Below are 57,671 nucleotides of genomic sequence, written 5' to 3'. Positions count from 1 at the left end.
CTGGAATTGGATTTGGTCACTATGGTGACCAGTATGTAAGAATTGCTTTGATTGAAAATGAAAAAAGAATTAGACAAGCTGCAAAAAATATAAAAAGATATTTAAAAACATTAGAGTAAAAAATTATTAGAATATTAGGTTCCTTTAAAATAGGAACTAGTCAAAAGGATAGGTAAATGCTTAAAGTTGGAATTATTGGTGTTGGAACAGTTGGAACAAGTGTTGCAAATATTTTAATAGATAATAAAAATATTATAACAGCACGAGCTGGAGTTGAGATTGTTCCACACATTGGAGTAGTTTCAAATTTAGATAAAAAAAGAGATGTTAGTATTAAATTAACTACAGATATAAATGAAGTTTTAGAAGATGATAGCATTGATATTGTAGTTGAGCTTATGGGTGGAATTGAAAAACCTTATGAGATTGTAAAAAGAGCTTTAGAAAATGGTAAAGCGGTAGTTACAGCAAATAAAGCACTTCTTGCTTATCATAGATATGAGTTACAAGAGCTTGCAAGTGATACGCCATTTGAGTTTGAAGCAGCTGTTGCTGGTGGAATTCCAATAATAAATGCTTTAAGAGATGGTTTAAGTGCAAATAATATCAAATCTATTCAAGGGATTATGAATGGAACTTGTAACTTTATGCTTACAAAAATGATAAACGAGGGTGCTAGTTATGACCAAATTTTAAAAGAGGCTCAAGAGCTAGGTTATGCAGAAGCAGATCCTACTTTTGATGTAGGTGGATTTGATACAGCTCATAAACTTTTAATTTTGGGTTCAATTGCTTATGGAATTGATGTAAAACCTGAGGAGATTTTAATTGAAGGTATTCAAAATATCTCTAAAATTGATATAGAGTTTGCAAAAGAGTTTGAATACAATATAAAACTGCTTGGAATTGCAAAAAAAGTAGGAAATGAAATAGAGTTAAGAGTTCATCCTGTTTTAGTTCCTCTTGATAAGATGATTGCAAAAGTTGATGGTGTTATGAATGGTGTTTCTGTTGTTGGAGATAAAGTAGGGGAGACTATGTATTATGGAGCAGGAGCTGGTGGTGATGCAACTGCTAGTGCTGTTATTGCAAATATAATTGATATTGCTAGACGAGGGAAAGGCTCTCCTATGCTTGGTTTTGAAAAACAAGTAGGAACTCAACCAACTTTAATGGCAAAAGATGATATTAAAACAAAATATTACTTAAGACTTGAAGTAGCTGATAAAAGTGGAACTTTGGCAAAAGTTGCAAAAATATTTGGTGATAATGATATATCTATAGAGAATATGATGCAAAAATCTCTTAAGCGTGAAAAAGCGAATCTACTTCTAACAACTCACACTTGTGTAGAAAAAGATATTAAAAAAGCTATTGATGAACTTGAACACTCAAAAGTGGTTTTAACAAAACCAGCTATGATAAGAATAGAGGATTAATTACATAAAAAAGAGTTAAGATTAAAAATCTTAACTCTTACAAAAGCTACTTTCTTTGAGCCTCTACATCAACTTTAATTTTTACCTCTTCAGCAACTGCAACACCACCAAGTTCAATAGCCTTGTTCCATTTTAGACCAAAATCAGTTCTATTTATTTTTCCTTCCATAGAAAAACCAATTTTATCTCCTAAAATAGCTATATCTTCAACCTCTAAAGTTACTTTCTTTGTAACTCCTCTAATAGTTAGATTTCCAGTCATTTTTCCATCATCACCATCTGCTTTATATGATGTCATCTCAAATGTCATTTTAGGAAATTTATCACTAGCAAAGAAATCATCACTTCTTAAATGATCATCTCTTTTTTCAATCCCAGTATAAATTGATGTTGTATCAATAGTAGCTTTCAAATTTTTAAAAGTTCTATTTTTCTCATCAAAATCCATTATTGCATCATAAGTTTTGAAATTACCATGAACATTTGTAATCATCATATGTTTTACTGTAAATCCTACATTTGAGTGTGCATTATCTACTTTATACTCTGCAGCTCCCAATAAAGCAGTTGCTAATACTAAACTACCTGTTATTTTTGTTAATAAATTCATTTTTGCTCCTTATATTTAAATAAATTAAATCTTATATATTTATAGTTAATATTAGATTAATCATATTATCTATTTCTCATTACAATATAAAAAATTGATGGAATAACAAAAAGTGTTAAAAAAGCTGAACTAATTATTCCACCAATCATAGGAGCTGCAACTCTTTGCATAACTTCACTTCCAATAGAGTTTATATACATAATAGGAATAAGTCCTCCAAGTATTGCAAAAAGTGTCATCAGCTTTGGTCGAAGTCTTAAAACAGCTCCATGATATATTGCATTTTTTAGTGCAATATCTGTTTTTTCTTTAATATTTTTATATGCTTCATCCAAATATAACATCATAACTATAGAAGTTTCAGCAGCAACTCCTAAAAGTGCCATAAATCCAACAATAACAGCAATAGAGATATTAAATCCTAAATATTCTATATAAAATACTCCACCACTTAAAGCAAAAGGAAGTGTACAAAATATTATCAATGTATATTTTAAATTCTTTAGTGCTAAATAAATCAAAATGAATATAAACATTAAAACTATTGGAATAATAAAACTTAATTTTGACATTGCTTGTTGTAAAAACTCACTTTGTCCTGACCACTCAAAATAGTAACCATCTGGAAGTTTTAAATCTTTTAAAAGTTTATTTGCATCATCTTTATATTGTTGTATAGAAAAATCACTTTTTGGGCTAATATAAACATAAGCAACTTTAAGTGCTTTTTCCGATTGAATTATTGAAGGACTCTCTTCATAAGACAAAGTGGCAAATGTTTTAAGTGGTTTAAATCCTAAATTAGTTTTTATTTGTAGATTTTCTAATGCTTTTATATCTTCTCTCTGATTTGATTCATACCTTAAGCTTATTGGATATCTCTCTAAATTATCTAAAAAGAGAGTTAATTGAACAGCTCCAACTCCTATACTTAAAGTTTCTAAAATAGTATTTTTGCTTATGTTATATCTACTTATTGCTTCATCATCTATTTTTATATTTAAATAATATCCTTGATTTATCTTATCTGCGCTAACACTCATAGAGCCTTCATATTTTTTTAATATGTTCTCTATTTTTGAGCTCTCTTCTTGTAAAATTTCTAAATCTTTACCATAAAGTTTTATTCCCAAAGGTGTTCGAATTCCTGTAAGTAACATATCAATTCTACCTTTAATTGGATATGTCCATGTATTTATAAGACCTGGAATTTGAAGTTTTTTATCCATCTCATCAATTAATTTTTTATAAGTCATTCCTTCTCTCCACTGTGATTGTGGTTTAAAAGTAATAATTGTTTCAATCATTGCAAGTGGTGCTGGATCAGTTGCTGTTGCTGCTCGTCCAGCTTTTGCAAAAGTATTTTGCACTTCTGGAAAAGATTTTATAACCATATTGGTTTTTTGTGCCAACTGCTTTGCTAAATCAGCTCCAATTCCATAAGGAGTTACAGGCATATACATAAATGTTGCTTCATTTAGTGTGGGCATAAATTCCCATTTTTGTTTTGAATATGTATATAAGGCAGAAATTATAATTATAAAAAATATAGTAACCACAAAGTATTTTAATTTTAAACTCAATCGTAATATTGGTGAATAAATTTTTATAAAAAAACTATTTAAGATATTTTTATCCTCTTGAATGATTTTACCTTTTATAAAATATATCATCAAAATAGGAACTAGGGTAATTGAAAGTATTGCTCCACAAAGCATTGCAAATGTTTTTGTAAATGCAAGTGGTGAAAATAGTTTTCCTTCTTGTCCACTTAGTGCAAATATAGGTAAAAATGATACTACAACCAAAAGTAGGGCAAAGAAAATAGGTCGTCCAACTTGTTTTGCAGAAGATAATATTATCTCTATCCTCTCCTCTTTTGTTATATTTTCTTTTCCTTGAAGATGTTTATGAGCATTTTCAACCATTACAATTGTTGCATCAACCATTGCTCCAATTGCAATTGCAATTCCACCTAAACTCATAATATTTGAGCCAATATTAAAGATCTTCATAAGTAAAAAACTAATCATCACAGTTAAAGGAAGGGTAATAATTATAATTAAAGCACTTCTAAAATGGAATAAAAATATTGCAACTATTAACATAACAATAATAGACTCCTCAATCAAAGTTCTTTTTAAAGTGTCAATTGCAGCATCAATTAAAGAGGTTCTATCATAAACCTCAACTATTTCAACATCATCAACATTAAGTGAATTTAATTTAGCTTTTACATTTTTAATTACACTATGAACATCAACACCATATCTAGTTACTACAATTCCTCCAACAACTTCACCTTCACCATTTAACTCAGCAATACCTCTTCTATCATTTGAAGTAAGATTAACTTCTGCTATATCTTTTATTTTCAAAGGGATATTATTTTGAGTCTTTATAGTTATATTTTCAATATCTTTTTTTGATTTTAAATATGCTCTTGCACTAATAATTTGTTCATAACCATTTTCAAGTATTACTCTTGCTCCACTATCATTGTTATTTTTAACAATTGCCTCTTTAATCTCTTCTATATCTAAATCATATTGAATTAATCTATCTTGATTTAGAGTAATTTCATAGTTTCGTACAAATCCACCAACTGATGCTACCTCACTAACTCCATCAACTCCTAAAAGTGCAAATTTATAAAAATAGTCTTGCAAAGTTCTAAGCTCATCAAGGCTTCTATTTTTTGATTTTAATGCATATTCATAAGCCCAACCAACACCTGAAGCATCAGGACCTAATTTTACTTTTGCTAAAGAGGGGAATGTTCCTTGCAAAGTTGATAGTTGTTCTAAAATTCTACTTCTAGCATCGTATAAATCAACTCCATCTTTAAAAATTACATATATCATAGAAGTTGAAAAACTGCTCATAGCTCTTATTGTCTCTATTTTAGGAAGACTCATAAGATTTGAAATTAGTGGATAAGAGATTTGCTCCTCAATAGTTTTTGCACTTTGATTGCTCCATTCAACTTCAATGATTACTTGATTTGCAGATAAATCAGGAATAGCGTCTAAACTTGTATTTTCTATAGCATATATTGAGCCAAAAGCTAATAGTAGAGTAATAAAAATTACAATAAAACGGTTTTTTACACTTAGGTCTATTATTCTTTCAACCATTTTTACCACTCCTCATCAGAAGTTTCATCATAAAGTCTATTTGTCATAGCATCAGCATCATATAAGAATAGGGCATTATTTATAACTTCCTCATCAAGAGTTAAACCACTTAAAATTTCATATTTATCACCACTTACTCTTTTTGCCTCTATTTTTTTAGGTGTAAATTCTCCATTTTCTTTTGGAATAAAAACATAATAAGAGTCTGATTTTTTTATAACTGCACTTTTTGGTAAAACTAAAATCTCTTTACTCTCTTTTTCTATTTTTACTTTCCCAAACATTGAAGGCAAAATCTTATTTTGTGAATTTTCTATAACAAATCTAATATCTACTGTTTTTTTCTCTTCATTAAAAACGGGATATATAAAATCAACTTTTGCTAAAATTGGATTCTCTACTCCATCAAGTTTAATTACAGAATTCATATTTGCTTTTATAAAACTCAAATCCTCTTGATATATAGAAGCTATAAACCAAATATCTTCAAGTGATGAAATTTGAAAAAGAGTTTTTCCTTTTTCTACATAAGATTTATTATTTACATTTTTTTGTGTGATTATTCCTGATATTGGTGAACTTACAACTACTTCATTATTTAAAAACTTAGCATTTTTTATATCAAAGTTTTCTAATTTACTATTTGCTTTATCATATAAATTTTTATTTAAATCTTTTGCTATTTCAATCTCAACTTTTATTGATGCAATATCGCTTGAATAAATTGTATATAAACTTTCACCTTTTTTAATATTCATATAATTTTTATTTGCACTTAAATGTGTAATATATCCATCAAATCTGCTTACAATATCTATCGTTTTACTCTCATTTAGTTTTGTAATTCCATAAAACTCTTTTGATTCTTTAAAATTCTCTTTTTTTACTTTAACTTTTTCAATATTAAATAGTTGTTTAGCATCTATTGGATTGGAATTAAGAGCTATAGCTATAAGTATTAGCGATAAGAATATTTTTTTCATTTTACACCTTTATTTGAGTAATATATAAGTTCACTGTAGTTTTCAAAATATTTTTCAAGTTGTTCACTTGCTTTCATTTCATAATCAATCAATTCATTTAAACTATTTAGATTCTCTTTTAAACTCTCTTTATCAAATCCTACAAACTCTTCTAAAACCTTTTGTATTTTTTGTTTTATAGGTACAATCTTTTCTTGAAGGATTTTATAATTTGTTTTATATTGCTCTAAATTATTTAGATATATTTTTGTTTGTAATCTTAAATTATGAATTTGACTATCTAGTTTATTATTAGTTTCATTTGTATTTAAATTTGCTTTTAATTTATTAATATTTTCTGTATTATAAATTGGTAGAGGCATAGACATTGTAATATTTGCATAATCTTGCTCTTTATTTTGCATATATTCTAAAGCTAAAGTTATACTTGAAAACTTTTTTGCGTCTTCAAGTTGTGCAGTATCTTTATACTTTTGGCTTGTTGTTCGAAGTGTTTGTATCTTTGGATGAAATATTAATTGTTCTTCAATTTGTTGTCTGTTTATATCTTTTAATACTAAGCTATCATCAATTTTATCAATCTTCTCATAACTTATTTGCTCTAAACTTAGATATAAATTATCTTTTGCTATTTGAAGTTCATTTATTTTCATTTGTAAATCATATTTTGAAATTTGTGTATTTAATATCTCATTTAAAGATACTTTATCATATGAATATAGTTTTGTATAAAGCTCTTCTAGGCGATTTAAATTTTTTTGATATTCATTTAGTAGTTTTAATCTATTTTCTAAAATTAAAATAGTGTATGAATATAGATAAATTTTTGATTCAAATTCTAGCTTTATATCCTGTAGCGTTTGTTCTTTTAATAATTTATCTTTTTTTGCAATACTCTCTTCCAGTTCAAGTTTTTTACCAATAGGTATGGCTTGAGATAACTCAATTCCATACTCTTTTTGCTTATTTAAATAGTTTTTATTCAGCATAATATCATTTACTTTAAAGCTTATCATTGGATTTTCCCAATTTTTAGCCTGTTTTATTTGAAAATTAGCAATTTCAATAGAGTTTTCAAGACTTTTTATATCAAAATTATTTTGTAAACTCTTTTGTACTATATCTTCAATCGAAGTTCCAAATGAATAAATTGCGAGAATTAGTGAAGTAAAAACTACTTTTTTCATTTTAGAAGCTCACGCTACTTTTTACAGAGTGAACTTTATCATCAGCTGTTTTAAATCTGATATTATATTGCCAAGTTCCATCCATACAGAAATTAATTATAAAACTATAAATGCCATTTTCAAATTTTCCTTCACCTTCATGCTCCATATATGGCATTCCTGGCATCTCTGGCATAAAAAACTTAGCTTTTATTTTTGCATCATTTACTTCTTTTCCATCTTTTGTAATTTTTACAAAAAACTCATTACTTCCGGCACTTAAATCTCTTTTGCTTGTAAGTTCAAGATTGTATCCATCAACATTTAAACTCTCTTTTAGTGAGTTTGCATTTAACACCGTAGCCATTAGAAACATAACTACAAAAGCTTTTAATACTTTTTTCATTTTCATTAATCCTTTATTTTGATTTATGAAAATTTACCAAAAGCTTTGTGTAGTTTGTGTGTAGATTTATATTTTTAGAGTTTTAAAGTAAAAGTTGAGCCTATATTTTCAGAAGATTGAACATCTATTTTGATATTGTAAGTTTTGCAAATCATATTTACAATATTAAGTCCTAAACCAAAGCCTCCACTTTGATTTGTTGCTCTATAATATCTGTTGAAAATATCTTTTATTTTATCTTTTGATATTCCAATACCACTATCTTTTATTATTAACTCGCTATTTTGCAGGATAATATCTATATTTCCATCAGTTTTATTATATTTTATAGCATTTGAGAATAGATTATTAAAAAGTCTTATAAAATCATCTTTATTTATCTCATAAAAGAACTCTTCTATATTAAGGTTGATTTTTAATCTTTTTCTAGCAATCATTGGCTCAAAATTTATAATCTCTTCTTTAATAACTTTTGATAAATCTATTTTATTTAAACTTTTTTTTTCAATATTTCCTAAAAATATATACGTCAAATCTTTATAAATCTCACTAACTCTTTTTGCACTAAATTTTATTCTATCTATTTGCTTTTTAGTCAAATTATCATCTTCACAAGACATAATTATTGCACTTATTGGAGTATTTAACTCATGAGTAGTATCTTTTATAAAGTTATTTAATCTTTCTCTCTCATTTTTTATTGGTTTTAGAAATAGTTTTGCTAAAGACCAGCTAACAATAGCAATTATTGTATAAAATATTAAAAAAATAAGAAAAATATTTAATTTTAAATTTGATATTTTCTCTTTTAAGCTATTGTCTTTTAAAGCTATATACCAAATTCCTAAATGTCCTACAGTTGAACTATCAACAATAATTAATTTCTCTTCATCATTATAAAAATTTTGTTCAAAATTTAACTTTTCGTTTAAATTTCCAAATAATAAATTTTTATCTTTATCATAAAAAGAGATTTTATAATCTTGATTATTCAAATATATATTTTTATCAAATTCAACATCCAACATATGTGACATTATTATTTTATTTGAAACTTTAGATACTATATTTTGCATATTTGATTTTACTAAATCCAAATAAAGTGTTTTCTCATTTTGATAATAGAAAAATAGAGCAATTAACATTAATATAAAAGAGGATCCTAAATAAAGAGCTAAAAAGCTAAAAAAACTTTTTTTTTCACTAGAAGTTAAATCTATATCCAACTCCTCTTATATTTAATATTTTATCTTCTCCCAATATTTTTCGCAGATTTTTTATATAAGTTCTAATTGTAGAGCTTTCTACACTATCTTCATATGACCAAATATTATTTATAATCTCTTCAATACTGATAGTTTTTTTTGGATTATTTAATAAATATGCAAGAATTTCAGACTCTTTTTTTGATATTACAAAACTTTTTTTATTTAAATTTATCTCCAAATTTTGTAAATCTAAATAACTATTTTCATCGATTTTTATAATTTTTATATCTATATTAAAAAGCCTTTTTATATTATTTATTCTAATATCAAGCTCTTTTAGCTCAAAAGGTTTTCTAATATAGTCATCACATCCACTATCAAACCCTTTTTGCATATCTTCGACCATATTTAAAGATGTTATAAATATTGTTGGAGTTAAAATATTATTATCTCTTAGCTCTTTTAATAGTTCAAAACCATTTAAATCTGGCACATTTACATCTAATAAAAGTAAATCAAAAGTTTGTGAATATAGCTCTTTTACAGCTTCATTTGAAGAAAAAGTTGTAGTGATTTGATGTTCTTGTTTTATTAAGTGTTCTTCAAGAATTTCATTTAAGATTAAATCATCTTCTAAAAGTAATATTTTCATATTTTTGTAAAGATGGGGCATAGCCCCATTAAAAAAGTAGGATTAGAAGCTTCTTCTTGGTCTACTATCTCTTGGCTTATCCTCTCTAGGTTTTGCCTCATTAACTCTTAGAGTTCTTCCTTCTGCTTCTTTACCATTTAATGCTTCAATAGCAGCATTACCAGCAGCAGAATCTTCCATTTCAACAAATGCAAAACCTTTCGATCTTCCTGTCTCTTTATCCATAATAATTTTTGCACTTTTAACTGCACCAAACTTAGCAAATGTTGCTTCTAAATCTTTATCGTTCATTCTGTACGATAAATTACCTACGTAAATGTTCATATTTTTAATCCTTTGAAAAAGTTAGTTATTATGCCTTAATATTTTTTCTAAATCAAGAGTTTTTAAAATTTTTTTCCAAAGCTTTTAAAATTCTTATTTTCACCTCTTCAAAGCCTAAAACAAAAATTATATCATATACAGAAGGTGCTTGTGTAGTACCTGTCAAAGCCAATCTTATTGGTTGAAAAATTTGTGGAAATTTAAGACTTTTTTCTTCTATAAAAGGTTTTGTAATTGCTTCTAATTTTTCAACACTATCAAAAGAGTTTAGATTTTTTTCTAAAAGTTCTAAATACTCTTTTAAAACTTCACTTGTATCATCTTTGATAAATTTTTTAACTCCAGCCTCTTCATATAAAGTAGGCTCATCTTTAATATCTAAAATTGATTTTTTTAGTTCCAATAGTGTGTTTGCTCTTTGTTTTGCAAGGTTTAAAATCTCATCTTTTTTAGAATAATTAGTTAAATCTAAATCAAAAAATTTCAACTCTTCAACTAATCTATCATTTGAAACAGTTTTTATATACTCACTATTTAACCATAAAAGTTTTTCAGCATTATATGCTGATGCTGATTTATTTATATTTTTTGGATCAAATAGTTCTAGCATCTCTTTCATGCTAAATATCTCTTGATCTTTATTTGACCAACCAAGTCTTACTAAGAAGTTTAATAAAGCTTCTGGTAAATATCCTAGTCTTTTATACTCCATAACATCCATAGCACCATCTCTTTTTGAGAGCTTTTTACCTTCTGGATTATTTATCATAGGTACATGATAAAAGTTTGGATGTTTTACACCTAAAGCATTATAAATAACAATCTGTTTTGGAGTATTTGATAGATGATCATCGCCTCTAATTACATCTGTCATCTCCATTAACATATCATCAATAGTTACAACAAAGTTATATGTAGGCATTCCATTTGATCTTGCAATTACAAAGTCATCAACAAACGAGGCATCAAACTTCATATCACCTTTTACACCATCAACAAATCTAATCTCTCCTGTTTTTGGAGCTTTGATTCTAATAACTGGCTCAATTCCCTCTGGAATTTGTGGTAAAACTTTTCCATCTTCAGGTCTCCATGTCTCATCATATCTTGGAGTTTGTTTTGCAGCTTCTTGTTTTGCTCTTAAGCTATCAAGTTCTTCTTTGCTCATATAACATTTATAAGCATTTCCATTTTCAAGTAGTCTGTTTATATACTCTTTATAAATCTCTGTTCTTTTTGATTGATACTCAACCTCTCCATCATAAGATAAACCAACCCAATTAAAAGCTTCTATAATAGCACCCAATGCCTCTTCACTATTTCTTGCTAAATCTGTATCTTCAATTCTAAGTCTAAAAGTTCCACCATTTTTTCTTGCCCATAAATAACTATATAAAGCTGTTCTTAATCCACCAATATGTAAATATCCTGTTGGACTTGGTGCAAATCTTGTAACTGTCATATTAATTCTCCTCATCTTTTTCATTTTTTTTATTATGTATATAAAATCCAATTCCACTTGAAACTACTACTACTATTATAAAAATTAATAAACCTATCTCAAGAATTGCCATTTTCATCCTTTTTAATATCTTTCTCTCTTAATTGTCCACAAGCTGCACTTATGTCTAAACCTTTTGACTCTCTAATTGTACAAATAACACCTTTGCTATTTAAAAAATCTTTAAATCTCATCATATCAGTTTCAAGAGGTCTTTGATATGAAGTTCCAGCATATGGATTAAAATATATTAGATTTACTTTTGCTTGAATTCCATCTAGTAGTTTTACAAGTTTTTTTGCAGCATCTAAACTATCATTTTTATCTTTTATAACCAAATATTCAAACATAACTTTTTTTCTTGTATCAACTGGAAACTCTTTTACAGCTTCAATAATAGATGCAATATTATAAGCTTTATTCATAGGAATAAGCTCACTTCTTAACTCATCATCAACAGCATGAAGTGAAATAGCAAGTTGTATTTGTAAATCTTTTTCACCTAATTTTTTAATCTTGCTTGCAATTCCTGAAGTTGAAACCGTTTGTCTTCTTCTACTTATTGCTAAACCATCAAGTTCTGAGAAAATCTCAACAGCTTTTACAAAGTTATCAAAATTATCAAGAGGTTCACCCATTCCCATATAAACAATATTTAAAGCCTTGTTTTCAGCTATTTCATTATCTCTTTTTATATGAACAATTTGAGCTATATACTCTCCAACTGTAAGATTTCGCACAAATCCACCACGTGCCGTTAAACAAAAACTACATCCAACTTTACATCCAACTTGACTAGAGATACAAACTGTATATTTTTCACTTCTTACAATTTGTCCATCTTCATCAATTTTTTTATCTTTCATCAAGAGTAAAACTGCTTCAATTGTATGATTATCTCTTAATTTAAAAAGATATTTTATGCTTCCATCACTACTTTGCTCTTTTTTTATAACTTTTAAAATATCAATTGGATAGTTTGTTTTTAAATCTTCAATCAACTCTTTAGGAAGATTTTTCATATCTTCATAAGAGTTTGCATATTTTTTATAAAGCCAATTATAAACCTGTTTTGCTCTAAATGATGGCTTTAATATCTCTTTTAATTCATCTAGTGTGTAGTCATATATTGATGACTCATCAAATTTTGCCACTATTTTGCCTCTTTTATTATATTTTTATCTTCTAAATATTTTACTAATCTGTTCATTGCTTCTTTATGATTTTTTATAAAATCACTATGTGCATTCTCATTTGTATAGTTTGTAACAACAAAAATACCAAAAGCTGGTATTTCAAACTCTTTTGCAACACTTAATACAGAAAAAAACTCCATATTTTCAAGTTCGACATTGTATTGTAAAAAATCTTTTGATAAAATTTGATTTGTACTTATATAGTTTGAACTATTTACAATAACTTCACTATTTGTCAAAGCTGTATCAATTCTAACTGCATTATCTATTGGTGTATATGCAAAATTTTGCAAAAAGCTTAACTCTATGTTTGAAGAGTTTTTTGACTCTACAATATCAAAAATATTGTGATTTCCATAACTTCCAGCACTTCCAATAAATAAAATAAACTCAGGTCTATTAAATAGACAAATTTTTGTTAAGTTCATTGCGCTTTCAACCAAACCAACTCCAATTGCTTTTGTAAAAGGAAAGCTCTCTTGTTTTCCTGCACTAACTATCATTTACAATCCAAAATATAATTTGTATTAATTTTAATATTTTGTTCACTTCTTATTGGTGAGATATCCATATTTTCACTATTTGTTGAAAATGCTACAGCTTTTACTCTAGAAAAATTATAATTACCATCTTCATTAATTATTACACTTTTTATTTCACATTTTTTTGAGCTCTTTTTAGATATCTCTTTTGCATAATCTTCAATCCAAAGTATAGATTCTAATCTTAAGTTATCAATAATTTTATTTTGTAATTTTTCACTAACATCCCAAGATAAATTAGATATATTTATTTTTATATCACTCTTTTTTTGACTATCTTTAAATGCCAATAAATCGGATAAAAAACTATTTATTATAGATGATTCTTTTGATTCTACTACAAAATTTATAGTTGCTATAAAACCTTTGAAATATGGCTTATTCTCTATGTACTCATATTTTGGTGTCAAATTATAATTTGTATTTTTTAATGTAATATTTTTTGTATTCTTTAAGAAATAATTAAATTTCTCTATCTCTTTATTTGCACTGTTCTCATTTTCTTTTGTAACACTTATATTTACTGTTGATGATAATATATCAGGCTTTAAACTCTTTGAAAAACTATTATTAAAGTTTAATTCATAAGAGAGAGCAAAAATAGGCAAAAGAAGTAGAAGCTTTGATACTCTTTTCATCTATAACCTAACATTTACATTATTCTCTTTTAGATATTTTTTTAACTCCATAATATCAACCTCTTTAAAGTGAAAAATTGAAGCAGCCAATGCAGCATCAGCACCAGCTTCAAAAGCATCTTTAAAATGTCTCATATTTCCAGCTCCACCACTTGCAATTACTGGAATATTTACAATTTTTGAAATCTCTTTTGTAATTTCTAAATCAAAACCACTCTTAACTCCATCTGTATCCATAGAAGTTAATAAAATCTCTCCAGCACCTCTACTTTCTACCTCTTTTGCCCAAGAAATTGCATCAAGTCCTGTATCTTCTCTTCCACCTTTTACAAAAACATGGTATGAACCATCTGATACTTTTTTAACATCAATTGCCACAACAATACATTGGCTTCCAAATCTTTTAGCTCCATCATCTATTAAGTTTGGAGTTTTAACAGCACTTGAATTTATAGAGATTTTGTCACAACCAACATTTAAAAGTGCATAAATATCATCTAAATTTCGTATTCCTCCACCAACAGTTAGTGGAATAAATACCTCACGTGCAACATTTTTAACAATATCTACAATAGTTCCTCTATTTTCAACACTTGCACTAATATCTAAAAATGTTAACTCATCAGCGCCTTCATCGTTGTATCTTTTTGCAATTTCAACAGGATCTCCTGCATCTTTTAATCCTACAAAGTTTACACCTTTAACTACTCTTCCATTATTTACATCCAAACATGGGATTATTCTTTTTGTTAGATTATTCAAGTAAAATTCCTTAAAAATTAGTAATAAATATTACCTAAATGTAAGTTAAAAAAAGATATACTCCCAACTTGATGGAAAAAGTAAAAGCAAAAAAAGAGTTTGGTCAAAACTTCTTAAAAGATAGTACCGTTTTAGATAAAATCATCCAATCGATGCCCCATAACAATAATCATATTGTAGAAATTGGGCCTGGCTTAGGTGATTTAACTAAGAACTTAGTTAAATACAAAGATGTGACAGCTTATGAGGTTGATACCGATTTAATCGGTATCTTAAAGTCGAAATTTGCAAAAGAGATAGAGAGTAATAGATTCACCCTTAAACATATAGATGTTTTAAGAGCTTGGGACGAGCTGAAATCTTTACATGATGGTAAATATGATTTAATAGCAAACTTACCATACTATATCGCAACAAATATTATATTAAGAGCTTTTGAAGATGAACTTTGCGAACACATTATTGTAATGGTTCAAAAAGAGGTAGCAGAGAAATTTACTGCAAAAGTAAATGATAAAGAGTTCTCATCTTTAGGGATAATTACTGAACTTATCTCTAAAGATTCAAGAATTCTTTTTGATGTTCCACGTGAAGCATTTGACCCAATGCCTAAGGTTACATCTTCAATTCTTTATATAAAAAAAGATTTAACTAAAAAGATTGATAAGGATTTAAATAGATTTCTAAAAGTTTGTTTTGTGCAACCAAGAAAAAAACTATCAAAAAATCTAAACTCAATCTTAGATAAATCTCAAATTGAGACTCTATTTGAAGAGTTATCAATAAACGACAATATACGACCTCATGAACTTTCATCATCTTTGTATAGCCAAATGCATACAAAGGTAAAAGAATGGAAGAGATAAAAAAAGAAGAAAATAGCGCTACACAACAAGAAACTTCTTCAGTTGAAGTTAAAAAAAGAGAGTTTAAACCAAGAGCTCCTAGACATCAAAATAACAAAGAAAATCAAGAAAACAGTGGTTCAATTGAACAAAATGGTGATAAAAAACCTCATTTCAAAAAGAAAAGACCAAATAATAAACCTAGATTTATTAATAAAGATATGCCAACAAGTGGTGATGGATGGACAAATGATCTTAAAAAATCTTATCTTATAAATGAAAAAATCCACAAAGATAGATTAAATCCTCACTATAAGCTCAATTTAAACACAAATGCCAAACTTAGAATTACTCCACTTGGTGGATTAAATGAAATTGGTGGAAATATGATGGTTGTAGAGACTGAGAATGAAGCAATCGTTGTAGATGTTGGTATGAGTTTCCCTGATGGTGAGATGCATGGAGTTGATATTTTAATTCCAGATTTCTCATATCTTAGAGAGATAAAAGATAAAATTGTTGCAGTAATTATTACTCATGGTCATGAAGATCATATTGGAGCTATGCCATATCTATTTAAAGAGATGCAGTTTCCTATTTATGGATCTGCACTTCCTTTGGAGATGATTGGTTCAAAATTTGATGAGCATAAAATGAGAGAGCATAGATCACTATTTAGAGCTATTTCAAAAAGAGTTCCTATTAAAATTGGAAATGATTTTGAGATTGAGTGGATGCATATTACTCACTCTATTATTGATTCATCTGCAATTGCAATTAAAACAGCCGCTGGAACTATGATTCACACAGGTGATTTTAAAATAGATCACACACCATATGATGGATTTCCAACAGATATTCACAGACTTGCTCACTATGGAGAAGAGGGGGTTTTAGTTTTAACATCTGATTCAACAAACTCTCATACTCCAGGGTTTACAAAAACAGAGAAAGCTGTTTCTCCTACTTTTGAAAGAATTTTTTCAACAGCAAAAGGAAGAGTTATTATGAGTACATTCTCTTCAAATATTCACAGAGTTGCTCAAGCTATTGAAAAAGCTTTAAAATATGGTAGAAAAATCTGTGTTATTGGTAGATCTATGGAAAAAAATTTAGATATTGCTATGAGCTTAGGATATGTAAAATTCCCTAAAGATCAATTTATTGAAGCACATGAAGTTGGTAAATATAATGATAATGAAGTAATGATAGTGACAACAGGAAGTCAAGGTGAATCAATGAGTGCTCTATATAGAATGGCAATTCATGAACACAGACATATAAAAATAAAACCTGAAGATCAAATAATATTATCTGCAAAAGCAATTCCTGGAAATGAGGGAAGTGTATCTGAGATAATAAATCATCTACTAAAAGCTGGAGCAAATGTTGCATATCAAGATCATACTGATATTCATGTTTCTGGACATGCTGCTCAAGAGGAACAAAAGCTTATGCTAAGACTTGTTAAGCCTAAGTTCTTCTTACCAGTTCATGGAGAGTATAATCATGCTTTAAAACACGCACAAACAGGAATTGATTGTGGAATTTTAGAGAGAAATGTATATATTATGAGTGATGGTGAACAAGTTGAAGTAACTCCAAAATATCTTAAAAAAGTAAGAGCTGTAAAAAGTGGTAAAGTTTATATTGATAATCAACTAAATCATAAAATATCTGATGATGTCGTAATAGATAGACAAACAATGGCAAAAGAGGGTATTGTTATGATTGTTGCCCAAATAAATGAAAATGATAGAACAGTTGCTGGTAAACCAAAAGTTGCATCATTTGGACTTCTTTCAGATAGTAAACAAGATAGAAATTTTGAAAAAGAGATTGAAGATATTTTAGCTGTATTCTTAGCCAATGCAAAACCAGGAATCTTTAAAAATAGTAGAATTTTAGAAGATGAACTGAGAAAAGTTGTTAGAAAACATTGTGTAAGAAAATACAAAAAATACCCAATGATTGTTCCTACTATATTTGTTCAATAAGGAAATAAAATGAACTATAAAGAGATAGTAAAAGATGTTTTACTAACTGAAGCTAAAGAGTTAGAGTTAGCTTCAAACTCTATTTTTTTTGAGATAGAAGAGATTGTTGAATTAATTGTAAAGTCTAAAGGTAAATTAATTGTAACTGGCGTTGGAAAATCTGGTCTAGTTGGTGCAAAAATTGCTGCAACACTTGCAAGTACAGGAACTAGCTCATTTTTCTTACATCCAACAGAGGCTATGCATGGAGATTTAGGAATGATAGGAAAAGAGGATATTGTTCTTGGAATCTCTTATAGCGGGGAGAGTGAAGAGCTAATTCAAATCTTACCTCATTTAAAAAGATTTAATATTCCACTAATTGCTATGGCAAAAAATCCTAACTCAACTTTAGCTAAATATGCAGACTATTTTATAAATATAGCTGTTACAAAAGAGGCTTGTCCTCTTGATACTGCTCCAACTTCATCAACTACTTTAACTATGGCTATGGGTGATGCTCTTGCTGTATGCCTTATGAAAAGAAGAGATTTCAAAAAAGAGGATTTTGCCTCTTTTCATCCAGGTGGAAGTCTTGGAAAAAAACTTTTTGTGAAAGTAAATGACCTTTTAAGAAAAGATAATTTACCTATAGTTTCACGTGAAACTATTTTAAAAGATGCAATTATTACAATGAGTGAAGGAAGATTGGGTTCAGTAATTATTGTTGATAAAGATGAAAAAGTTGTTGGATTATTAAGTGATGGGGATTTAAGAAGAGCACTTATGAAGTCTGACTTCTCTATAGATTGCACAGTTGAAACTATTGCAACAATGAATCCTAAAACTTTTGAAGATGAAAATCTTTTGGCAAGTGATGCTTTACAAATTATTGAAAACTATAAAATTCAACAATTAATTATCACAGATAAAAATAAGAAACTTCTAGGAGTTTTACATATCCACGATTTATTAGAGGCTGGTATAAAATGAAAAAAGAGTTAGATAAAAAAGAGCCTTATGAAATTATGAGATTAAATAAGTTTATATCTCATAATAGTGGCTATTCAAGAAGAGAAGCCGATACTCTTATTGCTGAAGGTAAAGTTAGAGTAAACAATAAAGTTGTAAGCGATTTAGCTACAAAAGTAAAAACAACAGATAAAGTTGAAATTGGTAAAAAAATAATCAAAGAAGATAAAAATAGAATGTACACTGTAATCGTTTACAATAAACCAAAAGGTGAAATTGTAAGCAAAAGTGATCCTCAAGGAAGAAGAACTATTTATGATAGCTTAGAGAGCAAATATAAGCACTTTATGAGCGTAGGGCGACTTGACTATGCTAGTGAAGGACTTTTGCTTTTAAGTGACAGTGTAGAGGTTGTAAATACACTAATGCACTCAAATTTAGAGAGAGTCTATAAGATTAAAGTAAATGGTTTTATAACTCCTAAAGTTGAACAAGCTATGCAAAGTGGAATTACAATTGAGGATGCAACAAAAGGTGCATATAAAAATACAAAGATAAAATCTATGCAGTTTTCACCATTTTTAGCTTATGATATACAAACAAATACAGAGAAAACTTCTAAAATAAAAGTTGTAATAAATGAGGGTAAAAATAGAGAATTAAGAAGATTTTTTGCACATTTTGGACTAACTGTTATGGATCTTAAAAGATTAGAGTATGGAGGAGTTAGCCTCAATAACCTTCCTAGTGGAAAATCAAGATTTTTGACAAAAGAGGAGTATAAAAATCTTAGAATTTTCCTAAATGAAGAGAATAATGACTGATTTGTCAAATAGATACAGACCAACAAATCTTGAGAATTTTGTTGGTCAATCCCATATAATTGGTAAAGATAAAGCACTTTATCAACTTATTAAAAACAAAGATATTCCACATCTATTTTTTTATGGAAAACCTGGAACTGGAAAAACTACATTAGCTAAAATCATTGCAAAAGAAGTTGGAACAGATTACTACTACTTTAATGCAACAACATTTAAAATTGAAGATTTAAGAAAGGTATTTGAAAGATATAAAAATAGTTTTATTAAGCCTTTAATATTTATTGATGAAGTTCATAGATTATCAAAAAATCAACAAGAAGTTCTTCTTCCAATAATGGAAAACTATAATGCAACTATAATTGGAGCAAGTACAGAGAATCCTTTTTTTACTTTAACATCTGCAATTCGTTCAAGATCATTTTTATATGAGTTTTTACCATTTACTTATGATGAGATGGAAAATATTTTAAAGAGTGTTTTAAAAGATATTGATATTAATTTATCAAGTGAAGTTAAAGATTACTTGATATATTCAAGCTCTGGAGATGCCAGAGCTATGCTTACTCTATTAAACTTTGCATATAAAGTAAATCAAAATATTTCAATAGATACTTTAAAACAATTAAGAGCAAATGTAATAGGAGATGGTGTAAGTTCTAGTAGTTCTCACTATGATTTAGCAAGTGCAATGATTAAATCTTTAAGAGGTTCAAATATTGATGCTGCATTATATTATATGGCAAGATTAATTGATGGTGGAGAGAGTGTTGATTTTATAACTAGAAGATTTGTAATTTTTGCAAGTGAAGATATAGGAAATGCAAATCCAAATGCTTTAAATCTTGCAACAAGTACAATGCTAGCTTGCAATAAAATAGGCTATCCAGAATCTAGAATTATTTTAGCTCAATGTGCAATATACCTAGCCTCTAGCCCTAAATCAAATAGTGCGTATAAAGCTGTAAATAAAGCACTTGAACTGATTAAAAATGGTAAAATATTAGATATTCCAAAACATTTAGATTCACAACATATTGGATACCTATATCCACATGATTTTGGTGGTTATGTAGAGCAAGAGTATTTAAAAGAGGATTTGAAACTTTATGAAAATCTAAATATTGCTTATGAAAAAACTCTAAATGAGTGGATATCAAAGATAAAAAATATAGCGAAATAGGAGAAGATTATGGAGTATTACAGTTGGATATTAAGTTTGCATATAATAGCAGTTTTATCATGGATGGCAATGCTATTCTATCTTCCAAGACTTTTTGTTTATCATGTTGAAAATATTGATAAAAAAGAGTTTGTTGAAGTTGTAAAAATTCAAGAGTTTAAAATATATAAATATATTGGTCATCCAGCAATGTGGGTAACAATATTTAGTGGAGTAGCAATGATAACTTTGAATAAAGCACTCCTTTCTCAAGATTGGTTTATTGCAAAGATATTTATGCTTATTTTACTTGTAGCTTACTCTTTATCTTTAGAGTATTATAGAAAGGCTTTATATGAAGATAGATGCAGTAAAAGTGGTAAATTTTTTAGAATGTACAATGAAATGCCCACAATGTTAGCTATTTTAATAGTTACTTATGTAATTACTAAAAACTTCTCAATACTTTTTTCATTTATAATTATTGCACTATTTGCGTTTATCTCTTATATGATTTTAAAACCTAAAAAGGTTAAATCATGAAATTTGAAAAATACTACCTTTTGGATACAAATATCCTTTTAGAAGATGCTACAAATATCTTTAAACTTAGTGATGAATCAAAGAATTTAATTATCTTAACAGAGACTGTTTTAGATGAGATTGATAGCAAAAAGAGTGGTTTTGATGAGATTAACTTTCAAGCTAGAGAGTTTGCAAGAATACTTGAAAATTCAAATATTATTGAATCAATAAAATATCAAGATAAAAAAATAGTAAGATTAAAGATAAAAAACAGATATGAAACCATCATAGATATAGTTTCAAAAGATGAATATAGAGTATCTAGCAAAAATGTATCAAGTAATATTTTAAATGATAGAAAGATACTTGAATTAGCTGTTGAGATAAAAGATTACTACAAAACAGAAGTTATTTTTATATCAATGGATATTATGGCAAGAACAAGAGCTGTAAGTTTGGATTTAAAAACTGATGCACTTCATGGTAAAGACAATATAGAGTTTAATCAAAATTTTATTAAAGAAATTGATATAAACTTCGAAGATTTGGAGTTTATAAACAATCAAAATATATCAAAATTTGATAAAGAGTATAAATCAAGTGATTACTCATATTGCTTTAAAGTTAAAAATTCAGATCAAATAGTTTTAGCCTCTATTCAAAATAAAAAAATAGTTATTTTAGATGAAGAAGAGATTAGAAATCAAACAATAACACCTCTTAATAAAGAGCAACTATTTTTTTCAAATGCAATTATGACTCACTTTTTCAATGTTTTAATTGTTGAAGCAAAAGCAGGGAGTGGAAAAACTCTTCTAGCTTTAAGTGGAGCATTGAAACTAGTACGCCAAAAACATTTTCAAAAAATTATATATATAAGAAACTCAATTGAATCTTTAGATAAAGGTGAGGATGTTGGATATTTACCAGGCCTTGAAGAGAAATTTAGAATATATAATCACCCTTTAATGGATAGTTTAGATTATATAATTAGAAGTGAGCACAAAAAAAGAAGAAATAAAAAATCTGATACTGCTTACACACCTCTTGAAGATAGTGAAGTAACAGCAAGAATTGAGCAGATGATTTCAAACTACGGTATTGAGACTATGTGGGTTGGAGAGATGAGAGGAAGAACTTTATCAAATAGTTTTATAATTATTGATGAAGCTCAAAATATGTCCAATAAAACAATGCAAATGGTTCTGTCAAGGGTTGATAACTCTTGCAAAGTTGTAATTTTGGGTTCAAATAAACAAATAGATAATTTCTATGTAAACAGATATACAAACTCATTAACAACTCTTTTAAAATCTACTAAAAATGAGAATAATTTTGTAAATATTTTTGCAATAAAACTTGAAAAGGTATTAAGAGGTCCAATTACAGAGTGGGCCGAATCAATTTTTTAATAAACTATTTTAAAACCTAAACTTAAAATATTGTGTTATAATACATAATATTTTTTGTAAAGGAATACAAAATGTCTTTAATCCAGTACACTTCAGATGAAATGTTCTCAGCAACTGATTTAGTTAGAAAAAATAAATATATTTTTGACAAAATACAATCAAAAGAGATTCAAAAAGCTATAATTTTGAGAGATGGTAAACCATCTGCAATAATATTTGATTTTACAGAGTATGAAAAAATCATGAAAGAGTATTTAAGTTTAAAATCAAATACAACTGGAAAAACTTCTGATAAAATAGAGAAAATAAACAAAATTGGTGATAATGAAATTTCACAAGATGATTTTCAAATTGCTTTAAAAGAGATTGAGAAGTTATCAGCTAATAGTGAATCAAAATTTGATAATGAATTAGTTGAAACAAATCAAAAATTGAATGATTTTTGGGAAAAATAGTAGATGTTTCACGGGAAACATTTACTATTTATAGATAGACTCTCTTATACCACAAAGAGAATATAAATATTGAATACAAATGTTGTTTAAATTTATTTGAACTTGCTAGATTAAATATATGTTTTAGATAATCATCATTAAATAAATCTGTCTTTTTATTAACTTCTAAAATAACTTCTAAAATATAAATTCCAAATTCATCTTGAAGCCACTCATTAAATGGAGAATTAAAACCTTTTTTTGTTCTATTTATAATTTCAACTGGAATATGATTTTGAGCAATTTTCTTAAGCAAATATTTATTTGTATCTCCCATTTTCAGACTACTATCTATACTAAAAACATATTTTAATATATCATTATCCAAAAAAGGTGTGTGTAATTGCAAATTATTTGCTTTTGTAACTCTATAAGTTTTTGTTAAAACTGCATTTGAAACCCAAATTTTTAAATCTGTATAGCTCATATTATCTATAAAATCCTGTTTTGATGTTTCACCTTTAAATGTTGGAACTTTTTTAAATAACTTTCTTTTTTGAATATCATTGAAAACTTCACCAAATGAGTTATAAATAGTCTCTTTTTTTACAACTCTTCTTAAATATTCACTCTCTTTTGTGTTGTTTTGTAGTGCACCTATTATCTCATCTAAAAAATCAAACTGATTTTTAGTCAAAGATTTTTGAAAATTATAGTATCTTAAAAATTTTGAATAGTTATCGTAACCAAAAAATAGCTCATCAGCTCCTTCTCCAGATAAGATATCAGTAGCACCAAACTCTTTAATACTCTTTAATAAGATATTTAAAGGAGTTGATGCACTATCAGCGTGAGGTTCATCAAAATTATCAAGTGAACTATAGAAATTATCAATATAAGTTTTTTTATCTAAAATAACTTCATGATGATTTGAATTTATAAAATTTGAAGTAATTTTGGCATATGGAAGTTCACAATAGTTTTTAAACTCACTATAACCAATTGAGAATGTATCTATTTTTCTTCCAGAAATCTTAGTATAAATTGATGCAATCAAAGAGCTATCAACTCCTCCACTTAAAAGTGAGCAAGGAGAGTTTTTAAGACGCTTTTCAATACTTGAATATAAAAGCTCTTCTAAACTCTTTAAAGCTGTATTTTCATCATTTATGGTTTTATATGTGTTGATTTTATAATATCTTTTTTTGATTAGCTCTTTATTTAATTCATATACAATATAGGTACTATCTTCTAGTTTATAAATATCTTGATAAAAAGTATCCTCGCCAAAAGTAGAAAAATATTGAATATATTTACTTAAAGCAACTTTATTCATTTTTGGTATATTTGATAAACTATTTAATATATCTCTTATTTGAGTTGAAAAATAGAATTTATCCTCTTTTATATAGTAGTATAAAGGAATATTACCAAATCTATCTCTAGCACAAAAATATCTATTATCTCGCTTATCATAAATACAAAAAGCAAAAATTCCATCAAGTTTTGTTAAAAAATCATATTTATACTTTAAATAAAAATCTTCTAACAATAAAAGATTATCACTTAAATTAAAAGAGTTTTTATTATATATTTCACCTTCAAAATATATAGTTAATAGTTCTGTATCTAATTTTTTCATATAAAATACTCAATAATCTCTATATAAAAATGTAAAATTCCTACAAAAATAGCAGATGAAACTAAAATTGTGGCTGCAACTTCACTTGGCTTAGTATTATAAACAACAGAAAAATTTACATTATTTACTGCTAGAGGCATCATTAGCTCCATAATTAAAATTGATGCTATCATAGAATTTAAATTTGTAAATCCTACAATAACTACAATACCTACAACTGGAAGTAGAATATGTTTTGCAAAACTTATTTGTAGGGATAATCTCCAAGGAATTGTTTTAACCTTCACACTATACAAATATGTTCCAAAAATGATTAATTGAAGAGTTAAAGATGTATAAGCTCCCATTTCTAAAGCAAAATCAAACTCCTTTGGAATTTTAAACTCAAAATAGTTAAAGGCTAAAGCAAAAATTGCAAACCAGATAACTGGAATTTTAAAGATAGATTTAACTGAATCTTTAAAATTAAACTTATCTCGTGCAAAAAAATAGATAGATATTGTGTACATAAAAAATATATTTGCAATATTGATTATACTTGTATAAGGAACTGATTCAACACCAAATAAAGCAATTCCTAGAGGAATTCCTAAGTTTCCTGTATTTCCTATTAATGCTGTTGCTAAAAATATATTTTCATCTGTTTTTGAAGAGAAGAGAAATTTTGAATACATAAGCATAAAACTAAGAGATATTAACATTGATAAAAGAAAAAATAGTGGAGACAATACAAACTCATAATTAATTGGCTCTTTTGTTAATCCCCAAAAAATCATAATTGGCTGAAGAAAATATAAAGATAGTAGAACTAATGATTTTTCATCTATTTGAGTTTGTAGTCTTTTCTTTGCAAAAAAACCTAATAAAATAAAAAAATATATTGGAAGAACCGAAAAAATAGCTTCTATTTTAAAATCCTAAAAAAATATAGTATAAGTAGAAAATCTACTTATACTGCAACTATACCTTTAATCATATAGTAAATTCCTGCAGCTAAAAGAGCTGAAGTTGGAACCGTAATAAGCCAAGCAGCAATAATTCTTTTTACTGCATCTCTTTTAACATATTTTGCACCTTTAGCTTTTTTGAAATCTTTTTTCTCTTGCTTAACTTGTGCTTCAATATCATCGATTTTTTTGAAAAGGTCAACAATTTTAATATAAGTGTTTTTAGTTTTGTCTTTTACAGCCTCTAATTTTGCAAGTTCTTGTTGAGATCTTTCTAAATCTTTTTTATGTTTTTTAAACTTCTCTCTGATATCTTGAAGAAATTTTTTCTCAGTAATATCTAAAGCCTCTCTTAAAAAACCAACTCCAAATACACCACCAATTGCAATATGAGTTGAAGATACAGGAAGTCCTAATTGACTAGCAAAAATAACTGTAACTGCTGTTGCCATAGCAACAGAGAAAGCTCTCATTTGATCAAGTTCAGTTATCTCACTACCAACAGTTTTAATAAGTCTTGGACCATAAAGTAAAAGACCAATTACAATACCAATTGCTCCAACAAAAAGTATCCAAAATGGAACTGAAGCTTTAACTCCTGTTCCACCTGACATTATTGCATCATTAATAGCAGCAAGTGGACCAATAGCATTTGAAACATCATTTGCACCATGTGCAAAAGATAATAAAGCAGCACCAAAGATTAATGGAATAGTAAATAAAGCATTTATACTTGCTCTATCATTCGTTAGATTTTTAGATGCTTGTGAGACATATTTTTTCATTAAAAAATAAGAGACTACAGCAAATAATATACCAATAAATGAAGCTCCCCAAAAACCTATGTTTATTAGCTGTTTTAAACCCTTTAAAATTAAATAAGTTGTAAATGCCCATGTCATAATAGCAATCAAATATGGAACAAACTTATTAGCTTGCTCCAACATATTCTCTTTAAAAATAATCTGTTTTTTTATGAAAAATAGAAATGCTGCGGCTACAATTCCACCTAAAATTGGAGATATTACCCATGAAGATGCAATCTCTGCTAAACTACCCCAATCTAATATAGCAAATCCAGCACTAGCAATTCCAGCTCCCATAACTCCACCAACAATTGAGTGAGTTGTAGAAACAGGTGCTCCAATAGATGTGGCAAAGTTTAACCAAATAGCAGCTGCTAAAAGACCAGCTGTCATAGCCCAAATAAATGAGTCTTTACTTGTTATTAAATCTGGATTTATAATACCACTTTTAATAGTATTAACAACATCTCCTCCAGCAATAATTGCACCAGCACTTTCAAAAATAGCTGCAATTATAATTGCACCTGTTAAAGTTAAAGCTTTAGCTCCAACTGCTGGTCCAACATTGTTTGCAACATCGTTTGCACCAATATTTAAAGCCATGTAAGCGCCAAAAATTGCACCAATAATTAAGAAAGTATTATCAGGAACTGTACCGTGAGAAGAGTATGTCCAAAGAAAAACTGCTAGTAAAAATAGCAAAGAGAGAGTTAATTTAGCAAAACTTGAAAGAGACTTTTCGGTGGCACTTTCAATGGTCTTTATAGTTTTAATATCCATAAAATTTCCTTGTAATCAAATTGTAATAATAAGGGATTATATAATAAATACCCTTATTAAAATATTTTATGGGAAACTCTTTTTAATCGGCTCTTCTACTTCTAGGAGATCTATTTGATCCTGATCTCTCTTTAGAACCACTTGAGCTTCTTTGTCTTGATCTTGAAGCTCCAGCACCTCTACTATTTCTATTTCCTTGACCTCTGCCTCTATGTCCTCTTCTATCATCATTTCTATCTGTAACTTTTGATAACATTTCAGTTAATCTTTTTAAATCAACTTCATTTTTACCAATATTGTTGTTACCTTTTACATAAGTTTTTGATGCAATAATTGAAGCTAATTTAAATGCAATTGTTGAAACATCAAACTCTTCTTTTAAACTTTCAACTAATTCAATTGCATAATCTTTTATCTCTTGAGTAATAATAGATTTTTTTAAATCATCTATTTTTTTCTCTTTTACTGTACTAATATTTGGTACAACTTTTGATTCAAGCTTAGTTCCAATAGTATGTTCAATTCTTTGAAGAGTTTTAAACTCATGTGGAGTTACAATAGATATTGCAACTCCTTCTTTACCTGCTCGTCCAGTTCTTCCAATTCTATGAACATAAGACTCACCATCAAATGGTAAATGATAATTAAATACATGTGTTACATCATTAACATCTAATCCACGTGCTGCAACATCTGTAGCAATTAGAATTTCAAGTTTAGAAGTTTTAAATGCTTTAATTGCCTCTTCTCTTTGTTTTTGCTCCATATCTCCATGAAGAGATTTAGCCATAAAACCTTGAGAGATTAAAAATGTAGATAATCTATCAACATCTTTTTTTGTTCTACAAAATATAATAGATTTTTTTGGATTTTTATAATCAAAAAGTCTTATTAGTGCATCATCTCTTTCTCTCTCATCTACAACATAAAAAGTTTGCGTAATATTTTTATTTGTAACATCTGATTTCGTAATTGTTACAAACTCTGGCTCTTTTAAAATTGTTTTTGCAAGATTTCTTATTGCTACTGGCATTGTTGCAGAGAAAAGTAGAGTTTGTCTCTCACTTGGTAAAAATGTAAATATCTCTTTGATATCATCTAAAAATCCCATATCAAGCATCTCATCAGCTTCATCCAAAATTACAAATTTTGGTTGAATTTTTATTTGTCCACTTCTTAGTAAATCCAAAAATCTTCCTGGAGTTGCTACAATAATACTTGCTGTTTCAATTAATTTTAATTGTCTTGAATATGATTGTCCACCATAAACAGTTGCAGTATTAATTCCTAAAAGTTTTCCAAATTTAAATAACTCATCTGAGACTTGCATTGCAAGTTCTCTTGTTGGAACTATAACAACTGCTTCAGCATTTTTACCTGTTAATTGGTTTAAAACTGGCAATCCAAATGCTGCAGTTTTACCTGTTCCTGTATGAGCTTGTCCAACAATATCTTTACCTGCTAAAATATGTGGTATTGCATCAACTTGTATTGGGCTTGGTTCTTTAAAACCAGCTTCGTCTATTGCTTTTTGTAATTTTTCTTTAAAATTAAAATCTTGAAAAGTCACTTTTTATCCTTAAGTATATATTTTAAATATACACTCTTATATTAAAAAACCTTCCTATAATGGATAATCAAATATAAAAATTATGTAAGTTATTAGTATAAAATTACTAAATCTTAAAAAAAGATAGGCATATAAATGTGTATAAATTGGCGGATTTTATCTAAGTTTATATTAAGTTTTGCTTTAAGAGAGAAAATCTCTCTTAAATTTTTAGATACTATCTAAACCTTTATAATCTTCAAGGTATTTTGTATCGTAGTTATTATTTATGAAATCTTTGTTAAGCATCATTTTTTGATGGAATGGAATATTTGTTTTAATTCCAGTAACTTCAAACTCATTTAAAGCTCTTTTCATAATATTAATAGCTTTTTCTCTATCTCTTCCCCAAACAATAAGTTTTCCTATCATTGAGTCATAATATGGAGGAACAATATAGTTTGCATAGATATGTGAATCAACTCTTACATTTCTTCCACCAGGAACCATCCATTGAGTTATTTTTCCAGGACATGGTAAGAATGTATTTGGATCTTCGGCTGTAATTCTACACTCAATTGCATGACCTCTAAATTTAATACTATCTTGAGAAGGTAGCTCTTCTCCTTGTGCAACTTTTATCATCCACTCAACAATATCTATTCCAGAAACCATCTCTGAAACTGGATGCTCAACTTGAAGTCTTGTATTCATCTCCATAAAATAGATATTTTGTTTATCATCTGCTAAAAACTCAAAAGTTCCAGCACCTTCATATTTTAAATATTTAGTTGCTTTTACAGCAACTTCGTGAAGTTTTGCTCTAGTTTCATCATTTAACAAAATTGCAGGTGACTCTTCTATTACTTTTTGATGTCTTCTTTGTAAAGAGCAATCTCTCTCACCAACATGAATTGCATTTCCGTGAGAATCACCTAAAACTTGAACTTCAATATGTCTTGGATTGTTTATAAATCTCTCTAAATACATTGTTCCATCACCAAAAGCTGCTAATGCTTCACTAGAAGCCGCTAAATATTGGTGATCAAAGTCTTTTTCCTCTTTAATAAGTCTCATACCTCTTCCACCACCACCAGCAGCAGCTTTAGCCATAATTGGATACCCAATCTCTCTTGCAATCTTTTTACCCTCTTCTAAAGTTCTAACAGCACCTTTACTTCCAGGTACAACAGGAACTCCAGCTCTTACCATCTCTTCTTTAGCTTTTGATTTATCAGCCATTTTTTCCATAACTTCAGAAGATGGACCAATAAATTTAATATTGTGAAGTTTACAAATCTCAACAAAATCTTGATTCTCAGATAAAAATCCATATCCAGGGAAAATTGCATCACAACCTGTCATCTCAGCTGCAGTTATGATTGCTGGAATATTTAAGTAAGATTCACTTGATTTTGCTCCACCAATACAAACAGCTTCATCAGCATGCTTTAAATAAGAGGCATTTTTATCACCAGCACTATATATTGCAACAGATTTTTTCCCCATCTCTCTGATTGTTCTAATAGCTCTTTGAACAATCTCTCCTCTATTTGCAATTAATATTTTTTTAATTTCTGCCATTTTAAGCTCTTATATTTTTTCTACAACAAAAATTGGCATATCGTACTCTACAGGTGATCCATTTTGTACTAATATATCTATAATTTTGCAGTCAAATTCAGCTTCAACCTCATTCATAATTTTCATTGCTTCAAGAATACATAAAGTTTGACCTTTTCTAACTATATCACCAATTGCACAAAATTGTGGAGCATCTGGAGATGGAGCAGAGTAATAAGTTCCAACCATTGGAGCGTTTATTGTAATTCCATTTGAATTAGCATTGCTATCATCTTTTGCTATTTCAGGTGCAACAGAAGATGTTGTAACAGAAGAAGTAGGTGCAATAGAAGCAACAGGTGCAGATACCATTGGAGTTGTAGCTACAGTTGTAACTCCTCCTTCAAAACCTCTTTGCATAGAGATTTCAAAATCTGCCTCTTTTATTCTTAACTTATTAAGTTCGCTTTTGTCAAAAACTCTAATTAGTTCTTTGATATCTTTAAAATCCATTTGATCCCTTTTTTTCAAAAATTTCTCAAATAATATCAAAATATTTCTAATTTTAATTCTTTTATTATAAAAAATAAGCTTTTTTTAAGAAAAATAGCTAAAATACCAAAAAAATTTAGGATAAAAGATGATAAGTGATAAAAATTTCATAAATATTGCAAAAGAGATTGCAAAGGCTTCAAAATGTGTATCAAAACAAGTTGGAGCTGTTATTGTAAAAGATGGAAGAATTTTATCAACTGGCTACAATGGAACGCCAGCTGGATATCAAAATTGTTGTAATTATTGGAATGACGAATATACAAAAGATCATCACGAATGGTCTAAGACTTATGAAATTCATGCTGAAATGAATGCAATTATTTGGGCTGCAAGAAAAGGAATAGCAATAGAAGGAGCAACAATATATGTAACACTTGAGCCTTGTAGTGAATGCTCTAAAAATATTATTGCTTGTGGTATTCAAAGAATTGTTTATGAAAAATCTTATGAACACACAAATTCAGATATAGTTTCAAAATTTTTAGAAGACAATGGGGTAAAAATAGAGCAAATTTCCTAAAACTTAAGAGTGTTTTGATAAAATAATATCTTTATTTAAAAAGGAAAATTCTCACTATGAAAAAAATTTTATTAATTTTTTCTCTTTTTATTGGTTTTACTTTAGCTAATACTATAAATGGAATAGCTGTATTAGTAAATGAAGATCCAATAACTATATATGATATAAAAGAGGATATGAAAAAAAGAGGAGTTGATGAAAATAGCTCTGTCTCTTATTTAATAGATAAAACTCTTTTTGAGCAACTTGTAAAACAAAACAATATAAGTGCTGATATATTTGATATTAATGAACAGATTGAAAACCTTGCAAATTCAAATGGAATGGATGTTTATAGTTTTAAATCAATTATTAAACAAAAATATCCAAACTATAATGATTTTGAAAATGAAGTAAAAGATAGTGTTATTAGACAAAAACTAATCAAAAAACTTGTTCGTGGGCAACTTGCTATTGCTACAATTGATGATGTAAAGTTATATTATGAAAAAAATATTTCACAATATCAAACTTCAAAATATTTTTATGTGACTCAATATAGCTCTTCAAATAAAGAGGATTTAATTGAAAAAATTTCAACACCAATGAAGGTTATACCATCTGTAACAGTAAGTGAACTAAAAATTGATAGTAAAGATATTAATGCACAACTACAATATGTTTTAACTACTACTAAAAATAGATCTTTTACTCCAATATTTACATTGAATAATCAATATATATCTTTATATATAAAGAATAGAGAAGGAAATGAGGCTATAAATTTTGATATTGTAAAAGATAGAATTTTTAATGAAATTATGGAACAAAGAGAAAAAGTGTTTTTAGAACAACATTTTGAAAAACAGAAATTAACAGCAGATATTAAAGTAATAAGATAAGGAGTAAATTAGATGTCAAATAATATGTTTGAAATAGTTATAGGATTAGAAGTTCACGTACAATTAAATACAAAAACAAAACTTTTTTGTTCATGTGCAACAAGTTTTGGAGAAGAGGCAAATAGTAATACTTGTCCAACTTGTCTAGCACTTCCAGGAGGACTTCCTGTATTAAATAAAGAGGCTGTTCATAAGGCTATTATGCTTGGAACTGCTCTTAAATCAAAGATAAACAAAGTCTCAATTTTTGATAGAAAAAACTATTTTTATCCAGATTTACCAACTGGTTATCAAATATCACAATTAAGCATCCCAGTTGTTGGGCTTGGTGAATTAACTATTGATTTTGCTGATGGAAGAAGTAAAACTATTGGAGTTACAAGAGCTCATTTAGAAAATGATGCTGGAAAAAATATCCATAGTGGTAATCACTCACAAGTTGATTTAAATCGTGCAGGAACACCTTTGCTTGAAATTGTTAGTGAGCCTGATATGAGAAGTGCTGAGGAAGCTATTTTATATCTTAAAAAACTTCACTCAATTGTAAGATATTTAGGAATTAGTGATGCAAATATGCAAGAAGGAAGTTTTAGATGTGATGTTAACGTATCTATAAGACCAAAAGGGGATACTAAATTTTACACAAGATGTGAAATTAAAAATATGAACTCATTTAGATTTATTGAAAAAGCAATTGCATATGAGGTAAATAGACAAATAGAGGCTTGGGAAGATGGAGAGTATGAGGAAAAAATTGTTCAAGAGACAAGACTTTTTGACACAGCTACAGGAGAGACAAGATCTATGAGAGGAAAAGAGGATGCTGCTGATTATAGATATTTCCCAGATCCAGATCTGCTTCCTTTAATTATTAGTGATGAGATGATTAAAGAGTACTCTAAAATTCCAGAACTTCCAGATGAGAAAAAAGAGAGATTTGTAAAAGAGTATGGACTAAAAGAGTATGATGCGTCTGTTATAACTTCATCTTTAGAGATGGCAAACTATTTTGATGAGATGATGAGTGAAGGAATTAGTGCTAAAAATGCTACAACTTGGCTTACTGTTGAACTTCAAGGAAGATTAAAAGAGGGGATTACTATTGAGCAATCACCAATTGATGCAAAAACACTAGCTACAATTGTAAAAAGAATAGAAGATAGTACAATCTCTGGAAAAGCCGCTAAAGAGGTTTTAGATTATTTAATTGAGAATAGTTCAAAAAATGTTGATGAAACAATTGAGAAGTTAGGTTTAAAGCAAGTAAGTGATGATGGAGCAATATTAACTATTATTGATGAAATTTTAGCTTCAAATGCAGATAAAGTAGCAGAGTACAAAGCTGGAAAAGAGAAGATGTTTGCATTTTTTGTAGGTCAAACTATGAAAGCATCTAAAGGGAGTGCAAATCCTCAAAAAGTAAATGAACTAATTAAAGAGAGATTATCAAAATAATGCAAAAAGGTAAGATTGCAGTTATAGGTGCTGGAAAATGGGGACAAGCTCTTCATTTTGCACTAAGTGCTAAACAAGATTGTTATATTACTTCAAGAACAAAAAGAGAGATTAAAAACTTTGTTGATTTAGAGTTTGCACTATCTTGTGAATATTTAGTAATTGCAATCCCAGCTCAAGAGATAAGAGCTTGGTTAGAAAACAACTTTGTTTTTAATAATCAAAAAATATTAGTTGCGAGTAAAGGAATAGAGGCTTCAAGTGGAGATTTTTTAAATGAAATCTATGAATCTTTTGTTCCAGATAAAAATATTGGATTTATCTCAGGACCATCCTTTGCTGCTGAGGTTATACAAGCTCTTCCTTGTGCCCTTGTAATAAACTCAAAATCAAAAAAACTATATAGACAATTTAGCCCTTTTTTCCCAAATTTTATAAAAACTTACTATAGCTCTGATGTAATAGGAGCTGAAATTGCAGGAGCTTATAAAAATGTTCTTGCAATTGCAAGTGGAATTTGTGAAGGTTTAAATCTTGGAAAAAATGCTCAAGCATCTTTAATTGCAAGAGGTTTAGTAGAGATGCAAAGATTTGGAAAATATTTTGGAGCAAAAAACTCATCATTTTTAGGTCTTAGTGGTGCTGGAGATCTATTTTTAACAGCAAATTCAACTATGAGTAGAAACTTTAGAGTAGGTTTAGGCTTAGCAAAAAATAAAGAGCTAAAAGATATCTTAGAAGAATTAGGGGAGGTTGCAGAGGGTGTTAAAACAGCTTATGCTATTGATAAACTTGCCAATAAACATAATATTTATACACCAATAGCAAAAGAGATAAAACTAATTTTAGATGGTAAAAAACCTCAAGATAGCCTAAAGGATTTATTAAAAAACTAAAGGAGTTAAAATGAAAGCTTTTGTAGTAGAAAAAGATGAAAATGGAAACATCTCTTCAAGTGTAAAAGAGATAGAAAAACCAATATGTGGTGAAAATGAAGTTATTATAAAAGCTACATATTCATCTTTAAATTATAAAGATGCTCTTAGTTCAATTGGGCACCCTGGAGTTACAAAAAAATTTCCTCATATTACTGGAGTAGATGTTGCTGGAATAATAGTTGAAACTAAATCTTTAAAATTTAAAGTAGGGGATAGAGTATTAGTAACTGGTTATGATTTTGGAATGAATAGTAATGGTGGACATAGTCAATATGTAAAAGTACCATCAAACTGGGTAGCAAAAACTTCTGATAAATTAAGTGATAAAGATATAATGATTTATGGTACAGCAGGATTAACTGCAGCACTAAGTATCAATGAGATTACAAATCATATTAAAAATTTTAAAGGTAGCCATATTTTAGTTACAGGTGCCACAGGTGGAGTTGGTTCTTTAGCGGTTACTATTTTAAATAATTTAGGATTTTATGTCACGGCAGTTACAGGAAAAGAGAGTAGCATTGAATTTCTAAAAGATATTGGAGCAAAAGAGGTTATTTTAAGAAATGATTTCCTAAAAGATAGTCAAAAAGCTCTTTTACCTACAAAATATAGTGCTGTAATTGATACAACTGGCGGAGAAATTTTATCAACAGCTTTAAAACAGACAAACTATGATGGAGTTGTTACTTGTTGTGGACTTACATCATCAAGCGATTTACATACAAATGTATTCCCTTTTATTTTAAGAGGTGTTAGATTAATTGGGATTGATAGTGTTGAGTGTAGTTTAGATAAAAAACAAGATGCTTGGGAAAAATTGGCATCAATATATAAAGTTGGTAATTTAAATTTAATTACTAAAGAGATAAAACTAAATGATATAAAGGATGCCTATTCAAATATTCTAAATTCAAAAGCTGTTGGAAGATATTTAGTAAAGATAGATTAATCTATTTTTACTAATTTTCTGAAATCTCTTCATCTAAAAGCTTTTGGCTATAGCTTGTCTCTCTTCCTGTTTTTAGAATTTTTGCTTGTTCTACCCATTGATTTGATCTAATATATCCTGGAAGTTGTAAAAAACTCTCAACCCAATCACAGTTTTTACTTGTCCAAGTAGCAATCTGATCATATTGATAAATACCCAAATCATAAAGCCTCTTTTCTAAATCTTCATTAATACCTTTAATTTTAATAAAACTATCTTTTTTTGTTGAAGCACTAAGAACCATTGGTTTTGCATCAAGAGAGGCATTTTTGTTAAAAATTGGATTTATTTTAACTCTTTTTTCTTCTATTTCTTGTGTACTTGAAGAGTTAGATATAGGTTTAAATCTCTCTTTTTGTCCCCTTGAAATGAAATATCCAATTAAAATTCCTATTAACAAAACAAGAAATGGTTTTGAAACTATATATTCATAAACTTCTATCATAAAATATCCCCTGTGTTTATTTTAATAAATTGGTAATATTCTATATTATTTTAAATTAAAATGGTATTTAAATCTTTAATTAAACTCTAAAGTATCAATATCTACAAAAAAAGTATCACTTTCAAACTCATTTTCTAAAATTTGAACTAATCTTGCGTATCTTTTATATTTAACTGCACCTTCAAAAATTATATTATTATTCTTTACTACTATTTTTGAACCATTTTCCATATACTCTTTTAAGAAATCTATTATCTTATAAACTCTATTTGCAGTTTCAAAATCTATTTTTCTACTTTTATCAATAGTAATATTTTCATCTAAATTTATTTTAAGAGCCGTTTTAAACTCTTCTAAAACGGCATTTGTACTAAATGTTCCACTCAGTACAAGAATATTATTTTGTTTTAAAATTGTATAGTCAGAATAGAGATATTTTTTTCCAAAAAAAATATTACTAAAATCATCTACATCACTGATTTTAAACTCATTTTTATCACTGAAAAACTCTTTATAATCAAAACTATAAATAGCTATAAAGTTTAATAAAATTGTAAATATAACCAATAAATATATTTTTCTAAAATTTGACATATTTAATTAAAAATCATCAAAATCAATGCTTCCTTTTGAATAGTTTACAACATTTCCTTCAAAGAAATTTGTTCTTTGATCATTAAATGAAGCATAACCATCAACCCAAGGAATAGGGTGTTTTACACTGTATTCTGCTTTATATCCAACAGCTTCAAGTCTTCTATCTGCTAAATATTGAATATATTGTGTGATTATTGCATCTGTAAAACCTAAAATTTGCCCCTGAGTAATATATGCTCCCCAAGAAGATTCAAGTTCAACAGCTTTTCTAAACATTGCTCTTACTTTTTGCTCTAGCTCAGTTGTAAATAGATCAGGTCTTTCCTTTCTTACACTATTTATCATATTTTGAAATAGTAATAGATGAGTAACTTCATCTCTTTGAATAAATCTAATCATTTGTGAACTTCCAAGCATCTTACCACTTTTTCCAAGTGCATAAATAGCTGCAAAACCTGCATAAAAATATAAACCTTCAAGAATTTGATTAGCAAATAGTGCTAAAAGAAGTTTTTCATCTGTTAATTCACCTTGAGATAAGTTTTTATAAACTTCTGCAATATAAGTATTTTTCTCTTTTAATTTTGCATCTGTTTTCCACATATCATAGATTAAATCTGTGTTATCAGAGATTGATTCAACCATAACAGCATAAGATTTACTATGATTTGCCTCTTCATAAGATTGTCTAGATAAACAAGCATTTATCTCAGGTGCTGTTATATATGGATTTATATTATCCATTAGGTTATTTGTTTGTAAACTATCCATAAAAATAAGTTGGCTTAAAACCAAATCGTACATTCTTTTTTCAGCTGGTGTTAGATACTTATAATCTTTTGCATCTTGTGTCATTTGAACTTCTCTAGGAAACCAAGTATTAGCTTCCATAGTATCCCAAAGATTTAATGCCCATTGATATTTCATTTTAGTGAAGTTAATCATTCCATCACTATTTCCACCAAAAACTCTTCTTTCGTTTAACGATTCTTTTGAATTTGGGTTATATATAATTTTTCTTTCCATCTATTTTCCTTTAAAAAAATGTAAATGGTGTCTTTATTGACAACCAGCGCACTCCATACTTCTATCTTCTACATCATTTTTTGCTTCAGGACTTTGACTTCTTAAATAATAAGTTGATTTAAGACCTAGTTTCCAAGCTAAAGTATAAATTTCATGCAGATATTTTCCACTTGCTTTATCTAAACTCATAAAAATATTTGTACTTTGTCCTTGGTCAATCCATTTTTGTCTAATTGCTGCTGCTTTTATAACTTGAAGTTGATCAATCTCAAATGCAGGTGTATAATACTCCCAAGTTTCAGGACTTAATTTTGGCACAACTACTGGAATTAATCCACTTAAGTTCTCTTCAAACCATTTTCTTTTATAAACAGGTTCTATTGCTTGAGTTGTCCCAACTAAAATTGAGATAGATGATGTTGGAGCAATAGCCATTAGGTAACCATTTCTCATACCATCTTTTTTCACTTTTTCTCTCAAAGATTCCCAATCACAAGAGCTATCAAATAAATCTTTCTCAACTAAAGCATTTACAGCTTGAGGAGTATGGTCTTGAGGCATAACCCCTTTGCTCCAATTTGAACCTTCAAATAAACTATATGACCCTTTTTCAAGAGCTAAATTTGAACTTGATTCTATTGCATTGTATGAAATAGCTTCCATAATTTCATCAATTTTTTTGAAATGCTCAACGCTTCCCCAAGATATTTTATGACTTGCTAACATTTCAGCTTCACCCATAACTCCAAGACCTATTGCTCTTGTTTTTAAGTTTGTTGCTTTTACTTTTCTAAGTGGATAAAAATTTAAATCTATTACATTATCAAGCATTCTAATAGCTATTGGAACAACTCTTTTTATATCTTCAAAACTATTGATTCTTGATAGATTTACACTTGCTAAATTACAAACAGCAGTATCTCCATCTATTTTCTCTTTTTCAACTATAAAGATTTTTTTACCATTTATACTATCAAGTGCAGTTACTTTATTTGCTTTTTTTGAAATTCCACTATCTAGTTTTAAAACATCATTCTCCTCAAAAGTTTCAATAGTTCCATCTTCAAACTCTACTTTAATTAAGTAGTGATTTGGATTTGTATTTTGGAATATCTCAGTACATAAATTTGAACTTCTAATAATTCCACTATTTTGATTTGGATTAACTCTATTTGCAGTATCTTTAAAACATAAAAATGGGCTTCCACTTTCAAAATATGAAGTTAACACTTTTTTCCATAAATCTTTTGCTTTTATTCTATTTTTTGTAACTTTGTCACTATTTTCATAAGCTATATATTTGGCAGTAAACTCATCACCAAAGCACTCACTTAAATCTTTTACTTCAGCTGGATCAAATAAAGTCCAATAAGAGTCCTCTAAAACTCTTTGCATAAATAGATCGCTAATCCAAAGAGCTGGGAAAAGATCATGAGCTCTTCGTCTCTCTTCTCCACTATTTTTCTTTAAATCAATAAAATCAATAATATCCATATGCCAAGTCTCAAGATAAACAGCAATTGCACCTTTTCTTGTACCTAATTGATCAACAGCAATTGCAATATCATTTGTGATTTTCAAAAATGGAACAGTTCCACCAGCTGCACTTTTATGACCATCAATAGCTCCACCTAAACTTCTTATTTGGTTCCAATCCCAACCAATTCCACCACCATATTTAGATAATAGTGCCATCTCTTTGTAGCCATCAAAGATACCTTCAATATTATCAGGACTTGAACCAATATAGCAAGAGCTTAATTGATGTCTATTTGTTCTAGCATTGCTTAAAGTTGGAGTTGCAAGCATAACTTCAAATTTAGAGATAACATCATAAAACTCTTTTGCTTTTTCCTGTTTATTATCTTCATTTTGAGCTAAGAACATAGCAATTGCCATAAACATTTGTTGAGGAAGTTCTATTGGTTCACCTTTAGAGTTTTTAATCAAATATCTATCATATAGAGTTTTAATTCCTAAATAGTTAAATAAAAAGTCTCTACTTGGGTCAATATATGAGTTTAAATCATCTAAATCATAACCACTTGCTAAATTTGGTATTAATCTTCCAGCCTCAATTCCAAAGCTAATGTACTCTTTTAAGTCTCTATATGCTTCGCCTTTTACTCCACAAGTTGCAATCCCAACCCTATGGTATAAATCGTATAAAAATAGTCTAGCAGCAACAAAAGTCCAGTTTGGAACATCAATATCAATCTTCTCAACAGCCGTTTTAATTAAAGCATCTTGAATATCACTTGAGTTCATTCCATCAACAAATTTTATATGAGAATCAAGCTCTAACTCACTTTGACTAACACCATCAAGTCCAGCTGTTGCTTCAATAGTCATTTTTTGTATTTTTGTAATATCCAAAACCTCTTTTCGACCATTTCTTTTTTGAATCATTATTGCCATTTAAAATCCCCTATTAGTTAAAAACTCTGCTGAAAATTTTCTCTACATTTTTTGTATAGTAGTCAAAATTAAAACACTCTCTTATCTTATCTTCACTTAAAGATTTTCTTAACTCTTCATCTGCTAAAAGATATTGAAGATATAAAGACTCACCTTTTTCATTTGTAGTTGGTTTTCCTTTTTGAATCTCTTGCCAAACTTTCATTGCGTTTCTTTGAACTATTTTATATGCATCTTCTCTACTAACTCCTTGAAGTGGAAGCTCTAGTAAAACTCTTTGAGAAAATACAAGTCCACCTGTTAAATTTAGATTTTTCATCATATTTTCAGGCATAACTGTAAGATTTGCAATAACGCTATTCATTCTATGAAGCATAAAGTCTGTTGTAATAAATGCATCTGGTAACCAGAATCTCTCTGTTGAAGAGTGAGAGATATCTCTTTCGTGCCATAAAGCAACATTTTCTAAAGCAGGTGTTACATAAGCTCTAATTATTCTTGCAAGTCCAGTTATATTTTCAGTTAAAATAGGGTTTCTTTTGTGTGGCATAGCAGAACTTCCCTTTTGTCCAGCTGCAAAATACTCCTCAGCTTCATAAACTTCAGTTCTTTGAAGATGTCTAACTTGTACTGCAAATTTTTCAACACTAGAAGCTAGAAGTGCTAAAGTTGTAGCAAGTCTTGCATATCTATCTCTATGAATAACTTGATTAGAACAAGGTTCAGGTTTAAGACCAAGCTCAGCCATTGCATACTCTTCAAGCTCTAAAGGTGCATGAGCAAAATTTCCCATAGCTCCAGAAATTTGACCAACTGCAATAACCTCCATAGTCTCTTCAAGATTTTTTAGATGTCTTTTAACTTCATCATACCAAACAGCTAATGTAAGTCCAAAAGTTATTGGCTCTCCATGAATACCGTGGCTTCTTCCAACCATTAGAGTATATTTATGTTCCATAGCTCTTTTTTTAATTGATTCAAGTAGCATTTTTACATCATCAATAATAATTTGTAAAGAGTCTCTCATTTGTAAAGCAACACCTGTATCAACGGCATCTGAAGATGTCATTCCATAATGAAACCATCTTGACTCTTCTCCTAAACTCTCACTTACACTTGTATTAAATGCTATTAAATCATGTTTAGTAATAGCCTCTATCTCTTCAATTCTCTCTACTGAAAATTTTGCATTTTTTACTATTTTTTCACAATCACTATCTGGTATAAGACCTAATTTATTCCAAGCTTTTACAGCTGCTTTTTCTACTTCCAACCAAGCTGCATATCTTGCTTCTTGTGTCCATTTTGAGCTCATCTCTTTTCTTGCGTATCTTTCTACCATAAATTACCCTTCTAATCGTATTTCTATCTTTTTTATTATAAAATTGCTTTAAAATTGAATTTGAACTATACCTAACTAGAGCAAAATATAAGATAAAATCTAAGGAATAAATTTGGCATTTACACTAAAGAAATATGAAGCGATAAAAGATAAAAAAATTCAAGCATTTCTAGTTCACAACCTCGGTATAGAAGGCAAAGTAGCACAAAGACTTGTATCAAAAGGAAGAGTTTTTGATGAAAATAATAATAATATAAACACAGGCGAAATAATACCAACAAATCATATCTTTATAGCACTTTTTGAAGGCAATTCCAAAGGATTAAAACCTTTATTAGAATTTCAAGATTTTGCAATTTTTGATAAACCAACTCATCTTATGGTACACCCAATTTCTAAAAACACTCCTTACTCTTTACTTGATGAAATAAGATATCACTTTGGAGAAAATGCAAATTTAATTCATAGAATTGATGCTGAAACAAGTGGTTTAGTAATAGTTGGGAAAAATAAAAAGAGTGAAATTGAGCTAAAAGATATGTTTCAAGAAAAAAAATATCATAAATCTTATTTAGCAATTGTAAATGGTGAGATAAAAAAAGAGATAAAAATTGATAAAGCTATTGATAAAGAAGGTTTATTAATAGGTGTCAGAATGAAGGTTTGCTCTGAAAATGAGAATGGAAAAGAATCAACTACAATCATAAAACCAATAAAATATAATAAAGAAAAAGATTTGACACTCATTGAAGCAATTCCACTAACAGGAAGGCAACATCAAATAAGAGTCCATCTTCACTCAATTGGACATACAATTTTAGGAGATCCTATTTATGGTGTTGATGATGAGAATGCTGAAAATTACTTAAATAAAACTCTAAGCAAAGAGGATAGATTTAAAATTACAGGTTCAAGCAGACTTTGGCTTCATGCAAATCATCTTGAATTCCCATATAAAGGTGTAACTTACAAAATCTACTCAAAAAATCAAGAGATTTTAGAGCAGATAAAATAAAATTTAGCAAATATCTTTTGGCTCAAATTTTTTTGCCATAAAAAGTAAAATAGCTCCACCAATTACAATAATAGCTGTTAAATATAAAGCATAATCATAGTTTCCATATTTTTCAATAAAATATACACTATAAAGTGGAGCTATTACTTGACCAACTCCATAAGATGTTGTTAAAGCTCCCATTAAAACAACTGGATTTCCTTTTGATAACTGCCCACCTAAATTCATAAACAGTGCAACAAGTCCTATGAAAGTGCCTCCATATAAAACTCCACTTAATAAATTTAGATATATATCACTTGTAAAAGCTGGAATTAAAATTCCAACAGCTTGAAGTAAAAGTGCAATTATTATTATGTTTGAGCTTCCAAATTTATGTGCCAATAACATCCAAATAATACAAGATGGAATTCCAGCAACTCCTACAAGTGTCCAAGTAAGACTTCCATAACCTTCAAGTCCAGAAAGGTTGTTTATAATGTCTGGTAAAAATGTAGCTTGAACTACAAATCCAACACCTTCTGCAAAATATGCCATAATTAAAACTATTACAAATGGTGTAAAAATTGTAAAATCAAATTTCTGTTTTACTTGATTTTGTTTTACCTCTTTGTCAAATGATAGAATATAAACACTATAAAATGACAAAACTATTGCAAAAATAGCTAAAACAAACCATGAATCTCTCCAGCTATAATCTAAACTCAAAACAAATCTTGCAATTAAATCTGTAGTTAAAATAGAAAATCCAATTCCACTAAAGTGAATTCCCATAGCTTTTGTTTTACTTTTTATTGTAAGTTTTTGCATAACAATTGCAGTTCCAACTATTAAACACATAGCTCCAGCAAACCCTGCTAATACTCTTGATACCATCCAAACTGTATCGTTTGTGCTATAAACTAAAACAAAAGTTGTAAGAATTGCCAAAACAACACCAAACCTATACAAATAAACCTTTACATTTATATCTTTTATAAAGATTGAAAATAGTGATCCACTTAAATATCCAGCAAAATTTAAAGAGGCCAAAATTCCAACAAATTTAATAGTTAAATAATCATCGAGCATAGGAGGAATTAATCCTGTAAATGCAAATCTTGCAACACCAATACCAATAATTATAGAGAAAATTCCAGCAATTAAAATTGAGATATTATTATTTCTATCAAAAAGCTTCAACATATTTTGCCTCAAAAACCAAATTTTTGTTATGATATCACTAAAAGTTATTTTATGTCAAATAATTTATAATGATATGTGATATAAGGAGAGATGATATGGATCTAAATTTATTAAAAGTTTTTGTAACTGTTGCAAATAAAAAGAGTATTTCACTAGCAGCAAATGAGCTAAAATGTGCCCAATCAAATGTAACTTCAAGAATAAAACAGCTAGAAAAGAATTTAAAAGTTGAACTTTTTTTTAGAGTTCCAAAAGGTGTAATTTTGACAAAAGAGGGCGAAAAACTATACCCTCAAGCTCTTGAGTTAATACATAAAATGCAAAATTGTATCGATTCTATTTCTAATAACAATATTGAAACTGGAACTTTAAAAATTGGTTCAACAGATTGTAATGCAGCTGTTAGAATTTCGCCATTTTTATTAAAACTTCATAAAGATTTTCCAAATTTACATCTTGAGCTATTTACTGGAACAACAAAAGATATATATGAATTAATTCTTGATTATAGAGTTGATATAGCATTTATAAGTGGTGAACCTACAAATGATTCTTTAGTAGTTTTAAAAAAATTTGAAGAGGAAATTGCAATTCTTGAACCTCAAAAAGATGATGTTCCAAATGTAACTTTAACATTTAAAGAGGGTTGTGTTTATGATGAATTTTTAAAAAGCTATTACCAACAAAAAAATATTTTTGTACAAAAGAGTCTTCCATTTGGAAATTTAGAAACAATTTTATCTTGCATAAAAGTTGGTATGGGTAAATCATTGCTACCAATAAGTATAGTAAAAAAAATGGGATATGATAAAGATATAAAAATTACTGTTTTACCAAAAGAAGAGGCTTATATACCAACATGTTTAGTTTGTAGAGTTGATAATATTCCAAAAATTAGTGATTATTTAAGAAAGATGAGTTTAGATGATTAATAAGTGATGAGTATAGTGTTTTAGTTAAACTTTTCTGTAAGTTTTATACTCATCAATTATAAATCATTTTAAAGCGAAAATTATAGCAAAAATTTATTTCATTTAGATTTATTTTAAAAACTTATTTAAAAATTTAATCAAAATGTAACAATAAGTAAGAAAATCATAAGATTAATCCTACCATTATTGTTAAAACTCCAAGAGTTGTTAATAAAACAAAACTAGATATTGCTTTTCTCTTTGCAAACCAAAATGTATATACAGCCTTTAAAATATTATTACTTCCAGTTGCAATAATAATAGCTGAAGCTACAGAAGATATATCAATATTATAATTTCCTGCTAATAGTGATAGAATAAATGGATCAATATCTGTAAATCCAATAATCATAGATAAGATATTTAAACCTGTTGTCCCATAAGAATCAACTACAAAACTTGTAATAATCATAGTAACTATAAATAAAAAAGCAAAAATAAAAGCAGTTCCCAATTCTAATGGATTTGAATCTGTTAGTTCAATATTTGCTAAACCATTTGATGCTTTTTTATAATATACAAAAGTTATAACTATACAAATTAATGAAAATATTAGAAATGGATAAACCAATATTTTGAAAACTTCCATATTAAATAGTGCAGCTATTACTGTAATTCTTAAATACATCATTAAAGTTGCAGAAATTATAGAAGCTGTAAACATATCGCTATTTTCTAAAGATTGAGATTTTTTTGATAAAACAACTGTTGTTGCAGTTGAAGAGTAAAGACCTCCTAAAATTCCAGTTAAAAGTATCCCTTTTGAAGGAAAAATATATTTTTGAAGAAGATAACTAAAGTATGATATTGAAGATATTACAACAACTGTAAGCCAAATTTTATATAAAGATATTCCTAGATATGGAATTGTTTTATCTTGAGGAAGAAGTGGTAAAACAACAGCTGTTAGAAGTATAATTTTACTTAAAGTTTCAAGCTCATAGATATTTATATTTATCTTAAATTTTAAGAATTTATTTTTAGCATTTAATAAAAATATTGTAACAACAAATATTAAAGAGCTTAACCAAAAAGGAAAAAGATTTATTAAGGGGGCAAAACTATATACAATAATTGCAACTAAATATAATAAAATACTGCTCTTTTTGTCTTCTAAAAGTTTATAAAAAAGTAAAGAGTAAAGTAGTGTAAAAGATAAAAATCCAGCTAAGTATAGAGTAAAATTATCTGGTTCAAGTTTATATAAAATAAATCCTATAATTCCCAAAAATGTATATGTTCTTATTGTTCCTAAAAATATTTTTGAATCATTTTCATGAAATTTGGACAAATATGCTCTAACTTCTAAACCTATTAAAAAACTAAAAACTACTGTAGCTAAGAAATATAGCAATAGCTCATTTATTTGCATATAATCATCCCCTTTTAAAAAATTTTATAATAATATCATAATTGAAGAGTTTATAAAAAATCATTATATATTAAGTTATATAAAGATAGAATTCTTGCTCGTTATATATTACAAAAATAACAAGGAGAAATATGCCAGTTTCATCTACTTTAACTTTTGAGCTTTTAAATAAACCTTTTTTACTTGAAAAAAGAATTGAACTTTTAAAAGCTATTAAACAAACAGGATCTATAAATAAAGCAGCAAAAGTAGTTCCTATGAGCTATAAAGGAGCATGGGAAGCTATTGAAGCTATGAATAATTTAGCCAACAGTGCTATTGTTTTAAGAGAAACAGGAGGAGCTGGTGGTGGTGGAACAACCCTTACGGAGTATGGAGAGAAGATTTTACAAACTTACTCTTTACTAAAAGAGGAGCATAAAAAATTTATTGAAAATTTAAATCGAATTACAGATTTAAATAGTGGAACACTTAAAACAATAAGGAGATTATCAATGCAAATTAGTGCTAGAAATCAAATAGTTGGTGTTGTACAAGATATAGTTTTAGGAGAAGTTAATGCTCAAATTAGTTTAAAACTAAAAAGTGGAAATATTTTAACTTCAACTATAACAAATAGTGCTGTACAAAATCTTGGTTTAGAGCTTTTTGATGAGGTTGTTGCTGTTATAAAATCTAGTAATGTTTTAATATCAAATCAAAGTGAATTTAAAATTAGTGCTAGAAATATATTAAAAGGAGAGATAGAGCAAATCAATCTATCTAAGGTAAACTCAGAAGTTATAATAAATATTGGAAATGAAGATAAAGTTGTTGCAGTTATAACTACTGAATCTATAAACAATATGAAATTAGAAGTTGGAAGTAAAGTTGATGCTATTATAAAAGAGTCTGATATTATGATTGGAAGATAAGGAAGATATTATGAAAAAAATTATTTTAACACTTGCGATTTTATATTCAACTGCTTTTGCAGGAACAATAAATGTAGCAGTTGCAGCAAATGTAAGTTATGCAATTAATGATTTAATAAAAGAGTTTAATAAAACAAATCCAGATACTAAAATTCAAGTAACTTTAGGAAGTAGTGGTAAATTTACAGCTCAAATTCAAAATGGTGCACCATTTGATATTTTTTTAAGTGCTGATATGAAATTTCCACAAGCTTTAGAAAAAGAGAATTTAACTATCACAAAACCTGTTATTTATGCTCAAGGAAGTTTAGCAATGTTAAGCTCTAAAGAGTTAGATTTAAAAAAAGGAATTAGCATAGTTGAGGATTCAAATATAAATAAAATAGCTATTGCAAATCCAAAAACAGCCCCTTATGGAAGAGCAACTATGGAAGCTTTTGAAAATGCAAATCTAAAAGAGAAGATTGAAAATAAACTTGTATATGCTGAATCTATCTCTCAAACTGTAACTTATGCTATAACAGCAACTGATATTGGATTTATAGCAAAATCATCTTTATATGATGAAAAGATGTCAAAATACAAAGAGAATATTCACTGGGTAAGTGTAGATCCTAAGCTTTATACTCCAATTGATCAAGGTATAGTAATATTAAAAAGAGCTCAAGGAGATAGTGAAGCAAAAGCTTTTTATGATTTTATTCTAAGTAAAAAAGCAAAAGATATTTTTGTAAAATTTGGATACTTAGTTAAATAAAAGAAGAGATTATGATTGCAAGAGTAAAAGAGATTAGAACAAAAGATAGTTTAAATATCGTAGAGTTTGATTTTAATAATATAACTTTAAAAATGATGAGTTTAGAGCTGAATAAAGATATAACTATTGGTAAAAAAGTTGAACTTATAGTAAAACCAACAAATATAATTATCTCTAAAAATTTTATAGAAGATATTAGTTTATCAAACCAAACTCTTGCAAAAATAGTAGATATAAATTGTGGTGAACTTCTATGTAGTATAACTTTAGAATTAAACAATACAATTTTTGAAAGTATAATCACAAAAGACTCTTTTATAAGATTAAATCTTAAAATAGATGATAAGGTATATATCTTAATAAAAGCTAGTGACCTATCAATTTTAAAGGTTTTAAATGATTGATTATCTATTAAATGTTGATTATGCTCCATTTTTGCTCTCATTTAAATTGGCATTTATAACAACTTTGATTTTGTTTGTGCTATGTTTGCCACTTAGCTGGTACTTATCGCAAAGTAAATCAAAAATAAAACCATTTTTAGAAGCACTTTGCACAATGCCGCTTGTTGTTCCTCCAACTGTTTTAGGATTTTATCTTCTTTGGGGATTATCACATAACTCAATTATTGGTCAATTTTTTCAAGAGCATTTTGGTATTAGTTTAGTATTTAATCTATATGGAATTATTATTGCAAGTTGTATTTATAGTCTTCCATTTATGGTTCAACCGCTTCAAAGTGGTTTTGAAAGCTTAAATAAAAATATGCTTGAGGCTAGTTATATTAGTGGTAAAAGCAAATTTAGAACTGTTTTATTTATTGCTCTACCAAATATAAAACCTTCACTTTTAACAGCTCTAATAATAACTTTTGCCCATACTGTTGGAGAGTTTGGAGTTGTTTTAATGATTGGTGGAAGCATTCCAAATGAGACAAGAGTAGCAGCAATTGCAATTTATGAGTTTGTTGAAATCATGGATTATAAAAATGCCCATATTTATAGTTTAATTATGATTATTCTTAGTTTCATAACTTTGCTTGCAGTTTACATTTTCAATGGAAAACAAAAGAAGATTGGAATTGTGAAATGATTAGTTTAAATATAAAAAAAGAGCTTCACGGTTCAAATGGAGTTATGAATTTAGATATAAATCTATCTTTACAAAATGGCGAATTTGTAGCATTAAGTGGAGATAGTGGAAGTGGAAAAACTACACTTTTAAGAGTTCTTGCTGGTCTTGAAGAAGCTTTTGGAGAGATTATTGTAGATGGTGAAATTTGGTTAAATGAAAAGATTAAAAAACCTATTCAAAAAAGAGATATAGGATTTGTTTTTCAAGATTATGCACTATTTGAAAATTTAAGTGTAATTGATAATTTGCTTTATGTAAAAAAAGATAAAGATTTAGCTAAACAACTTCTAAGCTTAACAGATTTGTATGAGCTTAAAAATAGATATCCAAGCTCTTTAAGTGGTGGTCAAAAACAGCGTGTTAGTCTTTGTCGTGCTTTAATGAAAAGACCAAAAATACTTCTTATGGATGAACCACTTTCAGCTCTTGATCCTCACATGAGATTAAAACTTCAAGATGAGATTTTAACACTTCATAAAGAGTTTGAAACTACAACTATTATGGTGAGCCATGATCCAAGTGAGATGTATAAATTAGCATCTAGAGTTTTAGTTTTAAAAGATGGAAAAATTATAGATGATGGCTTACCAAAAGATATTTTACTTAAAACTCAAGGAAGCCAAAAATTTAGTTTTGAGGGTGTTCTACTTGATATTATAAAAGTTGATGTTATAAATATCGCTATTGTAGCTATTGGTCAGCAAATTGTAGAAGTTGTAATTTCAAATATAGAAGCTCAAGATTTAATAATTGGAGAAAAAGTAAATGTAAGTACAAAAGCATTTTCTCCAACTATCAAAAAGATTTAAAGGATTAAAAATGTCACTTGTAAAAACAAATTTAGATAAATTGAACTTTTCAAAACTATATAAAATACAGATGAATAACTCTACTTTTAAAAGTAAAAGTAGTAGTGATTGGGATAAAAAGGCTTTGCATTTTAGTCAAAATGTTTTAAATAGTCCATATACAAAAGAGTTTACAAAAAGAGTTGATATAAGCGATTGTAAAACTTTGCTTGATGTGGGAAGTGGACCTGCTACTATTAGTTTAGCTCTTGCAAAAAAATTAAAAACTGTTTATGCTCTTGATTATTCAAAAGAGATGTTAAATTATGCACAACAAAATGCAAAAAACAAAGAAATTGATAATTTAGTAAGCATTCATAAATCTTGGTATGACTCTTGGGAAGATGTTCCAAATGCTGATATTGTAGTTGCAAGTAGGTCTATGGAAGTAAAAGATATAAAAAAAGCTTTAAAAAAATTAGATGAAAAAGCAAATAAAAGAGTCTATATAACAACAAAAGTGGGAGGAAGTTTTATAGATAAAGAGATTTTAGCTCAAATAAAAAGAGATATTATTCCACGACCTGATTATATCTATTTAGTAAATACTCTTCATAGTATGGGAATTTATGCAAAGGTTGATTTTATTGAGACAAAATCTTCAAAATTTGATACTGCAGATGAAGATGAATTTATTCAAAGCTTAAAATGGAGTTTAGGAGAAATATCTAAAAAAGAGGAGAGAATATTAAGAGAGTATTTTAATACTACTTATAAAAATAAAAAAGATAAAGAGAGTTTAACTTGGGCATTTATCTCTTGGCAGAAGAGTTATAAAATTTAAACTATTAAAGCTATAAAAAGATATCTTGAGAACTTAGAAATTACTACTAAAACAAGAAATTTCCTAAAATCATATCTCAAAACTCCTGCTATAAAAGTGATTGGATCACCAATTATTGGTAACCATGCAAAAAGTAAAGAGAAAGCTCCAAATCTATCAAAATATCTTTTCGAACTATCTATATATTTTTGTTTAACCAATTTTTTATCTACTAAATACTCTTCGCCTTTTAAACCTAAATAGTAGTTCAAAATTGAGCCTAAAACATTTCCAAAAGTTGCAATTAATAAAAGAGCATAGATATTAAAACCCTCTTTAATATTGTAAATAAGCAAAGCTTCACTTCCAAGTGGAAGCAAAGTTGCAGATGCAAAAGCTGAAATAAAAAGTATTAAATATGTCATTTTTCTCTTTTATTATATATTAAAGTTACATTAGATAAAATCTCAATCTTTAAAAGTAGCATTGAGAACACAAAAGTGTTTTGAATGCTCCTTTTTAGACCCTTTCAAGCACTTCTAAAGACAACGCCCCAGGATGGGAACATAGCAAGGCACCTTTTTTAGTGTTGTGTTTGGGTATCTGGAAAGGAGTACTTTGTACTTCTTAAATTAAATCTTTAAAATCATCTTTATAAATCAAAATTTTCTTTGTAGATTTGTTGTAAATAAATCTTTTATCACCATTTTTTATAGAATTTATTATTATATCTTTTATCTGTTCATCACTTTTTGATGATTTTTTTAATATTACAAAAAACTCTTTTAATGTTATAAATTCACTATGATTTTGTTCTTGTTCATTTTGATTATACTCAATTTGATTTTTATAAACTGTTCTCATCTCATTAAAAGCACTTTGAAGAAGTTTTATCTCACTATTAAAAACATCAATTGCCATTTTATGACTATTTTCTAATCTTTTTATCTCTTTTTGATGCATTTTTTTTAGATATTTTAGTGATTTTTTAAGTATTAAAATCTGTTCATCTTTTAATTTTAAAAGTAGATTATCGTCCAATTTTTCAGAATATTTTTGATCAATCTCATCAATATAAACTAGAATTTTTCCATCTTTTTTTGTATGTTCAAGTTGATTTTTTTTAATTCGATAGTGAACACCTTGAATAGAGATACCTAAAATCTTTGAAGCTTCTGCAGTGCTAACTAATCTCTTCAAGGTGTTTTTCTCTTATAGTTTTGAGCTATCTATTTCAATAACTGTGTGCACATTTCCTCTTGGTTTAAAATCTGCAACTACTTTAAGCCATTTTGGTTCTAGTTTTGAAAAAAGTGTATCAAAAATCTCATTTGCAGAGTTTTCATGAGAGATATATCTATTCATAAATGAGTTTATATAAATTTTAAGTGCTTTAAGCTCAATAACTCTTTTATTTGGTGTATATTGAATCTTAATAGTTGCAAAATCAGGGTAACCACTTCTTGGACATTTTGCCATAAATTCTGGTAACTCAATATCAATTATATAGTTTTTATCATGTTGATTTGGCCAAAAGTTTTCAGGATTATTTATATCAAACTCTAAAATCTCTTTTTCACCATATTTTATTTCCATTAGTAACCTTTTTTTTAAAATTTTTGAAAATATTCTATCCAAATATCTCTTATAAAGCTAATTTCTAAAAATAAGGATAGAATTTAAATATATTTTAAAAGGCTAAATATGAGTTCAAAAATATTTGATACAGTTATTGTTGGAGCTGGTGTTTCAGGAATTAGTTGTGCTGTTGAATTAAAGATAAAAAACATAGATAATATTGCTGTTGTTGAAAAAAGTGATAACTTTTTTAATACTATTAGAACTTTTTACAAAGATGGAAAAAGAGTTGATAAAAATTGGAGAAACCAAATAATTGAGCTTTTGGGGAGTATAGATTTTGATGGTGGTTTAAAAGAGGAGATTTTGGATTATTTTGAAAATCTATTAAAAAAACATAATATAAATCCTTTATATAACAGTGAAGTAGAGAAGATTATTAAAAACTCAGATGATATTTTTGAAGTTCATTTAAAATCAAATATTTTAAAAGCAAAAAATGTTGTAGTTGCTATTGGAAAGATGGGAAAACCAAATAAACCAGATTATAAAATACCTATTGAAATTCAAAAAAATGTAAATTTTAATCTTGATAGCTGTTCAAAAAATGAGAAAATATTAGTTGTTGGTGGTGGAAATAGTGCTGCTGAGTATGCATATTCTCTAGCTTTGGATGATAATATTGTAACTTTAGCATACAGAAAAGAGAGTTTTACAAGATTAAATAAAATAAATGAAAATATGTTAAAAGAGTTTGAAGCTAATAAAAAATTAACTATAAAATTAAATTGTGATATAAACTCTTTAGAAGATGATAATGGACTTGTAAAAGTAAACTTCTCGAATGCTAAGAGTGAAAATTTCAATAGAGTAATTTATGCAATAGGTGGAACAGCTCCTACTGATTTTCTAAAAATTTGTGGTGTAAAGTTTAGTGATAATTTAAAACCAGTTTTTGATGAAAATTTTGAGTGTTGTTGTAAAAACTTATATTTAGCTGGGGATATAACTTCAATAAATGAAGGATCAATTTGTAGTAGTTTAAATCATGGATTTTTAATTGCACAAAATATAGCTAAAGGTTTAAACCTTTAGCTTAAACATCAAGATGTTCTACATCTTTTGCGTGAGATTCTATATAGTTTCTTCTAGGTTCAACTTCATCACCCATAAATAGAGTAAATGTATCACTAGCAGCTTCAGCATCCTCTATTTTAACTCTTAAAAGTCTTCTATTTTCAGGTGTCATAGTTGTCTCCCAAAGTTGTTCAGGATTCATCTCTCCAAGACCTTTATATCTTTGAATATATGCACCTTTTTTGGCAAGATTTTCTATATCTTCAAGTAGATTTACTAAATCTTTACCTTCAAATAGTGTTAAATCTCTCTCTTTTAATTTATTAAAAATAAAAGTAGCTTGACTAAAATATGGCGATGCAAAAAGTTCATCATCAATAATTAACTCTTCAAGTCCCTCTTTTGTTTGAACAAAAAGTTGAATTTTTTCATCTGTAACAGTTTTTGATAAGATATTATGACCTTTTGCTTCAATAAACTCTTTAACTTTTTCATATAAAGAGCTAAAATCTAAATTTACTAAATCGCTATTTTCAATTAGATGTTTTAATACCTCTAAAAGTGAGTATCTTTTTCCTAACTGCTCAAGCATAGATCTATATCTTGATACTTGTTTAAATAGATCTAAAAGATCATTATATCCCATTCCTTCGAATTCAAAACTCTCTAATCCATTTTCAATTAAATAAGAAGATAGTGCATTATTATCTTTTAAATAAATCTCATTTTTACCTTTTTTATATCTATAAAGGGGCGGTTGAGCAATATATAAATAACCTTTTTCTACAACTGGTCTTAAAAATCTAAAGAAAAATGTTAAAAGAAGTGTTTGAATATGGCTACCATCAACATCGGCATCTGTCATAATTATAATTTTGTGATATCTAATTTTTTCATCATCAAAATCATCACCAATTCCACAACCAAGTGCAGTTATAATATTTCTAATCTCATCAGATTTTAAAATTTTATCAAGTCTAGATTTTTCAACATTTAAAATTTTTCCTTTTAAAGGTAAAATTGCTTGATAAACTCTATCTCTTCCTTGTTTAGCACTTCCTCCAGCACTATCACCCTCAACTAAATACAACTCTTTAATTGTTGGATCTTTACTTTGACAATCTGCAAGTTTTCCAGGAAGTGTTCCTACACTCATAGAGTCTTTTTTTCTAGTTAAATCTCTAGCTTTTTTAGCAGCTTCTCTTCCACGTGCAGCCATTAAAGATTTTTCCATAATAGCTTTTGCATGAGTAGGATTCTCTTCAAAATATTTATCTAAACTATCACTTGTAAGTTTTTGTGCAATAGGTCTTACATAAGAGCTTCCTAATTTTCCTTTAGTTTGACCTTCAAATTGAGGTTCAGGAACTTTAACTGAAACAACAGCAATTAAACCCTCTCTTACATCATCACCTGTAATTTTTACATCTTTTTCTCTAGCCGCTGCATTTTCACTTAAATATTTAGAGATACTTCTTGTAAGTCCTGCTTTAAAACCAGCTTCATGAGTTCCACCATCTATTGTTCTAATATTATTTACAAAAGATAGAGTTTTTTCAATATAAGTATCGTTATACATTAAAGCAATATCAACTTCAACTCCATCAACTCTATCATTGAAATGAACAACTTCAGAAACAGCTGTATCTTTATTTAAATCTTCAACAAACTGTTTTATACCACCTTCAAAATGGTAAACCTCTTTTTTATTAATTTTTTCATCTTCTAAAGTAATTGTAATAAATGGATTTAAATATGCAACCTCTCTAAATCTTTTAGCTAAAATTGCAAACTCATATTGAGTAACTTCAAATATAGTATCATCTACCAAAAACTCTATTGTTGTTCCAGTTTTTCTTGGACTATCTCCAATTACATCTAATGCAGCTTTTGGAATACCTTCACTAAACTCTTGAAAGTGAATTTTTCCCTCTCTATAAACTGTCATTTTTAAATGTTTTGATAAAGCATTTACAACTGAAACCCCAACTCCGTGAAGTCCACCTGAAACTTTATATGTATCTTTATCAAATTTTCCACCAGCATGAAGAACTGTTAAAGCGATTGTTGCAGCACTAACACCTTCTGTTGGGTGAATTGCAGTTGGAATTCCTCTTCCATCATCTTCTATTCTTGCATAACCATCTTTTGTTAAAGTAACTTTTATATTTTTACAATGTCCAGCCATTGCCTCATCAATTGAGTTATCAACTACTTCATAAATTAAATGATGAAGACCATTTATATTTGTATCACCAATATACATCCCTGGTCTTTTTCTAACAGCTTCAAGACCTTTTAAAACTTTAATATTACTAGCACCGTACTCTTGTTGTGACATTTTTATAAATCCTTACTTTTATTTTTCTAATACAATTGGCATTACAATTGTTATAAACTTACCATCTTCTAAATAAAATGGTAGATTTGATTCATTAAATCCTATTTTTATCTTTTCACTATTTGACATACTAAAAAAATCTAAAAGATATTTAGCATTCACTGCAACATAAAAATCTTTTTCAACATTTAAATCAAGATCAATTTGAGTATTTGCTACACTATCTTCATCAAGTGATTCAAATAAAATAGCATTTTGAGTAAAAGATATTTTTACATTTGAAGATAATGAAGTTACAAGTTTTATTGATTCTACCACACTATTTTTAGGAATATAAAGATTATATTTTAAATTATTTGGAATAATTCTTTCATAATCTGGATATTTTCCATTTATAAGTTTTGTAAAGAAGATACTATTTTCATTTGAAATTACTAAATTTGTATTATCATAAGATATTTTTGCATCATCTAAAAATAGTTTTTGAATTTCAAATATAGCTTTTTTTGGAATTATTAATTGAGCTTCACTATTTGATATATTTTCTAAATGAGTTAAAGCTAATCTTCTAGTATCAGTTGCACAGAAGTTTATTTTTTGACTTTTAATATCAATTAATGCACCATTTAACTCAAATTTTGGATTATTTGTATCTATTGCTGGAGAAATTTTTTTAATAGAGTTAATAAAATTTAACATAGATATTGATAACTCTTTTAGATTTTCATATCTGTTTATTGTTGGAAATTCATTTGCATCATAAGTAGGAAGTTTAAAAACTGATTTATTTTGTTTAATTACAAGATTATTAGAAGTAGTCTCTAAAGTTATATCTTCATTTTTTAATCTTTTAATAAAACTTAATAAATTAACTCCATTTACAGTTGTTTTTCCATCTTCAAAGTTTGATATATTTTCTACAAAAGTTTCAAATCCAATTTCATAATCTGTTGCTTTTGCAATTAATCTATTATTTGAAATTTCAAGATAGATATGTGAAGTAATTGCACTTGAATCTTTTTTCTCTAAAAAAGGTTGCATTGAGCTAACAACATTTTCTAAAACTTGTTTGTTTATTACCAACTTCATTTGTTCTCCTATTTTTCTATTTTTTTAGTATTAGTAGTAGTCTATGTGAAAAGATGAAAATATAGTTCAAAGAGCCAATAAATAACACTTTGAGATAGTGAATAAAACTAAAAACATATTCACATCTTTTCACACATTAAGCTACTTCTTCTACTCCTTATTTATTAATTTATTCTTTAAATTTTGAATTACAAGTTTAAAATTTTCATCACTTTGCATAAGCTCTTGAGTCTTTTTCATATTATGAGAAATTGAGCTATGATCTTTCATATCTAAGAACTTTGCAATATCTGGCATTGAGTTGTGAGTTAACTCTCGTGCTAGATAAATTACAACTCTTCTTGCATTTGCAACAGTTGCTGTTCTTTTTTTAGATTTAATATCACTTGGTTTAATATTTAACTCACTTGCAACTACATTTATAATATCTGGAAGTTTAATATTCTCTTTATTCTCTCTAATTTGATCTTTTAATAGATTTTGAACCATAGCAAGATTTATCTCTAAATTAAGTAGCGAAGCATTTGCATTTATTCTAATTAAAACACCCTCTATCTCTCTAATTGAGCTATCAAGAGTTGTTGCTATAAATGAGATTATATCTCTGCTTAAATTTATTCCATTTAACTCTGATTTTTTTTCAATAATTGCAATTTTAGTCTCTAATTTTGGAATTTGAATATCTGTTGTAAGTCCCCATTCAAATCTTGATTTAAGTCTTTCAGCAAGTCCAGCAATTTGAGAAGGGAGTTTATCACTTGTCATAACTATCTGTTTTTTTGCATTATGAAGTTCATTAAATGTATGAAAGAACTCCTCTTGAGTAAGCTCTTTTTCACTTAAAAATTGAACATCATCTATCAAAAGTAAATCACAATTTCTATATTTTGCACGAAAGTGCTCCATATTTTTATTTTTTAGTGAAAATGTAAAGTCATTCATAAATTGTTCAATTGTTACATAAATTACAGTTTTATCATCTTCTAAAGCTTTATTTCCAATAGCTTGAAGAATATGAGTTTTTCCAAGTCCAGTTCCACCATATATAAAAAGTGGGTTATATTGAATTCCTGGTTTATTTGAAACAGCAAGTGCAGCATTATATGCCATTTGATTTGAAGGCCCTACAACAAAAGAGTCAAAAGTATAAGATGGATTTAAAATTGTACTTTCAGGAGTTTGATTTTTAATTTCTAGTTCATTTTGTTTTTTTAGTTTTTTTTCACCAGTAACTCTAATATCAATATCTGGTTTGAAATTGCTATATTTTTCAAAAAACTCTTTTAATATATTTTCATATTTATTTTTTATCCAAGATGCAATATATCTATTAGCTACTTCAAAAATAGCGATATTTTCATCTTTTGATAGTTTTTTTAAGTTAAGTTGTCTAAAATATCTCTCAAAGTCAATAGATTCTGTCTCTCTTTGGATATTTAAAATAAACTCTTTTTGTGTCAT

55 protein-coding genes and 1 pseudogene (1 of these 56 running past the window's edge) are annotated in these 57,671 nt (G+C 27.9%); 24 read left to right on the top strand and 32 right to left on the bottom strand.

The features are described 5' to 3' along the window. A protein-coding gene (locus tag ASKIR_RS00280; protein WP_066352102.1) for an LL-diaminopimelate aminotransferase crosses the window boundary here: on the top strand, positions 1–119 show its 3' portion. It extends 1,093 nt beyond the left edge of the window; only the last 119 of its 1,212 coding nucleotides appear in the window; its start codon lies off the left edge, out of view; it ends in the stop codon at positions 117–119. Between the two features lie 57 nt (positions 120–176). Further along, on the top strand, positions 177–1,439 hold the full coding sequence (locus ASKIR_RS00275) for a homoserine dehydrogenase (RefSeq protein WP_066160733.1): 1,263 nt from the start codon (positions 177–179) through the stop codon (positions 1,437–1,439). A gap of 46 nt (positions 1,440–1,485) precedes the next feature. Here ASKIR_RS00275 and ASKIR_RS00270 read toward each other — a convergent pair whose 3' ends face one another. The 13 genes from ASKIR_RS00270 to hisF form a co-directional block, all read right to left on the bottom strand. Further along, positions 1,486–2,049 carry a YceI family protein gene (locus ASKIR_RS00270; protein WP_066160730.1) on the bottom strand — a complete coding sequence of 188 codons (564 nt, stop codon included), beginning with the start codon at positions 2,047–2,049 and terminating at the stop codon, positions 1,486–1,488. A gap of 65 nt (positions 2,050–2,114) precedes the next feature. Next, positions 2,115–5,186: an efflux RND transporter permease subunit gene (locus ASKIR_RS00265; protein WP_066352103.1), complete on the bottom strand. Its 3,072-nt coding sequence runs from the start codon at positions 5,184–5,186 to the stop codon at positions 2,115–2,117. Positions 5,187–5,188: 2 nt separating this feature from the next. Beyond that, a complete protein-coding gene (locus ASKIR_RS00260; protein ID WP_115588049.1) occupies positions 5,189–6,169 on the bottom strand; it encodes an efflux RND transporter periplasmic adaptor subunit in 981 nt (326 codons plus the stop codon). After that, on the bottom strand, positions 6,166–7,356 hold the full coding sequence (locus ASKIR_RS00255) for a TolC family protein (protein ID WP_066160723.1): 1,191 nt from the start codon (positions 7,354–7,356) through the stop codon (positions 6,166–6,168). The genes ASKIR_RS00260 and ASKIR_RS00255 overlap by 4 nt, the downstream gene beginning before the upstream one ends. Position 7,357: 1 nt before the next feature. Beyond that, positions 7,358–7,741, bottom strand: coding sequence for a FixH family protein (locus tag ASKIR_RS00250; RefSeq protein ID WP_066352107.1), 384 nt, complete (start codon positions 7,739–7,741; stop codon positions 7,358–7,360). A 74-nt stretch (positions 7,742–7,815) separates the two neighbouring features. After that, positions 7,816–8,967 carry a sensor histidine kinase gene (locus tag ASKIR_RS00245; RefSeq protein ID WP_128994495.1) on the bottom strand — a complete coding sequence of 384 codons (1,152 nt, stop codon included), beginning with the start codon at positions 8,965–8,967 and terminating at the stop codon, positions 7,816–7,818. Continuing rightward, a complete protein-coding gene (locus ASKIR_RS00240; RefSeq protein WP_066352109.1) occupies positions 8,945–9,601 on the bottom strand; it encodes a response regulator transcription factor in 657 nt (218 codons plus the stop codon). The genes ASKIR_RS00245 and ASKIR_RS00240 overlap by 23 nt, the downstream gene beginning before the upstream one ends. 42 nt (positions 9,602–9,643) lie before the next feature. Next, positions 9,644–9,925 carry an RNA recognition motif domain-containing protein gene (locus ASKIR_RS00235; protein WP_066160714.1) on the bottom strand — a complete coding sequence of 94 codons (282 nt, stop codon included), beginning with the start codon at positions 9,923–9,925 and terminating at the stop codon, positions 9,644–9,646. 52 nt (positions 9,926–9,977) lie between these two features. Continuing rightward, positions 9,978–11,387 carry a glutamate--tRNA ligase gene (gene gltX / locus ASKIR_RS00230; RefSeq protein ID WP_066352110.1) on the bottom strand — a complete coding sequence of 470 codons (1,410 nt, stop codon included), beginning with the start codon at positions 11,385–11,387 and terminating at the stop codon, positions 9,978–9,980. Positions 11,388–11,485: 98 nt separating this feature from the next. Continuing rightward, positions 11,486–12,580 (bottom strand): dual-specificity RNA methyltransferase RlmN, encoded by a 1,095-nt coding sequence (rlmN, locus tag ASKIR_RS00225; protein ID WP_066352111.1) that lies wholly within the window; start codon positions 12,578–12,580, stop codon positions 11,486–11,488. Beyond that, positions 12,580–13,125: a phosphorylase family protein gene (locus tag ASKIR_RS00220; protein WP_066352112.1), complete on the bottom strand. Its 546-nt coding sequence runs from the start codon at positions 13,123–13,125 to the stop codon at positions 12,580–12,582. Before ASKIR_RS00220 ends, rlmN begins: the two co-directional genes overlap by 1 nt. After that, the gene (locus ASKIR_RS00215; protein WP_066352115.1) at positions 13,122–13,802 is read right to left on the bottom strand and encodes an SIMPL domain-containing protein; all 681 of its coding nucleotides are present in this window, start codon (positions 13,800–13,802) and stop codon (positions 13,122–13,124) included. The genes ASKIR_RS00220 and ASKIR_RS00215 overlap by 4 nt, the downstream gene beginning before the upstream one ends. After that, entirely contained in the window at positions 13,803–14,564 is a 762-nt protein-coding gene (gene hisF, locus ASKIR_RS00210) for an imidazole glycerol phosphate synthase subunit HisF (protein ID WP_066352117.1), read from the bottom strand. A gap of 71 nt (positions 14,565–14,635) precedes the next feature. Between hisF and rsmA the strand changes: the two are divergent. The 8 genes and pseudogenes from rsmA (at position 14,636) to ASKIR_RS00170 (ending at position 22,732) form a co-directional block, all read left to right on the top strand. Beyond that, positions 14,636–15,446 (top strand): annotated as a pseudogene (rsmA, locus tag ASKIR_RS00205) (16S rRNA (adenine(1518)-N(6)/adenine(1519)-N(6))-dimethyltransferase RsmA). After that, a complete protein-coding gene (locus ASKIR_RS00200) occupies positions 15,418–17,406 on the top strand; it encodes a ribonuclease J (RefSeq protein ID WP_082946399.1) in 1,989 nt (662 codons plus the stop codon). Before rsmA ends, ASKIR_RS00200 begins: the two are co-directional and overlap by 29 nt. Before the next feature lie 9 nt (positions 17,407–17,415). Next, positions 17,416–18,378: a KpsF/GutQ family sugar-phosphate isomerase gene (locus ASKIR_RS00195; RefSeq protein WP_066160693.1), complete on the top strand. Its 963-nt coding sequence runs from the start codon at positions 17,416–17,418 to the stop codon at positions 18,376–18,378. A gap of 35 nt (positions 18,379–18,413) precedes the next feature. Next, on the top strand, positions 18,414–19,181 hold the full coding sequence (locus tag ASKIR_RS00190) for a pseudouridine synthase (RefSeq protein WP_066352306.1): 768 nt from the start codon (positions 18,414–18,416) through the stop codon (positions 19,179–19,181). Beyond that, on the top strand, positions 19,174–20,361 hold the full coding sequence (locus tag ASKIR_RS00185; protein WP_066352121.1) for a replication-associated recombination protein A: 1,188 nt from the start codon (positions 19,174–19,176) through the stop codon (positions 20,359–20,361). Before ASKIR_RS00190 ends, ASKIR_RS00185 begins: the two co-directional genes overlap by 8 nt. A 9-nt stretch (positions 20,362–20,370) precedes the next feature. Continuing rightward, the gene (locus ASKIR_RS00180; RefSeq protein WP_066352123.1) at positions 20,371–20,883 is read left to right on the top strand and encodes a CopD family protein; all 513 of its coding nucleotides are present in this window, start codon (positions 20,371–20,373) and stop codon (positions 20,881–20,883) included. Next, on the top strand, positions 20,880–22,277 hold the full coding sequence (locus ASKIR_RS00175; RefSeq protein WP_066352126.1) for a PhoH family protein: 1,398 nt from the start codon (positions 20,880–20,882) through the stop codon (positions 22,275–22,277). The genes ASKIR_RS00180 and ASKIR_RS00175 overlap by 4 nt, the downstream gene beginning before the upstream one ends. A gap of 71 nt (positions 22,278–22,348) precedes the next feature. Next, positions 22,349–22,732 carry a hypothetical protein gene (locus ASKIR_RS00170; RefSeq protein ID WP_066160683.1) on the top strand — a complete coding sequence of 128 codons (384 nt, stop codon included), beginning with the start codon at positions 22,349–22,351 and terminating at the stop codon, positions 22,730–22,732. A 28-nt stretch (positions 22,733–22,760) separates the two neighbouring features. On the opposite strand, the gene ASKIR_RS00165 is transcribed toward ASKIR_RS00170, so the two are convergent. The 6 genes from ASKIR_RS00165 to accB all read right to left on the bottom strand — a co-directional run bounded on the left by ASKIR_RS00165 (position 22,761) and on the right by accB (position 30,511). Beyond that, on the bottom strand, positions 22,761–24,353 hold the full coding sequence (locus ASKIR_RS00165; protein WP_115588050.1) for an asparagine synthetase B family protein: 1,593 nt from the start codon (positions 24,351–24,353) through the stop codon (positions 22,761–22,763). After that, a complete protein-coding gene (locus tag ASKIR_RS00160; RefSeq protein WP_228137754.1) occupies positions 24,350–25,252 on the bottom strand; it encodes an AEC family transporter in 903 nt (300 codons plus the stop codon). The genes ASKIR_RS00165 and ASKIR_RS00160 overlap by 4 nt, the downstream gene beginning before the upstream one ends. A 50-nt stretch (positions 25,253–25,302) precedes the next feature. Next, the gene (locus ASKIR_RS00155) at positions 25,303–26,886 is read right to left on the bottom strand and encodes an inorganic phosphate transporter (RefSeq protein WP_115588051.1); all 1,584 of its coding nucleotides are present in this window, start codon (positions 26,884–26,886) and stop codon (positions 25,303–25,305) included. A gap of 82 nt (positions 26,887–26,968) precedes the next feature. Beyond that, on the bottom strand, positions 26,969–28,456 hold the full coding sequence (locus tag ASKIR_RS00150; protein WP_066352130.1) for a DEAD/DEAH box helicase: 1,488 nt from the start codon (positions 28,454–28,456) through the stop codon (positions 26,969–26,971). A 210-nt stretch (positions 28,457–28,666) separates the two neighbouring features. Then, a complete protein-coding gene (locus ASKIR_RS00145; RefSeq protein ID WP_066160668.1) occupies positions 28,667–30,019 on the bottom strand; it encodes an acetyl-CoA carboxylase biotin carboxylase subunit in 1,353 nt (450 codons plus the stop codon). Between the two features lie 9 nt (positions 30,020–30,028). Then, complete coding sequence (accB, locus tag ASKIR_RS00140; protein WP_066160665.1) at positions 30,029–30,511, bottom strand: acetyl-CoA carboxylase biotin carboxyl carrier protein; 483 nt, start codon at positions 30,509–30,511, stop codon at positions 30,029–30,031. 127 nt (positions 30,512–30,638) lie between these two features. On the opposite strand from accB, the gene ASKIR_RS00135 reads away from it, so the two are divergent. The 5 genes from ASKIR_RS00135 to ASKIR_RS00115 are packed head-to-tail and all read left to right on the top strand — an operon-like array spanning position 30,639 to position 35,299. Next, on the top strand, positions 30,639–31,073 hold the full coding sequence (locus tag ASKIR_RS00135) for a deoxycytidylate deaminase (protein ID WP_066160663.1): 435 nt from the start codon (positions 30,639–30,641) through the stop codon (positions 31,071–31,073). Positions 31,074–31,129: 56 nt separating this feature from the next. After that, complete coding sequence (locus ASKIR_RS00130) at positions 31,130–31,954, top strand: peptidylprolyl isomerase (protein ID WP_066160659.1); 825 nt, start codon at positions 31,130–31,132, stop codon at positions 31,952–31,954. 24 nt (positions 31,955–31,978) lie between these two features. Further along, a complete protein-coding gene (gene gatB / locus ASKIR_RS00125; protein WP_066352309.1) occupies positions 31,979–33,409 on the top strand; it encodes an Asp-tRNA(Asn)/Glu-tRNA(Gln) amidotransferase subunit GatB in 1,431 nt (476 codons plus the stop codon). Then, complete coding sequence (locus ASKIR_RS00120) at positions 33,409–34,305, top strand: NAD(P)H-dependent glycerol-3-phosphate dehydrogenase (protein WP_066352134.1); 897 nt, start codon at positions 33,409–33,411, stop codon at positions 34,303–34,305. Before gatB ends, ASKIR_RS00120 begins: the two co-directional genes overlap by 1 nt. A 10-nt stretch (positions 34,306–34,315) precedes the next feature. Beyond that, positions 34,316–35,299, top strand: coding sequence for a YhdH/YhfP family quinone oxidoreductase (locus ASKIR_RS00115; protein WP_066352136.1), 984 nt, complete (start codon positions 34,316–34,318; stop codon positions 35,297–35,299). Between the two features lie 10 nt (positions 35,300–35,309). Here ASKIR_RS00115 and ASKIR_RS00110 read toward each other — a convergent pair whose 3' ends face one another. The 5 genes from ASKIR_RS00110 to purB all read right to left on the bottom strand — a co-directional run bounded on the left by ASKIR_RS00110 (position 35,310) and on the right by purB (position 41,166). Next, positions 35,310–35,783 carry a hypothetical protein gene (locus tag ASKIR_RS00110; protein ID WP_115588052.1) on the bottom strand — a complete coding sequence of 158 codons (474 nt, stop codon included), beginning with the start codon at positions 35,781–35,783 and terminating at the stop codon, positions 35,310–35,312. Between the two features lie 75 nt (positions 35,784–35,858). Continuing rightward, a complete protein-coding gene (locus tag ASKIR_RS00105) occupies positions 35,859–36,377 on the bottom strand; it encodes a hypothetical protein (protein WP_066352141.1) in 519 nt (172 codons plus the stop codon). Between the two features lie 6 nt (positions 36,378–36,383). After that, a complete protein-coding gene (locus ASKIR_RS00100) occupies positions 36,384–37,406 on the bottom strand; it encodes a ribonucleotide-diphosphate reductase subunit beta (RefSeq protein WP_066352144.1) in 1,023 nt (340 codons plus the stop codon). A gap of 33 nt (positions 37,407–37,439) precedes the next feature. Beyond that, positions 37,440–39,824, bottom strand: coding sequence for a ribonucleoside-diphosphate reductase subunit alpha (locus ASKIR_RS00095; protein ID WP_066352148.1), 2,385 nt, complete (start codon positions 39,822–39,824; stop codon positions 37,440–37,442). Positions 39,825–39,837: 13 nt separating this feature from the next. After that, positions 39,838–41,166 (bottom strand): adenylosuccinate lyase, encoded by a 1,329-nt coding sequence (gene purB / locus ASKIR_RS00090; protein WP_066160636.1) that lies wholly within the window; start codon positions 41,164–41,166, stop codon positions 39,838–39,840. A gap of 112 nt (positions 41,167–41,278) precedes the next feature. On the opposite strand from purB, the gene ASKIR_RS00085 reads away from it, so the two are divergent. Beyond that, positions 41,279–42,181 carry an RluA family pseudouridine synthase gene (locus ASKIR_RS00085; RefSeq protein ID WP_066352149.1) on the top strand — a complete coding sequence of 301 codons (903 nt, stop codon included), beginning with the start codon at positions 41,279–41,281 and terminating at the stop codon, positions 42,179–42,181. Positions 42,182–42,184: 3 nt separating this feature from the next. On the opposite strand, the gene ASKIR_RS00080 is transcribed toward ASKIR_RS00085, so the two are convergent. Beyond that, positions 42,185–43,366: a YbfB/YjiJ family MFS transporter gene (locus ASKIR_RS00080; RefSeq protein ID WP_066160630.1), complete on the bottom strand. Its 1,182-nt coding sequence runs from the start codon at positions 43,364–43,366 to the stop codon at positions 42,185–42,187. A gap of 95 nt (positions 43,367–43,461) precedes the next feature. On the opposite strand from ASKIR_RS00080, the gene ASKIR_RS00075 reads away from it, so the two are divergent. Then, entirely contained in the window at positions 43,462–44,298 is an 837-nt protein-coding gene (locus ASKIR_RS00075) for a LysR family transcriptional regulator (RefSeq protein WP_115588053.1), read from the top strand. Positions 44,299–44,461: 163 nt separating this feature from the next. Here the strand turns inward: ASKIR_RS00075 and ASKIR_RS00070 are convergent, their stop codons facing one another. Continuing rightward, the gene (locus tag ASKIR_RS00070) at positions 44,462–45,709 is read right to left on the bottom strand and encodes an MgtC/SapB family protein (RefSeq protein ID WP_066352153.1); all 1,248 of its coding nucleotides are present in this window, start codon (positions 45,707–45,709) and stop codon (positions 44,462–44,464) included. A gap of 131 nt (positions 45,710–45,840) precedes the next feature. On the opposite strand from ASKIR_RS00070, the gene ASKIR_RS00065 reads away from it, so the two are divergent. Genes ASKIR_RS00065 through ASKIR_RS00040 form a run of 6 tightly spaced genes read left to right on the top strand, consistent with a single transcriptional unit; the run spans position 45,841 to position 50,146 of the window. Continuing rightward, positions 45,841–46,623, top strand: coding sequence for a TOBE domain-containing protein (locus ASKIR_RS00065; protein WP_066352155.1), 783 nt, complete (start codon positions 45,841–45,843; stop codon positions 46,621–46,623). Between the two features lie 10 nt (positions 46,624–46,633). Next, positions 46,634–47,380 (top strand): molybdate ABC transporter substrate-binding protein, encoded by a 747-nt coding sequence (gene modA, locus ASKIR_RS00060; protein ID WP_066352157.1) that lies wholly within the window; start codon positions 46,634–46,636, stop codon positions 47,378–47,380. Positions 47,381–47,391: 11 nt separating this feature from the next. Then, positions 47,392–47,784, top strand: a complete 393-nt coding sequence (locus tag ASKIR_RS00055) for a TOBE domain-containing protein (protein ID WP_066160614.1) — start codon at positions 47,392–47,394, stop codon at positions 47,782–47,784. Then, complete coding sequence (gene modB / locus ASKIR_RS00050; protein ID WP_066352159.1) at positions 47,777–48,472, top strand: molybdate ABC transporter permease subunit; 696 nt, start codon at positions 47,777–47,779, stop codon at positions 48,470–48,472. The genes ASKIR_RS00055 and modB overlap by 8 nt, the downstream gene beginning before the upstream one ends. Further along, positions 48,469–49,323, top strand: coding sequence for an ABC transporter ATP-binding protein (locus ASKIR_RS00045; protein WP_066352161.1), 855 nt, complete (start codon positions 48,469–48,471; stop codon positions 49,321–49,323). The genes modB and ASKIR_RS00045 overlap by 4 nt, the downstream gene beginning before the upstream one ends. Positions 49,324–49,333: 10 nt before the next feature. Then, positions 49,334–50,146 (top strand): class I SAM-dependent methyltransferase, encoded by an 813-nt coding sequence (locus ASKIR_RS00040; protein WP_066352164.1) that lies wholly within the window; start codon positions 49,334–49,336, stop codon positions 50,144–50,146. Here the strand turns inward: ASKIR_RS00040 and ASKIR_RS00035 are convergent. The 3 genes from ASKIR_RS00035 to queF form a co-directional block, all read right to left on the bottom strand. Then, positions 50,143–50,550 carry a YqaA family protein gene (locus ASKIR_RS00035; RefSeq protein WP_066160602.1) on the bottom strand — a complete coding sequence of 136 codons (408 nt, stop codon included), beginning with the start codon at positions 50,548–50,550 and terminating at the stop codon, positions 50,143–50,145. The two genes, ASKIR_RS00040 and ASKIR_RS00035, sit on opposite strands and share 4 nt — an antisense overlap. A 202-nt stretch (positions 50,551–50,752) precedes the next feature. Continuing rightward, positions 50,753–51,325: a helix-turn-helix domain-containing protein gene (locus ASKIR_RS00030; protein WP_066352165.1), complete on the bottom strand. Its 573-nt coding sequence runs from the start codon at positions 51,323–51,325 to the stop codon at positions 50,753–50,755. Positions 51,326–51,337: 12 nt separating this feature from the next. Further along, positions 51,338–51,715, bottom strand: a complete 378-nt coding sequence (gene queF / locus ASKIR_RS00025; protein WP_066352312.1) for a preQ(1) synthase — start codon at positions 51,713–51,715, stop codon at positions 51,338–51,340. Between the two features lie 114 nt (positions 51,716–51,829). Here queF and ASKIR_RS00020 point away from each other — a divergent pair, with 114 nt between their 5' ends. Further along, positions 51,830–52,798 carry an NAD(P)-binding domain-containing protein gene (locus ASKIR_RS00020; protein ID WP_066352166.1) on the top strand — a complete coding sequence of 323 codons (969 nt, stop codon included), beginning with the start codon at positions 51,830–51,832 and terminating at the stop codon, positions 52,796–52,798. 1 nt (position 52,799) lies between these two features. Here the strand turns inward: ASKIR_RS00020 and gyrB are convergent, their stop codons facing one another. From gyrB to dnaA, 3 genes are all read right to left on the bottom strand, one after another. Beyond that, positions 52,800–55,121 carry a DNA topoisomerase (ATP-hydrolyzing) subunit B gene (gene gyrB, locus ASKIR_RS00015; RefSeq protein ID WP_066352167.1) on the bottom strand — a complete coding sequence of 774 codons (2,322 nt, stop codon included), beginning with the start codon at positions 55,119–55,121 and terminating at the stop codon, positions 52,800–52,802. 18 nt (positions 55,122–55,139) lie between these two features. After that, positions 55,140–56,210, bottom strand: a complete 1,071-nt coding sequence (gene dnaN, locus ASKIR_RS00010; RefSeq protein WP_066160592.1) for a DNA polymerase III subunit beta — start codon at positions 56,208–56,210, stop codon at positions 55,140–55,142. A gap of 150 nt (positions 56,211–56,360) precedes the next feature. After that, positions 56,361–57,671, bottom strand: a complete 1,311-nt coding sequence (gene dnaA, locus ASKIR_RS00005) for a chromosomal replication initiator protein DnaA (protein ID WP_066352169.1) — start codon at positions 57,669–57,671, stop codon at positions 56,361–56,363.

It is taken from the genome of Aliarcobacter skirrowii CCUG 10374 (genome assembly GCF_003544835.1).
GTDB lineage: Bacteria > Campylobacterota > Campylobacteria > Campylobacterales > Arcobacteraceae > Aliarcobacter > Aliarcobacter skirrowii.
Note: the sequence above shows the minus strand (reverse complement) of the source record. Positions and strands in the feature narration are given on the sequence as shown.

Bases quoted from the DNA above. Each gene is read 5' to 3' on its own strand.
- ASKIR_RS00155 (WP_115588051.1), bottom strand. From the start codon at position 26,886: ATGGATATTAAAACTATAAAGACCATTGAAAGTGCCACCGAAAAGTCT.
- ASKIR_RS00265 (WP_066352103.1), bottom strand. From the start codon at position 5,186: ATGGTTGAAAGAATAATAGACCTAAGTGTAAAAAACCGTTTTATTGTA.
- ASKIR_RS00220 (WP_066352112.1), bottom strand. From the start codon at position 13,125: ATGATAGTTAGTGCAGGAAAACAAGAGAGCTTTCCTTTTACAAAAGCA.
- accB (WP_066160665.1), bottom strand. From the start codon at position 30,511: ATGGATTTTAAAGATATCAAAGAACTAATTAGAGTTTTTGACAAAAGC.
- ASKIR_RS00190 (WP_066352306.1), top strand. From the start codon at position 18,414: ATGAGATTAAATAAGTTTATATCTCATAATAGTGGCTATTCAAGAAGA.
- modB (WP_066352159.1), top strand. From the start codon at position 47,777: ATGATTGATTATCTATTAAATGTTGATTATGCTCCATTTTTGCTCTCA.
- modA (WP_066352157.1), top strand. From the start codon at position 46,634: ATGAAAAAAATTATTTTAACACTTGCGATTTTATATTCAACTGCTTTT.
- ASKIR_RS00115 (WP_066352136.1), top strand. From the start codon at position 34,316: ATGAAAGCTTTTGTAGTAGAAAAAGATGAAAATGGAAACATCTCTTCA.
- ASKIR_RS00275 (WP_066160733.1), top strand. From the start codon at position 177: ATGCTTAAAGTTGGAATTATTGGTGTTGGAACAGTTGGAACAAGTGTT.
- ASKIR_RS00145 (WP_066160668.1), bottom strand. From the start codon at position 30,019: ATGGCAGAAATTAAAAAAATATTAATTGCAAATAGAGGAGAGATTGTT.
- ASKIR_RS00035 (WP_066160602.1), bottom strand. From the start codon at position 50,550: ATGACATATTTAATACTTTTTATTTCAGCTTTTGCATCTGCAACTTTG.
- purB (WP_066160636.1), bottom strand. From the start codon at position 41,166: ATGGTAGAAAGATACGCAAGAAAAGAGATGAGCTCAAAATGGACACAA.
- gatB (WP_066352309.1), top strand. From the start codon at position 31,979: ATGTTTGAAATAGTTATAGGATTAGAAGTTCACGTACAATTAAATACA.
- dnaN (WP_066160592.1), bottom strand. From the start codon at position 56,210: ATGAAGTTGGTAATAAACAAACAAGTTTTAGAAAATGTTGTTAGCTCA.
- ASKIR_RS00185 (WP_066352121.1), top strand. From the start codon at position 19,174: ATGACTGATTTGTCAAATAGATACAGACCAACAAATCTTGAGAATTTT.
- ASKIR_RS00135 (WP_066160663.1), top strand. From the start codon at position 30,639: ATGATAAGTGATAAAAATTTCATAAATATTGCAAAAGAGATTGCAAAG.
- ASKIR_RS00070 (WP_066352153.1), bottom strand. From the start codon at position 45,709: ATGCAAATAAATGAGCTATTGCTATATTTCTTAGCTACAGTAGTTTTT.
- ASKIR_RS00100 (WP_066352144.1), bottom strand. From the start codon at position 37,406: ATGGAAAGAAAAATTATATATAACCCAAATTCAAAAGAATCGTTAAAC.
- ASKIR_RS00045 (WP_066352161.1), top strand. From the start codon at position 48,469: ATGATTAGTTTAAATATAAAAAAAGAGCTTCACGGTTCAAATGGAGTT.
- gltX (WP_066352110.1), bottom strand. From the start codon at position 11,387: ATGACAGTTACAAGATTTGCACCAAGTCCAACAGGATATTTACATATT.
- dnaA (WP_066352169.1), bottom strand. From the start codon at position 57,671: ATGACACAAAAAGAGTTTATTTTAAATATCCAAAGAGAGACAGAATCT.
- ASKIR_RS00180 (WP_066352123.1), top strand. From the start codon at position 20,371: ATGGAGTATTACAGTTGGATATTAAGTTTGCATATAATAGCAGTTTTA.
- ASKIR_RS00055 (WP_066160614.1), top strand. From the start codon at position 47,392: ATGATTGCAAGAGTAAAAGAGATTAGAACAAAAGATAGTTTAAATATC.
- ASKIR_RS00240 (WP_066352109.1), bottom strand. From the start codon at position 9,601: ATGAAAATATTACTTTTAGAAGATGATTTAATCTTAAATGAAATTCTT.
- ASKIR_RS00165 (WP_115588050.1), bottom strand. From the start codon at position 24,353: ATGAAAAAATTAGATACAGAACTATTAACTATATATTTTGAAGGTGAA.
- ASKIR_RS00200 (WP_082946399.1), top strand. From the start codon at position 15,418: ATGGAAGAGATAAAAAAAGAAGAAAATAGCGCTACACAACAAGAAACT.
- ASKIR_RS00040 (WP_066352164.1), top strand. From the start codon at position 49,334: ATGTCACTTGTAAAAACAAATTTAGATAAATTGAACTTTTCAAAACTA.
- ASKIR_RS00255 (WP_066160723.1), bottom strand. From the start codon at position 7,356: ATGAAAAAAGTAGTTTTTACTTCACTAATTCTCGCAATTTATTCATTT.
- ASKIR_RS00080 (WP_066160630.1), bottom strand. From the start codon at position 43,366: ATGTTGAAGCTTTTTGATAGAAATAATAATATCTCAATTTTAATTGCT.
- ASKIR_RS00175 (WP_066352126.1), top strand. From the start codon at position 20,880: ATGAAATTTGAAAAATACTACCTTTTGGATACAAATATCCTTTTAGAA.
- ASKIR_RS00235 (WP_066160714.1), bottom strand. From the start codon at position 9,925: ATGAACATTTACGTAGGTAATTTATCGTACAGAATGAACGATAAAGAT.
- ASKIR_RS00260 (WP_115588049.1), bottom strand. From the start codon at position 6,169: ATGAAAAAAATATTCTTATCGCTAATACTTATAGCTATAGCTCTTAAT.
- ASKIR_RS00095 (WP_066352148.1), bottom strand. From the start codon at position 39,824: ATGGCAATAATGATTCAAAAAAGAAATGGTCGAAAAGAGGTTTTGGAT.
- ASKIR_RS00195 (WP_066160693.1), top strand. From the start codon at position 17,416: ATGAACTATAAAGAGATAGTAAAAGATGTTTTACTAACTGAAGCTAAA.
- ASKIR_RS00065 (WP_066352155.1), top strand. From the start codon at position 45,841: ATGCCAGTTTCATCTACTTTAACTTTTGAGCTTTTAAATAAACCTTTT.
- ASKIR_RS00105 (WP_066352141.1), bottom strand. From the start codon at position 36,377: ATGTCAAATTTTAGAAAAATATATTTATTGGTTATATTTACAATTTTA.
- ASKIR_RS00020 (WP_066352166.1), top strand. From the start codon at position 51,830: ATGAGTTCAAAAATATTTGATACAGTTATTGTTGGAGCTGGTGTTTCA.
- ASKIR_RS00120 (WP_066352134.1), top strand. From the start codon at position 33,409: ATGCAAAAAGGTAAGATTGCAGTTATAGGTGCTGGAAAATGGGGACAA.
- ASKIR_RS00215 (WP_066352115.1), bottom strand. From the start codon at position 13,802: ATGAAAAGAGTATCAAAGCTTCTACTTCTTTTGCCTATTTTTGCTCTC.
- ASKIR_RS00270 (WP_066160730.1), bottom strand. From the start codon at position 2,049: ATGAATTTATTAACAAAAATAACAGGTAGTTTAGTATTAGCAACTGCT.
- ASKIR_RS00130 (WP_066160659.1), top strand. From the start codon at position 31,130: ATGAAAAAAATTTTATTAATTTTTTCTCTTTTTATTGGTTTTACTTTA.
- ASKIR_RS00170 (WP_066160683.1), top strand. From the start codon at position 22,349: ATGTCTTTAATCCAGTACACTTCAGATGAAATGTTCTCAGCAACTGAT.
- gyrB (WP_066352167.1), bottom strand. From the start codon at position 55,121: ATGTCACAACAAGAGTACGGTGCTAGTAATATTAAAGTTTTAAAAGGT.
- ASKIR_RS00250 (WP_066352107.1), bottom strand. From the start codon at position 7,741: ATGAAAAAAGTATTAAAAGCTTTTGTAGTTATGTTTCTAATGGCTACG.
- ASKIR_RS00110 (WP_115588052.1), bottom strand. From the start codon at position 35,783: ATGATAGAAGTTTATGAATATATAGTTTCAAAACCATTTCTTGTTTTG.
- ASKIR_RS00075 (WP_115588053.1), top strand. From the start codon at position 43,462: ATGGATCTAAATTTATTAAAAGTTTTTGTAACTGTTGCAAATAAAAAG.